Origin of the sequence: Stenotrophomonas sp. SMYL89 (assembly GCF_036319985.1) — a bacterium.
Lineage (GTDB): Bacteria > Pseudomonadota > Gammaproteobacteria > Xanthomonadales > Xanthomonadaceae > Stenotrophomonas > Stenotrophomonas maltophilia_Q.
This window is the reverse complement of the sequence record NZ_JAWIRW010000005.1, coordinates 96,700-152,490: the sequence shown is the minus strand read 5'-3', so window position 1 is coordinate 152,490 and position 55,791 is coordinate 96,700. Positions and strand designations below refer to the sequence as shown.

Below are 55,791 nucleotides of genomic sequence, written 5' to 3'. Positions count from 1 at the left end.
AACAGCAGCGGGATGAATACCGCCACCAGAGAGGCGGTGATCGAGACGATGGTGAAGCCGATCTCGCGTGCACCGGTCAGCGCCGCCTGCATGCGCGGCATGCCCTCGTCGAGGTGGCGCATGATGTTCTCGATCACCACGATTGCGTCGTCGACAACGAAGCCGATCGCGATCACCAGCGCCAGCAGGCTCAGGTTGTTCAGGGTGAAGCCCATCACGTACATCACCAGCGCGGCACCGGCCAGCGACAGCGGCACGGTCACCGCGGCGATCAGCGTCGGTGCCAGCCGGCGCAGGAACAGCGCCATGGTCAGCACCACCATCGCCAGGCTGATCAGCAGGGTGATCTGCACTTCATGCAGCGACGAACGGATGGTCGGCGTACGGTCGAAGTACGGCGTCATCGTGGTGCCCGGCTGCAGGTAGTCGCGCAGGGTCGGGATCTGTGCCTTGACCCGGTCCACGGTCTCCACGATGTTGGCGCCGGCACGGGTGAACACGTACATCACCACCGCCGGTTTGTGGTCGAACCACGCGGCCTGGTAGGCGTCCTGCTGGCCGTCGTAGACATTGGCGACGTCCTTGAGACGGATCACCCGGCCATCGCCCTGCGTCTTGACCACCAGGTCGGCGAAGTCGGCGGCGCGCGCCACCGAGTCGTTGGCAATGATCGCGGTGGTGGTGTTGCCATCGCTGAGGAAGCCGGTGGGCGAGGTCACGTTGGCCGCGCGCACGGCGTTGCGCAGGTCATCGGCGGTCAGGCCCAGCGCGTTCATCAGGCGCAGGTTGACGTCCACGCGTACCGCTGGCGTCGAGGCACCGGCGATGTCGACCGAAGCAACGCCGCTGATCTGGCGGATGCGCTGCGCCAGCAGCGAATCGGCCACGTTGTACAGCTCGTCGGCCGACTGCGTCTGCGAGGTCAGCGCGATCGCAATCACCGGGTCGTCGTTCGGGTTCGCCTTCTGGTACATCGGCGAGCCCATGCCCGAGGGCAGGTCGGCCTGTGCCGAGTTGATCGCGGTCTGTACGTCCAGCGCGGCCGAATCGATGTTGTGGCCGCTCTGGAAGATCATGAACACCAGCGAGCTGCCTTCCGAGCTCGACGAGCGCATGCGGTCGATGCCCGGCAGCTGGCCAAGGTGGCGTTCCAGCGGCGCGGTGACCGTGGAGGCCATAGTCGCCGCGTCGGCGCCGGACTGGCTGGCGTGCACGAAGATCACCGGGATCTCGATGTTCGGCAGCGCCGACACGCCCAGGCGCAGGTAGCAGATCAGGCCGACCATGAACAGGCCGATGGCCAGCAGCGCGGTGCCGATCGGGCGGCGGATGAAGGGGCCGGACAGGTTCATCGTGCGGTCCCCCGCAGCAGCGGGGCGAGGATCATGCCTGCGGCTCCTGCAGCGAACCGTTGCGCAGCGCGCGCTGTTCGCGGCGGCGGGCAAGCCATTCGGAGAAGCGCTCCATGTACAGGTAGATCACCGGCGTGGTGTACAGCGTGACCAGCTGGGACAGCAGCAGGCCGCCGACGATGGCGATGCCGAGCGGGCGGCGCAGTTCCGAGCCGATGCCGGTGCCCAGCGCCAGCGGCAGCGCACCGAGCATGGCCGCAGCGGTGGTCATCATGATCGGGCGAAAGCGCAGCAGGCAGGCACGGCGGATCGCCTCGTGCGCGTTGGCTCCGGCGCGTCGCGCCTCGATGGCGAAGTCCACCATCATGATGCCGTTCTTCTTGACGATGCCGATCAGCAGCACGATGCCGACGATGCCGTCCACCGACAGGCTCAGCCCGCACAGCATCAGCGCCAGCAGCGCGCCGACACCGGCCGGTGGCAGCGTGGAGATGATCGTGATCGGGTGGATGTAGCTCTCGTAGAGCACGCCCAGCACGATGTAGATCACCACCAGCGAGGCCAGCAGCAGCCACACCACATCGGTCTGGCTGCCGGTGAATTCGGCGGCCTTGCCGATGAACTCGGCATGCAGGTGGGTCGGCATGTCCAGGCTGTCCTTGGTCTCCTGGATTGCACGCACCGCTTCGGACAGCGAATACCCCGGCGCCACGTTGAACGAGACCGTCACCGCCGGCAGCTGCTGCTGGTGGCTGACAACCAGCGGCGCGCTGCTCACCTTGCCTTCGGCCAGCGCCGACAGCGGGATGATGTTGCCGGCACCGACGGTGATGCCGGTGTTCTGCGCGCCGATGCCGGTGGCGGTGGACGAGTTGGACGAGGTGACCTGGCCGAAGCTGGTGGCGTTGGTACCGGTCAGCGCGCCGGCGCCGTTGGAGGCGACGGCCAGCTGTTCCATCAGTGCGGTACTGGTGCGGAACTCCGGTGCCACTTCCAGCACCACGCGGTACTGGTTGAGCTCGGTGAAGATGGTCGAGATCTGGCGCTGTCCAAACGCATCGTAGAGCGTGTCATCGATGGTCTGCATCGGCACGCCCAGCACGCTTGCCTTGTCGCGGTCGATGTTCAGCTCAAGCGCACGGCCCTGGTTGGACAGGTTGTTGTCGACGTCGGCAAGCTCCGGGCGCTTGCGCAGCGCCTCGGTCAGGCGCGTGGCCTGCTTGGCCACTTCGGCGCTGTCCACGTCCGACAGCGAGTACTGGTACTCGGTGGCGGCCACGCGGGTATCCAGGGTCACGTCCTGCACCGGCTTGAGGTACAGGGCCACGCCCGGAATGCCGGCCACTGCCTTCTGCAGGCGCGGCAGGATCTCCTCCAGGCCATCGCGCTGGCTGCGCTCCTTCAGCACGATCGACAGCTGGCCCTGGTTGAGCGTGGGGTTCATGCTGCCCGCGCCGATGAAGGCCGATACGCCGGTCACGTCCGGGTCCTGGCGCAGCGCTTCGGCCACCTGCTTGGTGCGCTGTTCCATCTGTGGGAAGGCGATGTTCTGGTCGGCCTGCACCACGCCGGTGATCAGGCCGGTGTCCTGTTCGGGCAGCAGCCCCTTGGGAATCAGCACGTACAGCAGCACGGTCAGCACCAGCGCACCGCCCGCCACGGCCAGGGTCAGGCGCTGGTGGCCCAGCACCCAGTCCAGGCTGTGCTCGTACAGGCCCACAGTGCGCGTCCACAGGTTCTGCTTGCCGGCCGCCGCTGCGCGTTCGTGCGCGTCCTCGCCCTCGGGCAGGGCGTCGGGCTTGAGCAGGTAGGCGCACATCATCGGGGTGAGCGTCAGCGAGATCAGCATCGACAGCACCACCGCGATGCTCAGCACCCAGGCGAATTCGTGGAACAGGCGGCCGGTGACGCCGGGCATCAGCAGCAGCGGCAGGAACACGGCGACCAGCGAGACGGTCAGCGACAGCACGGTGAAGCCGATCTGGCGTGCGCCGATCTCGGCCGCTTCCTTGCCACTCTTGCCCTGCTCGATGTAACGCACGATGTTCTCGATCATCACGATCGCATCGTCGACCACGAAGCCTGTGGCCACCACCAGCGCCATCAGCGAGAGGTTGTCCAGCGACATGCCGGCAAAAGCCATCACCGCGAAGGTGCCGGCCAGCGACAGCGGCACCGCCACCGAGGGAATGATCGTGGCCCACAGCCGGCGCAGGAACACGAAGATCACCGCCACCACCAGGCCGATGGTAAGGATCAGGGTGAACTGCACTTCATGCACCGAGGCGCGGATGGTCTCGGTGCGGTCGTTGAAGATCTCCAGGTGCACGTCGGCCGGCAGCACGCCCTGCAGCTGCGGCAGGATCGCGCGGATGCGCTCGACGGTCTGCACGATGTTGGCGCCCGGCTGGCGACGCACTTCCAGCAGCACCGCCGGCTTGCCATCGGCCCAGGCCGCCAGCTGGTCGTTCTCCACGCCATCGACCACCTCGGCCACGTCGGACAACCGCACCGGGCGGCCGTTCTTGTAGCTGATGATGGTGTCGCGGTACTCGGCAGCGCTGGCCAGCTGGTCGTTGGTGCCGATGCTGTAGGACTGGGTCTTGCCGTTCAACGAGCCCTTCGGCGCATTGACGTTGGCCTGGGTGAGCGCGCTGCGCAGCTGCTCCAGGGTCAGGCCCATGTTCGACAGCTGCGCCGGATTGACCTGGATGCGCACGGCCGGGCGTACGTTGCCGGCAATCGAGACCAGGCCCACGCCCTGCACCTGCGACAGGCGCTGGGCCAGGATCGAGTCGGCGTAATTGTTGACGTCACGCAGCGGGCGCGTGTCGGAGGTCAGCTTCAGGGTGACGATGGCCGCGTCGGCCGGATTCACCCGGTTGTAGACCGGCTGGTAGGGCAGCGACGAGGGCAGGGTGGCCTGGCGGATCGCCGCCTGCACGTCCTGCGCGGCGATGTCGATGTCGCGGTCCATCGAGAACTGCAGGATGATCGTCGACAACCCGGCCGACGAGTCCGACGTCATCAGTTCCAGCCCGGAGATCTGTCCGAACTGGCGCTCCAGTGGCGTGGTGACCAGCGAGGCCATGGTGGTGGCGTTGGCGCCGGGGTACTGGGTGGTGACCACCAGGCTGGGCGCATCGATTTCCGGCAGCGCCGACACCGGCAGCTTGCGGTAACCGAGGATGCCCAGCAGCAACAGGCCCGCCATCAACAGCGAGGTAGCGATCGGGCGGCGGATGAAGATCGTCGAAAAGCCCACGGACTGATCCTTGCTGGCACTTCAATGTCGGCGCCGGCAGGTCCGCCGGCGCGAGGGAGAACCGTGGCCTGCGCTCAGCGCGGACCACCACCGCGACGGCCACCGCCGCCACCGTTCTTCTGCTCGGCCGCTTTCAGCTCGGCCTCGGTCGGTGCGGCCGGGGTTTCGCCCGGCTTCAGCGCGGTGACCTTGCTGCCCGGCTTCAGGCGGAACTGGCCTTCGCTGACCACCCGCTCGCCGCCCTTCAGGCCTTCGGCAATCTGCACCTGGCTGTCGCCCACTTCCACGCCACTGCGCACGGTCTGCATCTTCACCGTGTTGTCGCCCTGCACGACGTAGACGTACTCGCCGTCCGGCCCACGCAGCACGGCCTGGGTCGGAATGACCACGCCACCGCCGATGGTGCGCAGCTGCATGCGCACGTTGACGAACTGGCCCGGCCACAGGCCGTTGTCGGTGTTGTCGAACAGCGCGCGCGCCTTGAACGTGCCGCTGTCGGCACTGATCAGGTTGTCGACCACGTCCAGCTTGCCGTCACCGGACAGCACGTGCGAATCGGCCCGGTCCAGCGCTGCCACCGGCACCGCACCGGCGGCCTGCGCCTGGCGCACGTCGCCGAGCTGGCGTTCGGGCAGGTTGAACAGCACATGGATCGGGTGGACCTGGGTCAGCGTGACCAGGGCGGTACCGGCATTGACCACGTTGCCGGCGTCGACTGCGCGGATGCCGGCGATGCCGGTGATCGGTGCGGTGACCTTGGTGTACTGCAGCTGCACCTGCGCCGAGCGCATGCTGGCCTCGTTCGCCGCGACTGCGCTCTCGTACTGTGCCACTTGGTTTCGTTGTGTATCCAGATCGGTCTTGGCGACGAACTGGCGATACTCCGGCGCATTCGAGCGCTGGTAGTTGGAGCGCGCGGTGGCCAGCAGCGCCTCGTTCTGGCGCTTGGCCGCCGCCGCCTGGTCGTAGCTGGCCTGGGCGGTGCGTGGATCGATCACTGCCAGCACGTCGCCCTTCTTCACTTCCTGGCCTTCGCGGAAGTTCAGGCTCATCAACTGGCCACCGACCTGCGGGCTGACGGTGACGGTGTTCATTGCCGTAACCGTGCCCAGCGCGCTGGCATACACCGGTACGTCCTGGCGCGTGGCCTCGACCACGGTGACCGGCACCGGGCCGGCATCCGGGTCTTCGCCACCCTGGCGCGCGCCCGCCGCTGGCTTTCCAGCCTTGTCCTTGCCCCCGCCGATGACGCGCAGGCCAACCACGGCCAGCACCAGAACCGCCACGACCAGCAGCACGATCTTCCAAACACGTGACATTACGAGGACTCCGAGAGGGCTGGACCGGGCGGGACGCCGGCGGCAATGCGCAAAGCATACCTGTGCCACATCACGTTTCCTGCATGACGGATGGGACGGGCGCTAAGACCGGATCCCCCGCGGGAGGTTCCCGTGGCGCCGGTGTTGCCCTACATTCAGCTGGAACCTTCTTGCTGTGGAGATTGCGATGCGCCGTTCGCTGCTGCTGTCCGCCCTGCTGCTGGCCCTGCCGGCCCTTGCTCACGCCCAGGACGGGCAGCGCCCGGAAGTGACTGCCGCTGCGCAGCGGCTGCAGGCCAAGGTGGTCGAATGGCGCCGGGACTTCCATCAGCATCCGGAGTTGTCCAACCGCGAGGCGCGCACCTCGGCCGAGGTCGCCAAGCGCCTGCGTGCGATGGGCCTGAAGCCGAAGACCGGCATTGCCCACCACGGCGTGGTGGCGATCATCGAGGGCGGCAGGCCCGGCCCGAAGATCGCCCTGCGTGCGGACATGGACGCGCTGCCGGTGACCGAGCAGACGGGCTTGCCGTTCGCCTCCAAGGCCACCGACCAGTACCGCGGCCAGACCGTAGGCGTGATGCATGCCTGCGGCCATGACGCACACACCGCCACCTTGCTGGGCGTGGCCGAAGCGCTTGTGTCGATGAAGAAGGACCTGCCGGGCCAGGTGATGCTCATCTTCCAGCCGGCCGAGGAAGGCGCGCCGCCGCCGGAAGAGGGCGGTGCCGCACTGATGCTGAAGGAAGGCCTGTTCGCCGACTTCAAGCCGGAGGCGGTGTTCGGGCTGCACGTGTTCTCCAGTGTCCAGGCCGGGCAGATCGCGGTGCGCGGTGGCCCGCTGATGGCCGCCTCGGACCGCTTCGGGATCAAGGTGATCGGTCGCCAGACGCACGGGTCGGCGCCGTGGAACGGCGTTGACCCGATCGTGGCCACCGCCGATCTGGTCGGCACCGCGCAGACCATCGTCAGCCGCCGCGCCAACCTGTCCAAGCAGCCGGCGGTGCTGACCTTCGGCGCGATCAACGGTGGCATCCGCTACAACATCATTCCCGATGAAGTGGAAATGGTCGGCACCATTCGTACCTTCGACGAGGGTATGCGCCAGCAGATCTTCGCTGACCTGCGCAACGTGGCCGAGCACACGGCCGCCGCGCACGGTGCCAAGGCGGTAACCGACATCTACGAGTCGGAAGGCAACCCGGCCACGGTGAACGACCCGGCGCTGACCGCGAAGATGCTGCCGAGCCTGCAGGCGGTGGTGGGCAAGGACAATGTGTACGAGCCGCCGCTGCAGATGGGCGCGGAGGATTTCTCGCTGTACGCGAAGGAAGTGCCGGGCATGTTCTTCTTCGTGGGTTCGACCAGCGTGGGCATCGACCCGGCGACGGCGCCGGCGAACCATTCGCCGAAGTTCCTGCTGGATGAGAAGGCACTGGATGTGGGACTGCGGGCGTTGCTGCAGGTGAGCCTGGATTACCTGCACGGTGCCGGCACTCCTGCGGGGTGAGGGGGGCCGGCAGGGCTTGCAGCCCTGCACCCGCCTAAATCAACGTCAACGTCAAAAGCGGGCATTCCGTGGGATGGCGGGGTGGGTCCGGTTGAGGGGGACGCCGTAAACCCGTCCTTGGGGGCTTGGCCGCGGCATCCATGCCGCGGACACCCCCTCAACCGGACCCACCCCGCCTTCGACAGTTTCCCGCGGGCTGCCGGAACGACATCCTGCTTTGGTGGGTGTCGACCTTGGTCGACACGGCGGACGTCGTGAACGTCTGAAGGATCGGCTTTTGATTTTGATTTTGATTTTCTGATCTTTCCCGTGGTGGCGCGGGAAATTGTCCGTGGCCGGGAGGGTGGGTTGGCTGGGGGCGTGAGCCGCATGGATGCGGCGACCGAGCCTCCATGGACGGATTCACGGCGTCCCCCAGCCAAGCCACCCTCCCGGCCAACCCCGGCATCCGGCAACACAACCACCACGGAGGGGCTCCGCCGTTGGCCGGCCCGGCCGAAGGCCCGCCCTCCGCGCGATACAATGCCCACCATGAACACCCCACAGGATTCCAGCCTCGGTCGCGAGGTCAGTTACCCGTCGCAGTACGATCCCGGCCTGCTGTTTCCCATCCCCCGCAGCGGCGCCCGCGCCGAGATCGGTCTCGATGACGCCGCGCTGCCGTTCGTCGGCCACGACCGCTGGCATGCCTTCGAGCTGAGCTGGCTCGACCCGCGCGGCAAGCCGCAGGTGGCCGTGGCCACCGTGCAGGTGCCGTGCACCTCGCCACGGCTGATCGAATCGAAGTCGTTCAAGCTGTACCTCAATTCCCTCAACAGCACCCGCATCGACAGCGCCGAGGCACTGCGTGCGCGCATCGTGGCGGATCTGTCGGATTGCGCCGGTGCGCCGGTCCAGGTCGAGTTCGGCCTGCCGGGCCTGCGCGAGACGCCACTCGGTGAATCCATCGACGGGCTGGAACTGGAGATCGACTGCTACGGCCCGCCGCAGGCCGACTTCCTCTCGGCCGATGCCGGTGAAGTGGTGGAAGAGACCCTGGTCTCGGCGCTTCTGAAGTCCAACTGCCCGGTCACCGGCCAGCCGGACTGGGCCACGGTCAGCCTGCGTTACCGCGGGCCGAGGATCGACCGTGCCGGCCTGCTGCGCTATCTGGTCAGCTACCGCGAACACGCCGAGTTCCACGAGCAGTGCGTTGAGCGGATCTTCAGCGAGGTGTCCGCGCGCTGCCAGCCGCAATGGCTGGAAGTGGAAGCCCGCTACACCCGCCGTGGCGGCCTGGACATCAACCCGTGGCGCGCCAGCCCCGGCATCGTCGCCCCGGCAGCGACCTACCGCGAACTGCGCCAGTAACCGCCGCCGCAGGCGGTTACGGGTAGCGCCGGGCCACGCCCGGCGAGCGCAGCGGCCACCTTCCGCCTCGATTGTTCAGCCGCCCCCCGGGGCGGCTTCACATCTGCACCATCCCCGTTTAACAACCGCCATGGCAACGTGCGAGCCACGTAGTCATGCAGACGGGAGTTGTGGATGAGTACCGAGAAGAAAGCCGATTTCTCCGGCGTCAGCGCCAGCGTCGACAGTACCGCCGAGCAGGTGCCGAAGGCGGACTTCTCCGGCGTCAGCGCTTCGGTGGACAGCACCGCCGAGATCGTCGGCGGCGGCACCTACACCGTGCAGAAGGGCGACTCGCTGTCGAAGATCGCCAAGCAGCATCTGGGCGACGCCAACGCCTGGAAGAAGATCTTCGAAGCCAACCGAGATGTGCTTGACGACCCGGACAAGATTTTCCCGGGCCAGACCCTGAAGCTGCCGCCGAAGTAAGCCGGCGTTCGAACGCCGTCCGACAATCCCTGGGAGGAACCCCGAATGATCAAGACCACCCCGCTCCAGACCGCCCTGATCGCCGCCCTGCTGGGCAGTGTCGCCCTGGTCGGTTGCAAGAAGAAGGAAGAGTCGACCGACACCAACGCCGCTCCGGCTGCCACGGCTCCAGCCGAGCCGGCAGCGCCGGCGCCGATGACCGGTGCACCGCCGCCGATGGCGGAAGCTGCTGCGGTCAGCGTTTCCACAGTCACCGTGGGCAAGACCGCTGCCGCCGACAAGTCGGTCGCCCCAGCTGCACTGTTCTCGCCGAAGGATGACGTCATCGTCTCGGTCAAGACCGATGGCGCTGCCAACAACGTCAATGTCGGCGCCAAGCTGACCTTCCAGGACGGCCAGGTGGCCGGCGAACAGACCGCGACCCTGAATGCCAGCGGCGCGGAGACCACCAACGTCACGTTCAAGAATGCAAAGGGCTGGCCGGCCGGCAAGTACCGCGCCGAGGTCATGGTCGATGGCAAGGCGGCCGGAACGCCGCAGGAGTTCGAGGTCAAGTAAGTCCTGCCGACTCTCTCCCGGCAGGACTCACGATGGACGCAGCCGCGAGGCTGCGTCCTTTTTTATTGGGCGACGGTTGGCTTCATCCACGCATGGCGTGGATCTACCGATGCTGGGGCTGGGTTTCATCCACGCGTGGATGGATCACACCGTTGCCGCCGTGCAGTACCGCCGCGTATGGCGCGGCTTTGCCCCGCGCGGCTGAAAACGCGACAATGCAGGGGTTTCCCCGCCGCGCGCCCACCCTGACGGCGACGGGGGAAAGCGACACGGTTGCACGTGGCCCGGCGCTGGCGCCGGCCTTCCCCTGAGCATTGCTACAGAGTCCAAGTCCCCCATGTCCAAGATCCTCTATACGCTGACCGACGAAGCCCCGTTCCTGGCCACCCAGTCGCTGCTGCCGATCGTCGACGCCTACACCGCCACTGCCGGCATCGTGGTGGAAACCCGTGACATCTCGCTGTCCGGCCGCATCCTGTCGCAGTTCCCGGAACTGCTGTCCGATGCACAGAAGGTCAGCGACGACCTGGCCGAGCTGGGCCAGCTGGCGACCACCCCGGACGCCAACATCATCAAGCTGCCGAACATCTCCGCTTCGGTGCCGCAGCTGAAGGCGGCCATCAAGGAACTGCAGGACCAGGGTTACCCGCTGCCGGATTACCCGGAAACCCCGGCTGACGACCAGCAGCGCGACTACAAGGCGCGCTACGACAAGGTCAAGGGCAGTGCAGTGAACCCGGTGCTGCGTGAAGGCAACTCCGACCGCCGCGCACCGCTGTCGGTGAAGAACTACGCGCGCAAGCACCCGCATCGCATGGGCGCCTGGGCGTCGGATTCGAAGTCGCATGTCGCGCACATGGCTGCCGGCGATTTCTACGGCAGCGAGAAGTCGGCCACCCTGGCCAATGCCGGTTCGCTGAAGATCACCTTCCACGGCAAGGACGGCAGCACCGTCGTGCTGAAGGAAAAGACCGCGGTCAAGGCCGGCGAGATCGTCGATGCCGCGGTGATGAGCCGCAAGGCACTGGCCGCGTTCATCGGTGAGCAGATCGCCGATGCCAAGGCCCAGGGCGTGCTGTTCTCGCTGCACCTGAAGGCGACCATGATGAAGGTCTCCGACCCGATCATGTTCGGCGTGGCGGTCAACGAGTTCTACAAGGACGTGCTGGCCAAGCACGCCGACGTGCTCAAGCAGGCCGGTTTCGACGCCAACAACGGCATCGGTGACCTGGCCGCGCGCCTGTCGTCGCTGCCGGAAGCCACCCGCGCCGCGATCGAAGCCGACCTGGCCGCCGAGTACGCACAGCGTCCGGGCGTGGCCATGGTCAATTCGGACAAGGGCATCACCAACCTGCACGTGCCGAGCGACGTGATCGTCGACGCCTCGATGCCGGCGATGATCCGCGACTCCGGCAAGATGTGGAACGCCGAAGGCAAGCTGCAGGACACCAAGGCGGTCATTCCGGACCGCTGCTACGCTGGCGTGTACCAGGCCGTCATCGACGACTGCAAGGCGCACGGCGCCTTCGACCCGGCCACCATGGGCTCGGTGCCGAACGTCGGCCTGATGGCGCAGAAGGCCGAAGAATACGGTTCGCACGACAAGACCTTTCAGATCGCCGCCGACGGCGTGGTCAAGGTCACCGACGATGCCGGCAACGTGGTGTTCGAACACGCCGTGGAAGCCGGTGACATCTGGCGCATGTGCCAGACCAAGGACGCGCCGATCCAGGACTGGGTGAAGCTGGCCGTCGAACGCGCCCGCCTTAGCAGCACCCCGGCCGTGTTCTGGCTGGATGCCGCCCGTGCCCACGACGCACAGGTCATCGCCAAGGTCGAGCAGTACCTGAAGGACCACGACACCAACGGCCTGGACATCCGCATCCTGCCGCCGGTGGAAGCGACCGCGTTCTCGCTGGACCGCATCCGCAAGGGTGAGGACACCATTTCGGTGACCGGCAACGTGCTGCGCGACTACCTGACCGACCTGTTCCCGATCATGGAACTGGGCACCAGCGCCAAGATGCTGTCGATCGTGCCGCTGATGGCCGGTGGCGGCCTGTTCGAGACCGGTGCCGGTGGTTCGGCCCCGAAGCATGTGCAGCAGTTCGTTGAAGAGGACTACCTGCGCTGGGATTCGCTGGGTGAGTTCCTGGCCCTGGCCGCGTCGCTGGAACACCTGGGCAACCGCTACGACAATGCCGCCGCCCGCGTGCTGGCCAAGGCGCTGGACGAAGCCAACGGCCAGTTCCTGGACAACGACAAGTCGCCGTCGCGCAAGCTGGGTGGCATCGACAACCGTGGCAGCCACTTCTACATCGCGCTGTACTGGGCCCAGGCGCTGGCCGCGCAGGACGAAGATGCTGCGCTGAAGGCACGCTTCGCACCGCTGGCCAAGGCGCTGACCGACAACGAGCAGAAGATTGTTGAAGAGCTGATCGCTGTGCAGGGCAAGGCCGTGGACATCGGCGGCTACTACCGCCCGGACGTGGCCAAGGCCGGCAAGGGGATGCGCCCGAGCGCGACCTTCAACGCCGCGCTGGAGCAGCTGCGCGGCTGATACATCGCCGCTTGGTCGTGACACCGGAACCCGCGCCTCGGCGCGGGTTTCTTTTTGCCTCCGGGGTCAGATCCCTTCTGCGCGCAAAAGGGATCTGACCCCAATCTGCTTTGGGGGTCGGATCCCTCTGCCCGCAGAGGGCTCCGACCCCATCCCCCAGCGACCAGAACCGTGAAATCCGTCAACCGGCGTAATGCCGTCAAGAGGGCATGAAACTTGCCCACGATGGCGGTCGTAGAATGGATCGGCACGGTTCTGCAGCCGCCTTCAATCTGAGCAATCGATCACGACGGTTGCCTCCAGCGATGCCCTAGCCTTGGCGACGCGAGACCACCGGGGAGGTGGTCGCACGGGGAACACCGATGGCACGCGTGCTGGTAGTGGGAACCGACATCCAGGGCGAACAGGCACTGCTGCAGCGCCTGCGCCTGGCCTCGGCCCTGCCTGATGGCCAGATCCGTCGCAGCCAGGACCTGGACGACTGCGACCTGCTGGTCATCCGGGATACGCCGGCGCTGCGCAATGCAGCCCTGCGCATGCGCCAGCAACGACCGCGACTGCAGTGCTGGATCGAGGATCTGGGGGGCCAGCTGCGCGACGGCGATGGCCACCAGGACGTACTTGATGACGGAGCCATCGGCCGCGCGCTGCGCGGGATGCAGTTGGCAGTGGAGCCCCTGGCCATGCACGCACCCGCACCGATCCGCCTGGCCGATGGTGCACACGCCATCACCCGCCTCCTGCGCGAGCGGCTGCCGTTGCGCCAGGGCCAAGCCCTGCTCTGCGATGCCGGCGAGCCGGTACTGCTGATGGACCTGGAGCACGACCAGGCGGTGCTGCTGCAGGAGCCTGCCGCTGCGCTGGTCGAACGCCTGGCCGATGCCTTCGAACGCCTGCAGCTGGATGCGCTCACGCCGGCGCGCCTGCAGGCCCTGGCCGCTGATCGGCCGCGGCAGCCGCTGCGGCCCCTCCTGTGGCAGTGGGCACAGCGCAGCCGCCATTGGCAGGCGCTGGACGAGCGCTTGCGTGGTGCTTCGGTGAAGCTGCTGCGCTGGCCCGACTTCCGTGTGCTGGGCCATGACCACGATGGCTTCCGGCTGTGCTCGCTGCTGCTCAAGCGCGCGTGCACGGTGGACGAGTGCGCGATGCTGCTCGAGCTGCCAGCCGCTGCCGTGCGCGACTTCATCCATGCCGCCTACCTGTGCGGCTACGCGCAGCTGCAGGCATCCGCCGCGGCACCGGTAGCGGCGCGTGCGGCCGGCGCGACCGACAATGGCCTGCTCGCCCGCCTGTGGCGGCACCTGCGCGGGAGCGAGCGCAATGCGTGAGCACAAGGTGGTGGTGCTCGGTGGCATGGGCAGTGGCAAGTCGACCCTGGTGCGCAGCATCGCGGCCGGGGCGGTGATCGATACCGATGTGGCCAACAGTGACCGCGTCGGTGCCGACAAGGCGTCCACCACCGTCGCCCTGGACTATGCCGATATCGACCTGCCCAATGGCGAGCGCCTGCGCCTGTACGGCACGCCGGGCCAGCAGCGTTTCGATTTCCTCTGGCCGATCCTGCTGCAGGGCGCCCGCGGCGCCGTGCTGCTGCTGGATGCGCGGCGCGCGAGCGTGGTTGCCGAACTGGAGGATTACCTGCAGGTGCTGCGGCCGTTCGCATCGTCATTGGCGCTGGTGGTGGCCGTCACCCATCTCGACCAGGCACCGCATGCCGCGCTGGACGACTGGGCCGCACGCACCAGCCTCGATGATCAACCGCTGCCCTTGCTGGCAGTGGATGCCCGCGACCGCGAACAGGGATTGCTGCTGATGGATGTATTGATGGGCGAGATGGAAGCGCACGCACTGGTGGCCGCGCATGGCTGACGGGCAGGTGGCGGTACTGCCCGATGCCGGCCAGCGTGAGCGCCTGCAGCCGCTGCTGCAGGACCTGCGGCAGCGGGTGGAAGGCGTACGCACGGTGGTGCTGGCCAGTGTCGATGGCTTCGCCCTGGTCAGTGCCGGTGCCGAAGGGCGTGGTGAACGCCTGGCAGCGATGACCAGCGCGATGCTGGCGCTGGCCGCAGCGGTGGGGCGCGAACTGGTGCTGGGCGATCTGCAGACACTGATGCTGGAGGCCGCGGGCGGAAAGGTACTGATGCTGGCGATCCAGGCCGAAGGGCGTGCACCGCTGCTGCTGATGGCGGCCTGCGACCAGCGCAGCGTGATCGGCCAGGTGCTGTGGCAGAGCAGGGAATGTGGCCAGGCGATCCTGGCTGAACTCGGCGGATCGTGAGCCCGGCCGCAGGGGAACGAGGGGCTCGAACCAACATCGACAAGGGGTGCGACGTGGCTGGATTGAATGAATCGTTGAACGCACTGATGGGCATCGACGGCGCGCAGGCAGTGGCGCTGGTCGACTACGAAAGCGGCATGTTGCTGGGCGAGGCCGGTGCCGGCATGGACATGGAAGTGGCCGCCGCCGGCAACACTGAAGTAATCCGCGCCAAGATGAAGACCGCCGCATCGCTGAATCTCAACGACAGCATCGAGGACATCCTGATCTCGCTGGGCAAGGCGTACCACATCATGCGCCCGGTGGCGAAGAAGAAGGGGCTGTTCTTCTACATCGTGCTCGACCGTACCAAGTCCAACCTGGCCCTGGCCCGGCGCAAGGTGCAGGACGTGGAGGCCGATCTGGCGATCTGAAGCGCCGGCTTCTGTGGAGCCGAGCATGGGCTCGGCTCCACAGGAGAGCGAAACGTCATGCTCGGCTGCGCTTCGCATCTGTAGAGCCGAGCCATGCTCGGCTGCGCTTCGCATCTGTAGAGCCGAGCCATGCTCGGCTGCGCTTCGCATCTGTAGAGCCGAGCCATGCTCGGCTGCTTTCAGCCGCAGTCACTTCGCCGGAAGCAGCAGCGCGGCCACGAACGAAAGCGCCTTGCTGTCGCGCGCTGCAAAGTACGCCGGTGCTTTCTCCGGGAGCCATACTTCATTGAAGTGGCGGCGGAAGTCCTCGTAGAACTCGTTGGGGTACAGCTTGGCCGGCACCGTGCGCCCATCCGGGTAGGTGTGGTCATACGTCGGCAGTGCATCGGTGTCGACACCCCGTTGGTCCCTCAGCCACTTGCAGAACAGGCGCCCTTCGGAAATGTCCGGTACCAGCGCCTGCGGCAGGGTGTATCCGGCCTGCTCCAGCGGCGCGATCAGATTCAACGTCAGCTCGTTGAGCATCGAGAAGTGGGTGTACGGCACTCTGGCCCGGTTCTGCATGTAGCGCTCGATATGCGCGGGCATCACCGCGTTGGCGCGACCCTGCTGCCATTCCACCACCCACTGCGCCACCTTCACCGCGAACTTGCGGGACAGCCACTGGCCCAGGTTGATGGCCAGATAGGGATGGATCCAGGTGCCCTGCATGGTCGGGATTCCGCCGGAGACCACGTGGATGAGTTCGTTCTCGGCCAGTCCGGTCTGGAGGGTGAGCTCCTGCAGGAACTCCTCCGTCGATTTCAGTGCCCGGTAGTCGGACCAGCGCTTGTTCACGGACTGGCACAGCGCGGTGGCGCTGATGTAGCCGTCTCGCACCCGCTGCGGGATTACAGTGCCTTCCTCCATGCGAGGGATCAGGGTCATTTGCTGCATGCGTCACCTCGTGCCGTTGTGAGCCTGGAAGGGTAGGCAACGCGGTGGACCGGGGTCTGTAGGAATCGTTGCGTTTTCGTGGGACGCAATGGGCCTGCCCCGGCAGAGCCGGGCCGACGCTCGGCTGTACTTCGGACAGACTGCGTGAACCGGGCCGGGCATGGGCCCGGCTCTACACAAGCCACCCCACGCCAGCGTATGGTGAAGCCGGTCCTACCGGGTGAGTCCTGCATGTCCGAGCCTCACAGTGCTGCCGAGCTGGCACCGCGCATCGCGGTGGCCATCCGCGATGGCTTCGAGGATTACCACGCTCGATTCGCAGGCGTGACCGCCCGCGCGCGGCAGCGCTTCGAGCAGCGCGACTGGGCCGGCGCCCGCCAGGATGCGGTCGAGCGCATTGCGCTGTACGACCTGTGCATTGCCGAGCAGATGGATGCACTGCGCCGCCTTGCCGGCGAGGCGATCGGCGAACGTGCGCTATGGCTGCAGGTGCACGCGCAGTACAGCGCGCTGCTGCTGGGACTGATCGACGCCGAGTTGTACAAGACCTTCTACAACACGTTGTCGCGGCGCATGTTCGCCACCCGCGGCGTGGATCCGGCGTTGGAGTTCATCGCCTTTGATGTCGAGCCGTCCGATGCGATCACCCATCCGGTCGCGCGGCATACCTACGCGGTTTCGCCGACGCGGCCGGTGGAGGCCCTGCAGCGCGCGTTGGCCGATTATCGCTTCGACATTCCGTATGCGCACCAGCTGCGCTGCGCGGCGGCCATCGCCGTGCGCCTGCAGGACGACCTGGCCCACTGGGGCGATACACCCTTGCGCAGCGTCGAGCTGCTCGACACCGTGTTCTATCGCGAGCGCCGCGCCTATCTGGTCGGCCGCGTGTTCGGCGAGCACCGCTTCTCACCCTGCGTGATCGCGCTGGTCAACGATGAGCGTGGACTGCGTGCCGACGCGGTACTGACCCGGCGCCGCGACGTCGCCCATCTGTTCGGCGTGTCGCGCAGCTACTTCCAGGCAAACCTGGCCACGGTAGGTGATGCCGTAGTGTTCCTGCGCAGCCTGCTGCCGGGCAAGCCCATCGATGAGATCTACACCGTGCTGGGCCGTGCCAAGCAGGGCAAGACCGAGCGCTACCGCACCTTCTTCCGCCACTTCAACGAGCATCCGCAGGAGCGGCTGGTGCATGCCGAAGGCACACCGGGCATGGTGATGGCGGTGTTCACCCTGCCCAGCTATCCGCTGGTGTTCAAGCTGATCCGCGACCGTTTCGCATGGCCCAAGGCGATGTCGCGGCAGCAGGTGGAAGAAAAGTACGCGCTGGTGTTCAACCTCGATCGCGTCGGCCGCCTGCTCGACGCACAGCCCTATCGCCACCTGCGCTTCCCACGCGACCGCTTCGCTCCTGCACTGCTGGACGAACTGCTGCAGCAGTGTGCACAGAGCGTGCGCGTCGATGGCGACGAGGTGGAGATCGCACTGTGCTACGTGCAGCGCCGTTTCCGTCCATTGAACCTGTACCTGCGCGAGCAGGGCGGGGAGGCGGTACGTGCAGCGGTGCTCGACTACGCGCAGGCGATCACCGACATGGCACGCAACAACATCTTCCCCGGTGACATGCTGCCGAAGAACTTCGGTGTGTCGCGGCACGGCCGGGCCGTGTTCTACGACTACGACGAACTGTGCCTGGTCAGCGACTGCGTGTTCCGCGCCTGGCCACAGCCGCGCACACCGGAGGAAGCACTGGCTGACGAACCCTGGTTCCATGTGGGGTCGCGCGATGTGTTCCCCGAACGCTTCGGCCCGTTCATGGGCCTGCCGGCGGGTGAACTGGCCGCGGTCCGCGAGCACTACCGGCATCTGTTCGATCCGGCGTGGTGGCAGGGCCTGCAGGAGCGCTTCGCCCGCGGTGACTATCCGGATACACCGCCCTATGCTGGCGCGCACCGGTTGGCGTAGCCAGGCCGGACTGTCCCGGATGTGAAGACTGCGCTACGCTCGGCACTCATCACCAAGGATCCGGCAATGATGCGTCGCCCCCTGTTCCTCGCTCTCGCGTTGGCCGTCGGTGCCGGCGCTCCCCTGCTTGCTGGCGATGCCAGCGCACAGACCACGCGCGCGGTGCGTGCCACCGCGGAGATGAGCATGGTGCTCTCTGGCCATATCGAGGTCACGCCCGAGGGCGCGGTCAGTTCACTGGTACTGGACCAGAAGTCGATGCTGTCTCCGAGCATCGCGTCCTTCGTGGAGGGCACCATCGGTGGCTGGCGCTTCGAACCCACCCTGCGCGATGGCAAGGCGGTGGCGGCACGTGCGCCATTGCGGGTGCGCCTGCGCGGCAAGGCCATGGCCGATGGTGGCTACGAAGTCAGCATGACCAGCGTCAATTTCAGCGAGTACGATGAGAAGGCCACCGATTCGGTGACCCAAGGGCGCATGACTCCCCCGCGCTATCCGGAAGAGGTCTATCGGAGCGGTGGGCAGGGTGAAGTGCTGCTGGTGGTCAGGATCGCGCGTGATGGCACGGTGGCCGATGTCGTCGCCGAGCAGGTGAACATGACCGTGGTCGGACGCGAGCGCACCCTTGCCAAGATGCGCGAGATCCTGGCCAGGGCCGCCGTCAGCAGTGCCCGCAAGTGGACGTTCAAGCCACCGACTACCGGCGAAGCCAGCACCCGCGACAGCTGGACGGTACGCATACCGGTGAATTTCGGCCTGAACGATGATCCCAATGGAGCGGAGCGCTATGGCCGCTGGCGTGCCTTCATTCCGGGCCCGCGGCAGGCCGTGCCGTGGCGGAAGGCAGATGCGATCGAGCAGGCCGGCAGCGACCTGCTGCCCGAGGGCGGCATCTACATGGTGGACGGCGCCAAGCGCGGCCTGCGCCTGCTGACGCCGCTGGAGCAGGGCTGACGATCACTGCGGAGCCGGCCAGGCCGGCTCCGCGTCAATCGGCGTAGGGGTAGACCACCACCCGGTTGCGGCCCTGTTCCTTGGCCAGGTACAGCGCCTTGTCGGCCAGTCGCAGCGCCTGCTCGGCGTCGATGTGGAAGCTTGGGAAATGGGCCACGCCCAGCGAGACGGTGATGGTGCCGACCGGCTCAAACGGATGGTCGGCAATGTGCTGGCGAAGACGCTCGCCAGCCTGTCGCGCTGACTCGGCGCTGATGCCCGGCAACAGCAGCAGGAACTCCTCGCCACCGGCGCGGCAGAGGATGTCGCTGTCGCGCGAGTAGCGGCGCATCTGGTCGGCGATATGGACGATGGCGGCGTCGCCGACATCATGGCCGTGGTTGTCATTGATCGATTTGAAGCGATCGATGTCCAGTGCCAGGATCGCGAACGGGATGCCCTGTACCTGCAGGGCATCCAGCGCCTGCTGCAGGCCACGGCGGTTGAGCAGGCCGGTCAGTGGATCGGTGCGGCTGGCGCGGTTGAGCGTGCCGATGCGGTCCTGCAGCGCATTGAAGCTGTGCAGTACCGCCTGCTTCAGCTGGGCGACCTCGAAGTACCACGCGCGGATGCCGCTGACGTGGTTGATCGCGTTGCCGGTGTCTTCGCCACCCTGCACGTTGCGTGCGAGCTGCCACAGCGGCATCGAGATGCGACGGGCGAACCACCAGGTGATCAGCAGCGACAGCAGGCCCAGCGGAATCGCGTTCCAGATCACTGCGGTCATCAACCGCGACAGCGGCTGCAGCGTGGCCTCGGTCGGGCGCTGGGCGATGATGCCCCAGCCGGTGGCCGCCACCGGCGCGTAGCCGGCCAGCATCGACACGCCCAGGTTGTTACGCACCTGCTGCGCGCCGCGCTCGCCACGCACCACGGCCTTCACCGCGGGGTTGCCGACCACGTAGTCGCCCACCCGTTTGCCATCGGCGTGGTACAGCAGGCGACCATGACGGTCGACCACGTACAGGTAGGAACCATCACGGTAGTAGTGCTTGCCCAGAAGCGTGTGCAGCGCGCTGCGCTGGCGCAGGTACAGGGTGCCGCTGACGTAGCCGCGATAGCGGCCCTGGCGGTCGAAGATCGGGTGTGACAGCGAAACCAGCAGCTTGCCGGTGGCCGACTGGTACGGGTCGCTGATCATCGGCTGGCGCGCGGCCAGTGCGGCGTTGTTGCCGACGCTGTGCAGCACTTCGCCCTGCAGCTGCAGGGTCTGCGGCGAGGTGGCGATCACCAGGCCGTCGGCATCCACCACCAGCGAAGAGTTGAAGCTGTTGGTCTGCAGCTGCAGGCGGCTGGCTTCGTCCTGGGCCTGCGCCGGATCGAGATTGCCCTGGCCGAGCCGGGTGGCGGCGTAGGCCAGTTCCTGCTGGGCAGCCAGCAGGAAGTTCTGGGTGGTCTCGGCCAGCTTGGTGGCGTAGACGCGGTTGGCTTCCAAGGTATTGCCGACCAGCTGGTCGCGCTGCACCCGGTAGCTGGCCAGCAGGGTGTTGGCCAGCGCGATGATGGCACTGAGCAGGGCCAGGGCGAGGATCAGCTTGCCCAGGTTGAGGCGGGGAGACAGCGTTCGCATGCGTCGACGGATCCGGCAGGAGGCTGGACCCGACCGGTTCTCCGGAAGGGGCGACAGCGGGAATCGGTGGCCAGGCCCTCGGGGCCGGGCAGGGCATCGGGCGGATTATCGCCAAAACCGGGCGGCGGTGAAGTGAAGTGGGTCGCCCTGCAGGCAAAAAAAAACCTGCCGCAGCGAGCGGCAGGTTCTTTTCGATGCAATGCCGTGGATCAGCGCTTCATCGAACCGAAGAACTCGTCGTTGGACTTGGTGTTCTTCATCTTGTCGAGCAGGAATTCCATCGCGGCCATTTCATCCATCGGATGCAGCAGCTTGCGCAGGATCCAGATCTTCTGCAGCAGTTCCGGTTCGATCAGCAGGTCTTCGCGGCGGGTGCCCGAACGGTTGATGTCGATGGCCGGGAACACACGCTTTTCAGCGATACGACGGCTCAGGTGCACTTCGCTGTTGCCGGTGCCCTTGAACTCTTCGTAGATCACTTCGTCCATCTTCGAGCCGGTGTCGACCAGCGCGGTGGCGATGATGGTCAGGCTGCCGCCTTCTTCCACGTTGCGCGCGGCACCGAAGAAGCGCTTCGGGCGGTGCAGGGCGTTGGCGTCCACACCACCGGTCAGCACCTTGCCCGAGCTCGGCACCACGTTGTTGTAGGCGCGGGCCAGGCGGGTGATCGAGTCCAGCAGGATCACCACGTCCTTCTTGTGCTCGACCAGGCGCTTGGCACGCTCGATGACCATTTCGGCCACCTGCACGTGGCGCGCGGCCGGCTCGTCGAAGGTCGAGCTGATGACCTCGCCGCGCACGGTGCGCTGCATTTCGGTCACTTCTTCCGGGCGCTCGTCGATCAGCAGCACGATCAGGTGCACGTCCGGATGGTTGGTGGTGATGGCGGTGGCGACCTGCTGCATCATCATCGTCTTGCCCGCCTTCGGCTGGGACACGATGAGCGAGCGCTGGCCCTTGCCCTGCGGTGCCATCAGGTCGAGGATGCGGCCGGTGATGTCTTCCGACGAACCGTTGCCACGCTCCAGGGTGAAGCGGCGGCGCGGGAACAGTGCGGTCAGGTTCTCGAACAGCACCTTGTTCTTCGACGCTTCGATCGGCTCGCCGTTGATGGTGTCGACGATGTTCAGCGCGAAGTAGCGCTCGCCGTCCTTCGGGAAGCGGATGCGGCCAGAGATGTGGTCGCCGGTGCGCAGGTTGAAGCGGCGGATCTGGCTGGGCGAGATGTAGGTATCGTCCGGGCCGGCCAGGTAGCTGGCTTCGGCCGCGCGCAGGAAGCCGAAGCCGTCCGGCAGGATTTCCAGCACGCCGTCGGCGGCGACGCCGTCACCATGGCGGGTCAGCACCTTCAGCAGGGCGAAGATCACGTCCTGCTTGCGGGCGCGGGCCACGCCTTCGGAAATCTGCAGCTGCTCGGCGATTTCCAGCAGCTTCTGTGCCGGCATGCGCTTGAGGTCGCTCAGCGAATAAACCGGGAAGCCTTCCGGCACGTTCGCATGCGGGCGCGGCACGAAGGGCTGCTGCTCGCCGCCGTCGTTGGGCAGGCCGTCGTCGCGGAAGCGGTTGTTGTTGCGGTCACGGTCGCGGCGGTTGCGGAAACGGTCACGGCGGTTGCCCTGGCCTTGCCCCTGGCCCTGCTGGCCGTTCTGGTTGTACGGGTTCTGGCCCTGGTTCTGGCCACCCCCCTGGTGGTTCTGCTGCCGCGGCTGGCCGGATTCGCGACCCTCACCGCCTTCGCCACCGCCACTGCTGGCAGGAGCCTCGGCGGCGGGTGCGCTCGGTGCGGAGGCGGGGGCCGGTGCCTCGGGCGCGGCGGCCAGCGGCAGGGTCGGCTGCGCCGGAGCGGCGCTGGTTTCGGCGGCTGCCGGGGCGGCGGCCTTGCTCACGCGGGGCTTGCGCACGCGCTTTTCGGCGGGCGCATCAGCGCTGCCGGTTTCGGAAGTGTTATCGGACAAGAGCGTTATTCCTCGCTTGAAGGTGCGAGCGCCCGGCTGGGGCGGCGAACGTTGGGAATGGGTCTGGAAGAAACTGCGTCCAGAGGGTGCGGCACGCGAACGCGGCCGGATGTGCCGACACTATCATCGGCCTGCGGCGCCATGCAAGGGCTGCCGGGAACAGCATTCATCATGGGCGCGGTGCGCCCGCCGGCAGCCGCGGTCGGCGGCTGCCGGGGAACAGCAGGATCAGGCCAGGGCCTTGTCCAGCAGGCCGGCCAGCTGGGCCTTGCCCACCGCACCGATCTGCTCGCCGACCTTCTCGCCGTCCTTGAACACGACCAGGTACGGGATCGAACGCACGTGGTACTTGGCGGCCAGCGCACGGTTGTGGTCGACGTTGACCTTGGCGATCTTGGCACGGCCCTGGTAGGCATCGGCCAGTTCGTCCAGCGCCGGGGCGATCATCTTGCACGGGCCACACCATTCGGCCCAGAAATCGACCAGCACCGGTTCCTTGGAATTCAGCACTGCGCTATCAAAGTCGGCGTCGCCGACATGTACAACCTTGTCGCTCATCTTGGTTTCTCGTCTTGGATTGCACCCGGCCATGCCGGAGGTGGGTGAACTGGGCCATGCCCGGTGGCGCGACCCTCGTCGTTGCCTCGCGGCGCACTGCCGCGGTGCGTTCGGCGGGATGCCTGGACGCTCACGGCCGGCAGTGTACCCCTATCGCAGGGCGGGGACAGGCGCCGGCTGGAACCCAGCGTATCGTGATCGCTTCGAAGCTCGGTATGTGTCGGATTTCACTGTCTTCCCGAAGATGGGGGTGGCAGCGGGCGACACCAGCGGGCCCGGCCAGGTCGTTCAAGTCCGGTGTGGCTGGATGAAGACTGGTCGTCTCTTCGGTTCGTGAGACAGGGCATTCCGGTTTGCCGGCCCGAGTGCGTTAAACTGGGCCATTGTGCGGCGTTCGGACCGAGCGGTCCCAGCCTGCCAACCCGCCGCAGGGGCCGCAGTTTGCGACGGTGCCCCTAGACGATGAAGTGCCAGCCGCCCCACGGGCCGGCGGCCATACCAAGACGGACTCATGAGCGACAAACCGCTGACCGATTTGACCTTTTCCTCCTTCGAGCTGCATCCGGCCCTGCAGGCCGGTCTTGAAGGAGCCGGATTCACCCGCTGCACCCCGATCCAGGCGCTGACCCTGCCGGTCGCGCTGCCCGGCGGTGATGTTGCCGGCCAGGCCCAGACCGGCACCGGCAAGACCCTGGCCTTCCTGGTCGCTGTCGTGAACCGCCTGCTGACGCGTCCGGCGCTGGCCGACCGCAAGCCGGAAGATCCGCGCGCGCTGATCCTCGCCCCGACCCGCGAACTGGCCATCCAGATCCACAAGGATGCGGTGAAGTTCGGTTCCGACCTGGGCCTGCGCTTCGCCCTGGTCTACGGCGGCGTGGATTACGACAAGCAGCGCGAACTGCTGCAGCAGGGCGTGGACGTGATCATCGCCACCCCGGGCCGCCTGATCGACTACGTCAAGCAGCACAAGGTGGTCTCGCTGCACGCCTGCGAGATCTGCGTGCTGGACGAAGCCGACCGCATGTTCGACCTGGGCTTCATCAAGGACATCCGCTTCCTGCTGCGCCGCATGCCCGAGCGCACCACCCGCCAGACCCTGCTGTTCAGTGCCACCCTCAGCCATCGCGTGCTGGAGCTGGCCTACGAGCACATGAACGAGCCGCAGAAGCTGGTGGTCGAAGCCGAGACCATCACCGCCGCCCGCGTGCGCCAGCGCATCTACTTCCCGGCCGACGACGAGAAGATCCCGCTGCTGCTCGGCCTGCTGTCGCGCAGCGAAGGCGCGCGCACCATGGTCTTCGTCAACACCAAGGTGTTCGTCGAGCGCGTGGCGCGTTCGCTGGAAAAGGCCGGTTACCGCGTGGGCGTGCTGTCCGGCGACGTGCCGCAGAAGAAGCGTGAGAGCCTGCTCAACCGCTTCCAGAAGGGCCAGCTGGAAATCCTCGTGGCCACCGACGTGGCCGCCCGCGGCCTGCACATCGACGGCATCAAGTACGTCTACAACTACGACCTGCCGTTCGATGCCGAAGACTACGTGCACCGCATCGGCCGCACCGCGCGCCTGGGGGAAGAGGGCGACGCGATCAGCTTCGCCTGCGAGCGCTACGCCATGGGCCTGCCGGACATCGAGGCCTACATCGAGCAGAAGATTCCGTCCGAGCCGGTCACCAAGGAACTGCTGACGCCGCTGCCGCGCCCGGAACGCCCGGCCCCGGCGGCAGGCGAGGAAGGCGAGGACAACGAAAGCGTCGGCCAGATCTTCCGCGAAGCGCGCGAAGCCCGCGCCGCCGAGGAAGAGCGTCGAGGCGGTGGCCGCAGTGGCGGCCGTTCCGGCGGCGGTGGTGGCCGTGGTGGCCGTGACGGTGAGCGCAGCGGCGAACGCCGTTCGCGTGGCCCGCGCAAGCCACGCGTGGAAGGCGAGCAGGGCGCTGCCGCGCCGGCCGCCGGTGCCGATGGCGCCACCGCCCAGGCTCCGCGTCCGCCGCGCCCGCCGCGTGCCGAAGGCGCACCGGAAGGTGCGGTGGACGGCGAGCACAAGCCGCGCAAGCGCCGTCGTCGTCGCCACGGCCGTCCGGTCGAGGGTGCCGAGGGCGTGCAGGCCAATACCGGCAACAGCGCCAGCCCGGTCACCCCGGTGCAGGTGGTGGCCAAGCCGGTGCGCACGGCCGCTGATACCGGCGATTCGTTCCTGACCCGCATCGGCCGCAAGATCCGCCGGATGCTGTCGGGCAGCTGATCGGCCGGGGGTGGGTGCGGACCTTGGTCCGCACTGAGCCGAGCATGGGCTCGGCTCTACAGCCCCCATGCCGCCCTGTAGAGCCGAGCCTACGCTCGGCTGCTCTCGCGGCTGCCACCAATCGCCCCACCATCTCCACGCCGTCGCGCCGCTCCTGCATAATCGGGGCATGAGTGTCCTGCGCTTCGACAATGTCAGCAAACAGTACGCCGGTGGCCACGAGGCGCTGATCGATGTCAGCTTCGAGGTTGCGCCGGGCGAGATGCTGTTCGTCACCGGCCATTCCGGTGCGGGCAAAAGCACCCTGCTCAAGTTGATCCACCTGGACGAGCGGCCCAGCCGCGGTGCCGTCGTGTTTGACGAGCGCAACCTGCTGAAGGTGCGCGGCGGCGACGTGCCCCGCCACCGTCGCGCGGTCGGTGCGGTCTATCAGGACCATCGCCTGCTGATGGACCGCTCCATCGCCGAGAACGTGGCGCTGCCACTGATCCTGCGCGGCACCCGCCGCGGCGACATCGGCAAGCGCGTGCGCTCGGTGCTGGAGCGGATGGGCCTGGGCCATCGCGAGAAGGCACTGCCCTCGCAGCTGTCGGCCGGCGAGCAGCAGCGCGTCGGCATCGCCCGCGCCATTGTCGGTGAACCCAAGCTGCTGGTGGCCGACGAGCCTACCGGCAACCTCGACCCGACCCTGGCGGCGGAGATCATGGCCCTGTTCGCCGAGCTGCCCTCGCGCGGCACCAGCGTGCTGGTGGTCAGCCACGACCTGCCGCTGCTGCGCCGCATGCGCAAGCGCGTGCTGATCCTCGACCATGGCCGGCTGGTGGATGACATCTCGCCGCAGGACCTGGCGGAGTAACGCATGGCGAAGAACGAAAACAGCGAAACCGCCGCTCCCTCTCGGGTGGGCGTCTGGTTCCAGCACCACGCGCACAGCGTGGTGTTCAGCCTCGGCCGTGCCTTCCGCAAGCCGTGGGCGACCCTGCTGACGGTGATGGTCATGGCGCTGGCGCTGGCCCTGCCGCTGGGCCTGTCGATCGCGCTGGACAACCTCAAGCAGTTCGCCGGCAGCGTGCAGCAGTCGCGCGATATCAACGTGTTCCTGAAGGGCAACGTCGATGGCCCCGGTGCGCTGCGCCTGGCCGGCCAGCTGCGCGACCGCGACGACGTGGCCGAAGTGAACGTGCGCACGCCCGAGCAGGGCCTGCAGGAACTGCGCGATGCCGGCCTCGGCGAGGCGATCGACGCACTCAATGACAATCCGCTGCCCTCGCTGCTGGTGATCACCCCCGGCCAGGGCAAGGACGACGCACGCCTGGCACGTGCGCTGGAGAGCCTGCCCGAGGCCGACCTGGTGCAGCACGATGCACTGTGGCGCCAGCGCCTGGATGCCTGGCTGGCGTTCGGTGCACGGCTGGTGCAGGTGCTGTCGGTGCTGCTCGGCGTCGGCGCCGCGCTGGTGGTCGGCAACACCGTGCGCCTGGACATCCAGGCCCGCCGCGAAGAGATCGGCGTGCTGCAGCTGCTCGGTGCCAGTGATGGCTTCATCCGCCGCCCGTTCCTGTACCTGGGCGCGTGGTATGGCCTGGGTGCCGGTGCAGTGGCGCTGGCCTTGATCGGCGCCGCCGGTGCCGCGCTGCGCGTGCCGCTGGCCGAACTTTCGCGCAGCTACGGCAGTCCGTTCGTGCTGCACGGCCTGGACCTGCTGCATGGCGGCCTGGTCCTGCTCGGCACGCTGCTGCTGGGCTGGCTGGGTGCGTGGCTGGTGACCGGCCACTTCCTGCGCCAGACGCGCCCGACCGACACCTGAGACCGGCATGCAACCGCAAGCGCTGAAGCACCTTGAAGGGCCCGCGACGCGGGTGATGGTGGTCGATGGCTCGAAGCTGGTGCGCAAGCTGATCGCCGACGTGCTGAAGCGCGACCTGCCCGGCGTGGACGTGATCGGCTGCGACAGCATCGAGGACGCGCAGCAGGCGCTGGCGCAGGGCCCGGTGGACCTGGTGACCACCTCGCTGACGCTGCGTGACGGCGACGGACTGGCCCTGGCGCGGATGGTCCGCGAAGCCGCCGGCCAGGCCTATGTGCCGGTGATCGTGGTGTCCGGCGACGCCCAGCAGCACCTGGAGCAGCGCCGCTTTACCGAGTACGTCACCGACTATTTCGACAAGTCTCTCGGCCATGAAGCGCTGGCGACCTTCATCCGCGGCTATGTGCAGCCGCAGACCATTCCCGGCGCCACCATCCTCTACATCGAGGACAGCCGCGTGGTGGCCGAAGCGACCAAGCGCATGCTGGAACGTCAGCAGTTGAACGTGCTGCACGTGGTCAGTGCCGAAGAGGCGTTCACGCTGCTCACTGCCGAGTCGCTGGGCCGCAGCCGCCACTGCATCGACCTGGTGCTGACCGACGTCACCCTGAAGGGTGAACTGAGCGGCCGCGATGTGGTGCAGCGCGTGCGCGTGGACTTCGGCTACGGCAAGCGCCGCCTGCCGGTGCTGGTGATGACCGGCGACGGCAACCCGCACAACCAGACCGGGCTGCTGCAGTCCGGTGCCAACGACCTGGTGCTCAAGCCGATCGAAGAACGGCTGCTGGTCACCAAGGTGCTGTTCCAGCTGCGGCTGGCCCGGTTGAACGATGGACCCCTGATTCGATGAAGTGGCGCAATGATTGATGAAGTAGCGGACACCCCGACGATCCAGCTGGAACCGAGCTGGAAGCAGCATGTCGGCGATTACCTGTTGCAGCCGCAGATGCGCGAGCTGTCCAGCTTCCTGCGCCAGCGCAAGGCCGCTGGTGCGGCAGTGTTCCCGCCTGGCCCGCAGATCTTTGCTGCGTTCGACGCCACGCCGTTTGAGCAGGTAAAGGTGGTCATCCTCGGCCAGGACCCGTACCACGGCCGAGGCCAGGCCCATGGCCTGAGCTTCTCGGTGGCGCCTGGCGTACCGGTGCCGCCGTCGCTGCTGAACATCTACAAGGAGATCGAGAGCGATCTCGGCCTCCCGCGCCCGGACCATGGCTGCCTGATTCCGTGGGCGCAGCGTGGCGTGCTGCTGCTCAACGCGGTGCTGACGGTGGAAGAGGGCAAGGCCGGCGCCCACCAGGGCCGTGGCTGGGAAGGCTTCACCGATCACGTGGTGGATGTGCTCAACCGCGAACGCGAAGGCCTGGTGTTCATGCTCTGGGGCGCCTATGCGCAGCAGAAGGGCAAGGTCATCGATACCCGCCGCCACCGCGTGCTGAAGTCGCCGCATCCGTCGCCGTTGTCGGCCCACCGTGGCTTCCTGGGTTGCCGGCATTTCTCGATGGCCAACGAGTACCTGCAGCGCCGCGGCCAGGCCCCGGTCGACTGGTCGCTGCCGCCGCGTTCGGCGCTCTGAGCGGCGGTGCCGGTCCGGGGCTGAACGCCGGGCAACGTTGCCGGCCCTGAATGGGCGTCCGGGACGGCCTGTTCAGCTAAGCTTGACCGGAATCGGCCGGTTTCCGGTAGGTAATTGCTTGAATTCCAAGGGATTGTGAATCCCGAAAAGCATGCTCGCCACTGTCATCAAATCGCGCTACGGTAGGGCTCTGTTTGGGACCAGTGTTGCATCAATAGGATGCTGGAACTTTTTCCTCCTTTAGCAGTCCAAATCCCGGACTGCTAAGATGGGTGCCTATGAGCCAGAACACCTCTACTGCCCTTGTGGCAAACAATCTCCCGATTCCCAGTGCGCTCGGTTCGCTGGACGCCTACATCGGTGCCGTGCACCAGATACCGGTGCTGTCGGTCGATGACGAACAGGACCTGGCCCGTCGCTTCCGCGACGGCAACGATCTGGACGCCGCCCGCGAGCTGGTGCATTCGCACCTGCGCTTCGTGGTGCACGTGGCCCGCGGCTACAACGGCTATGGCCTTGCCTTGGGTGACCTGATCCAGGAAGGCAACATCGGCCTGATGAAGGCGGTCAAGCGCTTCGACCCCGAAATGGGTGTGCGCCTGGTCTCCTTCGCCGTGCACTGGATCCGTGCCGAGATGCACGAGTTCATCCTGAAGAACTGGCGCATCGTGAAGGTCGCCACCACCAAGGCGCAGCGCAAGCTGTTCTTCAACCTGCGCAAGTCGAAGACGCGCCTGGGCTGGATGAACGCGGCTGAAGTCAGTGCCGTCGCCAAGGACCTGAACGTGTCCGAGCGCGAGGTCATGGAAATGGAATCGCGCCTGTCCGGTCGCGATATCGGTTTCGATGCGCCGACCGACGAGGACAACGAACACGCGCCGCCGTCGCCGGCCGCGTTCCTGGTCGCCAACGACGAAGATCCGTCGATGGCCTACGAACGTGCCGATAGCGAAGACAACCAGATGCAGCTGCTGCGCGAAGGCCTGGCCGAGCTGGATGCCCGTTCGCGCGACATCATCCGCCGCCGCTGGCTGGATGCCGACAGCAAGGTGACGCTGCAGGAGCTGGCCGACGAGTACGGCGTGTCGGCCGAGCGCATCCGCCAGGTGGAAGCGAACGCGCTGAAGAAGATGAAGGCGCTGTTCACCGCGTAAGCGGGAGGGCGTTGGAATTGTGAAAGGCCCGGCAGCAGTGCCGGGCCTTCTTCATTTGTGGGGCTTGGCCACGCATGGCGTGGCTCTACTCTGACGCCAGGGCGGTGATTGCGCCGACCGGGTCATGTGCTGGATGCTGATGTTCACGCCGTACCACGCAGTGGCACGGTATGATCATGCCACGCATCTTCCGCACACGAAGTTTCAATCGCAGCATGCGCAGGACCACCCTGTCCGACGCTGCGCTGTACCGGTCGGTACGTGAAATGGAAGCGGGTCTGGTGGATGCTGATCTTGGCGGCGGAATCTTCAAGAAGCGCGTTGCGTTGCCGGGGCGAGGAAAGCGTGGGAGCGTTCGAATCATCGTCGCTACGCAGCGAGGTGGGCATTGGTTCTTCCTTTTCGGCTACGAGAAGAATGAACGTACTGCGATCACGAATGCGGAACGGGATGCGCTGCAGTTGTACGCATCGGAGTTCCTGAAAATGAGTACGGCGCAGCTGAATCGTGCCGTGGAATACGGGGATCTACAGGAGATCGGCCATGACGAAGCCCCCTGAGCGACGGCGTGCGAAAAGTGCGCTTCTTGAAGCGGTGCATGATGCGGCTGTGAGTCTGCACGCGCATGGTTTCATTGATAAACGTCGGTTGAGCAGCTACGAAGCGCTTTGCCTTGAGCCGGTCCCTGAATACAGCAGTGCCCAGATCCGTGCCCTGCGTACGTCATTGCAGCTCAGTCAGCCGGTATTTGCGGGAGTTCTCAATACCAGCGTTTCCACCGTACGCAGCTGGGAGCAGGGCGAAAAGAAGCCCAGCGGACCGTCACTGAAGTTGCTTAACCTGATTGAACGGAAGGGCCTCGAAGCAGTCCTGTAAAGCAAAGGCCCGGTTCTGCCGGGCCTTCGCTTTTCCATGGTGTTCAATCCACGCATGGCGTGGATCTACCCCAAGCCCCGCATGATCGACGCCATGCATGGATGCGGCAAGATCCAGTGGATCCACGCGATGCATGGATGCCCTGATGCCGCGTCGGCCTCAGCCCTCGCGTGCGATCGCGCGCCAGCCGATGTCGTTGCGGTGGAACTCGTTGGCCCACGTCACCTTGGCCACGCCGGCGTAGGCATTGGCCTGCGCATCACCCACGCTGTCGCCCAGCGCGGCCACGCACAGCACGCGGCCGCCGGCGCTGACCACCTGGCCCTGTGCATCCAATGCCGTACCGGCGTGGAATACCTTGGCAGTGGCCGGCACTTCATCCAGGCCGGAAATCACGTCACCGGTGATCGGCGCTTCCGGGTACGGCTTCGCCGCCATCACCACGCCCAGCGACGGCCGTGCGTCCCACTGCGCCTGCACCTGGTCCAGACGGCCGTCGATGGCCGCTTCCACCAGCTCGACCAGGTCCGACTGCAGGCGCAGCATCACCGGCTGGGTTTCCGGATCGCCGAAGCGTACGTTGAACTCGATCACCTTCGGCGCGCCGTTGGCATCGATCATCAGGCCGGCATAGAGGAAGCCGGTGAACGGGATCCCGTCGGCGATCATGCCCTGCACGGTCGGGTTCACCACCTCGCGCATCACGCGGGCATGCACTTCCGGGGTGACCACCGGGGCCGGCGAGTATGCGCCCATGCCGCCGGTGTTCGGACCGGTGTCGCCATCGCCGACGCGCTTGTGGTCCTGCGAGGTGGCCATCGGCAGCGCATGCACGCCGTCCACCATCGAAATGAAGCTGGCTTCCTCGCCATCGAGGAATTCCTCGATCACCACGCGCGCACCGGCGTCGCCGAAGGCGTTGCCCGACAGCATGTCACGCACGGCGTCCTCGGCTTCGGCCAGGGTCATCGCCACGATCACGCCCTTGCCGGCGGCCAGGCCATCGGCCTTGACCACGATCGGCGCGCCCTTGTCGCGAATGTAGGCCAACGCCGCATCCACCTCGGTGTGCACGGCATAGAACGCGGTGGGGATGTTGTGGCGGGCCAGGAAATCCTTGGCGTAGGCCTTGCTGCCCTCCAGCTGCGCGGCTGCGGCGGTCGGCCCGAAGACGCGCAGGCCAGCGGCGCGGAAGCGGTCGACCACGCCGGCCACCAGCGGTACTTCCGGGCCGACCACGGTCAGCGCCACGCCTTCGGCCTGGGCCAGCGCCAGCAGGCCGTCGATGTCGGTGACCTTCACCGCCACGTTGCGGCACTTGTCTTCGCTGGCGGTGCCGGCATTGCCGGGCGCCACGATCACTTCGGTGACACGGGAGGACTGGGCCAGCTTCCATGCCAGGGCGTGTTCGCGGCCGCCAGAGCCGATGACAAGTACGTTCATCACGAGATTCCAGATTGCGTGGGAAGGGAAGGTCGATGTCCCCGTCGGCGCAGGTGCTTCATTCGCAGCCTTCGCGTCGCAGCGATTCGGGGAAGGAATAGGCCCAGGTCTTCGGGTCCAGGGTAAAGCGGTGTTCCTGCCGGACCTGCTTGCCGCCACAGGTGGTGCCGGTTTCCTCGATCAGCAGCGGCCAGATGCGCGCGCTGCGATCGCTGTCGTCGAAACGCAGTGCGAAATCGATGCTGAAGCGGCGGGTGCGGCAGTCTTCGGCGGTGTCCGGGTCGGTGCCGGGACCCAGGTTGTCGCACTCGTACTGGGCGTCATTGTCGATATGGCTGCGGACGCTGCCGGTGGCGACCAGGCCGTTCGGGCCTGGCAGGATCAGCGACTGCGAGAGCAGCGAGAAGCCCTGCCCGAACCAGCCGTCCTCGACACGGAAGCCATGGAAGTCGCTGCCGGCGCGGATGACGCTGACCGTGCCGGGCTGGCCGCCGCTGCCGAAGCGTTCGCCGGTCAGTTCGCTGGCCACTTCGAAGCCATCGCCCTTCGGGCGCAGCACGAAGAAGTCGATCATTCCCGCATCGATGTGTGCGCCTTCGGACAGTGCGCCGCAGACCGCCAGCAACTGCTGCCAGCTGTCACCGCTCACCACCGGTTGCTCGGCGCAGACGTGCCAGTCCATCGGGCGGGTCTCGCCGTCGTCGTTCCAGCTGCCGTGCCATTCACCGGAGAGCCTGGCCTTCTTGCCATAGCGCTGGACCAGGAATGCCCGCAGTCGTGCGGTGCGGCTCACGTGCGCCGTCGGCTCGGCAGGGGCCGACGTGGCGGCCTCCGACGCCGGCGCAGGCGGGGGGGCCACTGCGGGCTTGCAGCCGGCCAGCGTGGCCGTGCCTGCGAGGGCGAGCACGGCCAGCGATTTCATTGAAGCTGTGGACATCCGTGTCGCTCCAGCATCAGTGGCGGAAGTGGCGCACGCCGGTGAACACCATGGCCAGGCCATGTTCGTCGGCGGCGGCGATCACTTCGGCATCGCGCATCGAACCGCCCGGCTGGATCACCGCCTTGATGCCGGCGGCAGCAGCGGCGTCGATGCCGTCGCGGAACGGGAAGAACGCATCGGAGGCCATCACCGAACCCTCGACCACCAGGTTCGCATCGGCGGCCTTGATGCCGGCGATGCGGGCCGAGTACACGCGGCTCATCTGGCCGGCGCCGACACCGATGGTGCGGTTGTCCTTGGCGTAGACGATCGCGTTGGACTTCACGAACTTGGCCACCTTCCACGCGAACAGCAGGTCGGTGAACTGCTTGTCGGTCGGTGCCAGCTTGCTGACCACCTTCAGTTCGTCGCGGGTCATGCCGCGGTTGTCCGACGACTGCAGCAGCAGGCCCGAGCCCACGCGCTTGCTGTCGAAGTTGTTCAGGCCATCACCATGCGGGATGCGCAGCACGCGCACGTTGGCCTTCTTCTGTGCGTATTCCAGCGCGGCCGGCTCGTAGTCCGGGGCGATCAGTACTTCCACGAACTGGCGGTCCAGGATGACCTTGGCGGTGGCGGCGTCCAGCGGCTTGTTGAAGGCGATGATGCCGCCGAAGGCGCTGGTCGGGTCGGTGGCGTAGGCCAGCTCGTAGGCATCGCCGTTGCCGGCACCCACGGCCACGCCGCACGGGTTGGCGTGCTTGACGATGACGCAGGCCGGCGCATCGAACTGGCGCACGCATTCCCACGCCGCATCGGCATCGGCCAGGTTGTTGTAGCTCAGTTCCTTGCCCTGCAGCTGCTGGAAGGTGGCCAGGGTGCCCGGCACCGGGTACAGGTCGCGGTAGAACGCGCCGCTCTGGTGCGGGTTCTCGCCGTAGCGCAGGTCCATCACCTTCACGAAGGTGGAATTCATCTGCGCCGGGTACTCGGCGCGTGCCGGCACGGCGGCGTCGGTGGCGGTGACCGCCGACAGGTAGTTGCTGATCGCCGCATCGTACTGGGCGACGCGGTTGAACGCGGCCACCGAGAACGCGAAGCGGGTGGCAGCCGTCAGCTGGCCGCCGTTGGCGTCCAGCGAGGCCAGCAGTTCGGCGTACTGCGACGGATCGGTTGCCACTGCCACGCGGGCGAAGTTCTTGGCTGCCGAACGCAGCATGGCCGGGCCGCCGATGTCGATGTTCTCGACCGCGTCGGCCAGGGTGCAGTCGGCCTTGGCGGTGACCGATTCGAACGGATACAGGTTCAGCACCAGCAGGTCGATGGCACCGATGCCGTGCTCGGCCATCACTGCGTCATCCAGGCCGGAGCGGCCCAGCAGGCCGCCGTGCACCATCGGGTGCAGGGTCTTGACCCGGCCGTCCATCATTTCCGGAAAACCGGTGACCTCGGCCACGTCCTTCACGGCCAGGCCCGCATCGCGGATCGCCTTGGCAGTGCCGCCGGTGGACAGCAGCTCCACGCCGCGTGCCGCCAGCGCAGTGGCCAGCTCGACCAGACCGGTCTTGTCGGAAACGGAGAGGAGGGCCCGGCGGACGGGCAACAGATCAGCAGTCATGGGACAGAATCGGCAGCGGAGCGGGGCCGATATTGTAGGCGGTGGGGGCCGGTGGCGGGTGCCGGAAGGGGTAATTTGCCGCAGCAATCGGCCCAGGACCGGGTTGGGCACATTGATCCGGCCCGATCAGGGGGCTGAGCCCCGGACCGGCGACGGGTTGTCGGAATCAGTCGACGATGGGGTAGGCTGTGCCCGCACTGCCAAGGATCAGCGGGTACGGATCATGTCGATCTATGCATTGAAAGGACGTTTCCAGGACCTGTTGCGTCCGGCCGTGCGCGGGCTCTACCGCCTCGGCATCACCGCCAACACGGTGACTGTGGCCGCCGCCGTGGTCTCGCTGCTGGTGGCCGCGGCCGTGTGGTGCTGCGCGCCTGCCCAGCCCCTGCTGTACCTGCTGCTCCCGTTGTGGATGCTGCTGCGCATGGCGCTCAACGCCGTGGACGGCATGCTGGCGCGCGAATTCGGCCAGCAATCGCGGCTGGGCGCCTATCTGAACGAAGTGTGCGATGTGATCGCCGATGCGGCGCTGTACCTGAGCCTGCTCAGCGTACCCGGCGTGCGCCCGGAGGCGCTGTGGCTGCTGGCCTGGACCGCGGCACTGAGCGAATACGCCGGCGTGCTGGGGCTGATGGTCGGGGCCAGCCGTCGCTATGACGGCCCGATGGGGAAGAGCGACCGCGCCTTCCTGATCGGCGTGCTGGGCCTGCTGCTGGCGTTCGGCTGGGGTGGTGCGATGACGGTCAGCGGCGTGGCCGCAGCCATGGCAGTGCTGTGCATGCTGACGATGATCAATCGCGTACGGCACGGGCTGAAGGAATCCGCGGCGACGCCGCGGCGATAGACACACCAAGACAACACGCCACATCAATCAGGAGATTGCATGCGTCAGGCGCAGGAACGGGAATTCCACAGCTTCGATCAGGTACCGCTGTTCTACCGGTACTGGCCGGGCACCACCGCAGCCCCGGCCAGCAAGGCCATCGTGCTGCTGCACCGCGGCCACGAGCACTCCGGCCGCGTCACTCACCTGGTCGACGAGCTGGACCTGCCCGACACCGCCTTCTTCGCCTGGGATGCGCGTGGCAACGGCCGTTCGCCAGGCGCACGTGGCGATGCACCGGGCTTCCCGGCGCTGGTGCGTGACCTGGACAGTTTCATCGCCCACATCGGCGCCGAACACGGCATCGCGGTGGAGAACATCGTGGTGATCGCGCAGAGCGTGGGCGCCGTGGTTGCTGCCACGTGGGTGCACGATTACGCACCGCGCCTGCGTGCGCTGGTGATGGCCTCGCCGGCGTTCAAGGTGAAGCTGTACGTGCCGTTCGCACGCCCGGGCTTGGCATTGATGCAGAAGCTGCGTGGCAACTTCTTCGTCAACAGCTACGTCAAGCCGCAGTGGCTGACCCATGACCCGGCGCGCGTGGAGAGCTACCGCACCGATCCGCTGATCACCCGCCCGATCTCGGTGCGCGTACTGCTGGGCCTGTACGAGGCCGCCGACCGTATCGTGGCCGATGCGCAGGCAATCAGCGTGCCGGTGCAGCTGCTGGTGTCCGGATCCGACTTCGTCGTGCATCGTGGCCCGCAGGACCGCTTCTACGAGCGCCTGTCCAGCCCGGTCAAGGAGCGCGTGCACCTGCCGGGCTTCTTCCACGACACGCTGGGCGAGCGCGACCGCGCACCGGCGCTGGCGCGCATCCGCAGTTTCATCCAGGCACGTTTCGCCGAGCCGCTGCGTGAGCTGTCACGGCGCGATGCGCACCGGCACGGGCCGACCTTCGAGGAATCGGAGATCCTGGCCTGGCCGCCGGAACGCAACAGCCTCGCGGACCTGCGCTGGCGCGTGGTGCGTGGCGGCCTGCGTTTTGGCGGCACGTTGTCCGAAGGCATCGCGCTGGGCCTGCAGACCGGTTTTGATTCCGGCAGCACGCTGGACTACATCTATCGCGACGAAGCGCGCGGCAAGGGTCCGTTCGGCCGCATGGTCGACCGCAACTATCTGGATGCGATCGGCTGGCGTGGCATCCGCATCCGTGGCCAGCACCTGCAGGAACTATTGCGCGATGCCGCCCAGCGCCTGCGTGGGCAAGGCACGCCGGTGCGTGTGCTGGACGTGGCCGCCGGCCATGGCCGCTATGTGCTGGAAGCGCTGGGCCAGGGCGAACAGCGCGCCGACCGCATCGTGCTGCGTGACTTCAGCGATCTGAACGTGACCCAGGGCCAGGCCTTGATCGAGCGCCTCGGTGCGTCCGACATCGCACGCTTCGAGCAGGGCGATGCGTTCGATCCGTCGCAGCTGGCGAAGGTCGATCCGGCGCCGACGCTGGCGGTGGTGTCGGGCCTGTACGAACTGTTCCCCGACAACGACGCCGTGCTGCGCTCGCTGCAGGGCATCGCCGCAACGGTGCCGGTGGGCGGCTACCTGGCCTACACCGGCCAGCCCTGGCACCCGCAGCTGGAATTCATTGCGCGCGCGCTGACCAGCCACCGCGGCGGCGCAGCGTGGGTGATGCGTCGTCGTACCCAGCAGGAGATGGATGAGCTGGTGCGCCTGGCTGGGTTCGAGAAGGTGGCGCAGCGCATCGACGAATTCGGCATCTTCACCGTGTCACTGGCACGCCGGACCGCGTGATGGCGACACTGGCCGCCACCCCGCTGGCCGCGGAAAGGCGCCCCTGGCGGCGCGCTCTGCTGTGGCTGGCCCTGCTGGGTCCGTTCTTCTTCGCCAGCTACGGCTTCGCCAACTGGATGGCCGGTCGCCATGCCGAACTGCCGGTGATGGCGTTCGCTTGGGAGACGCGCATTCCCTTCGTCCCGTGGACGATCGTGCCGTACTGGTCGATCGACCTTTTCTACGCAGTCTCCTTCTTCCTGTGCCGGCAACGGTTGGAACTGGACCGGCATGCGCTGCGGCTGTTCAGTGCACAGCTGATCGCGGTGACCTGCTTCCTGCTGTGGCCGCTGCGCTTCAGTTTCGAGCGGCCGGAGATCGGCGGCGTGTTCGGTTGGCTGTTCGATGTGCTGCTGGGCTTCGACAAGCCGTTCAACCAGGCGCCATCGCTGCACATCGTGCTGCTGATCGTGCTTTGGGTGAAGTTCGCGCAGTACCTGCACGGCGTGTGGCGTTGGGTGCTGCATGTGTGGGCGCTGCTGATCGGTGTCTCGGTGCTGACCACGTTCCAGCACCATTTCATCGACATCCCGACCGGGCTGCTGGCCGGCTGGCTGTGCGTGTGGCTGTGGCCGGAACAGGGCACGCCGCCGCTGCGTGCCTGGCGTACTGCGCGTGATGCCAAACGTTGGCGATTGGCGGCGCTGTACCTGCTGGCGGCTACTGTAGTGCTGGTGCCGGTGGTGCTTCTGCGTGGCGCGGCGTTGTGGCTGCTGTGGCCGGTGGCGTCGCTGCTGCTGGTAGCGCTTGCCTATGCCGGGCTGGGTACGGCGGTGTTCCAGAAGCGCGCCGATGGTCGCTTGACCATGGCGGCACGCTGGCTGCTGGCTCCATATCTGGCGGCAGCGTGGATGAATTCACGGCTATGGACCCGGCGTGCGCCGCAGCCGGTGCCGGTGCTGGACGGCGTGTGGCTGGGCCGGATTCCCTGCACGGCATTGCCGACACCTTTGGTGGGCGTGGTCGATGCCTGCGCCGAGCTGTCCTGCTGCGCGCCGGGTGCGGCATACGCCGGTGTGCCGATGCTGGACCTGGTGGTGCCCACGCCGGAGCAGCTGCGCGAGGCAGCCGAGGCCATCGAGCGCCTGCGGGCGCAGGGGCCGTTGCTGGTGTGCTGTGCGCTGGGCTACTCGCGCAGTGCTGCCAGCGTGGCGGCCTGGCTGCTGCGCAGTGGTCGTGCGTCTGATGCCGATGCGGCGGTGGCGATCGTGCGTGCAGCGCGTCCGGGCATCGTGCTGGGCAAGGCGCACCTGCGCGGGATCACCGTTGCCGCCGGAGACCCTGCATGAGCACGACGCCTGACATTGCGACCATGCAGCTGCTGTTGCGGCAGGGGCGTTGGCCGGCATGCCTGTCGCTGGGGCTGCTGCTGGTGGCATTGCTGCTGCTCGGCACCGAGCCGGGCCTGGCGATGGTCGCCGCAGGGTTGTTGCTGGCCAGCATGTTTGCGGGGGCGGCGCAGACGTACCACGCGTGGCGGGTGGCGCTGGACGCCAGCCTGCTGCAGCAGCTGCGTGACGAGGGCCTGGACGGCGATGCCGCTGCGCGCCGCACCGATCAGCTGCTGCAGGACAGTGGCCTGCGCCCAGCGTCGCCCGATGTGCCCCTGCGGGGCTGGGACGCGCGCTGGGCCGGCATGCGTCGCCTGCTGCTGCGCCAGTACCTGCTGACCGCGGCGCAGTTCGCACTGCTGGTGCTGGCCGTGTTGTGGCCGCAGACGTGAATGGGAGGGACCAATGTTCGCCGAACTGATTGCCCGCGCCTGCAGTGGTGCGATCCATGTAGTAACCGGTGCACGCGCGCTGTGGATCGGCTGCGCGCCGTCCAGCGAGCGCCGCGTGTACTACGGCAACCACGCCAGCCATGGTGACTTCGTGCTGATCTGGTCGTCCATGCCGCCTGCGCTGCGGCGCCAGGTGCGCCCGGTTGCTGCTGCCGAGTACTGGCAGCGCGATGCCCTGCGTCGCTACCTGATCGATGCGGTGTTCAACGGCGTGCTGGTCGAGCGCGAGGCCGGGCATCGCCAGCAGGACCCGCTGCAGGCCCTGCGCGATGCCGTGGACGAGGACTGCTCGTTGATCCTGTTCCCGGAAGGCACGCGCAACGTGGGCGATGAGCCGTTGCTGCCGTTCAAAAGCGGCATCTACCACCTGGCCCGGCAACGCCCGGAGCTGGAGTTCGTTCCAGTATGGATCGACAACCTGAAGCGGGTGATGCCCAAGGGCCGCTTCCTGCCACTGCCCTTGCTGTGCACGGCTACCTTCGGCACGCCGCTGCGGTTGCAGGCCGACGAGGACAAGGCTGCATTCCTGGCCCGCAGCCGGCAGGCGCTGCTGGACCTGGCGCCGAACGGAGGGCGCGCATGAGTTTCCTGATCGATGTGTCCGGCGACCTGGCAACGCAGAGTGTGGGCCAGCAGACCGGCCTGCTGTTCGCCGGCGTCGGTGCGGTGCTGGTACTGGCCACGCTGGTGGCCGAATCGCTGCGCTGGCGCCAGCGCGGCCGGCCCAGCGCGGTGATCGCCAATCTGGTGTCGCGCATCCGCGCATGGTGGGTGATGGCGATCGTGGTCGGGCTGGCGCTGTTCTTCGGCCGTGCCGGGGTGATCGTGCTGTTCGCGATCATCTCGCTGTTCGCGCTGCGCGAGTTCATCACCCTGGCACCGACGCGCTCGGGTGACTACTACGCGCTGCTGGCGGCGTTCTACATCGTGCTGCCTTGGCAGTACTACCTGGTGTGGATCGACTGGTACGGGATGTACACGCTGCTGATTCCGGTCTATGCGTTCCTGTTCCTGCCGATCCTGTCGACCATCGGCGGCGACACCACGCACTACCTGGAGCGCACGGCGAAGGTGCAGTGGGGGCTGATGATCTGCGTGTTCTGCATCTCGCACGTGCCGCTGCTGCTGAACCTGCACGTGCCCGGCCATGATCCGTCGCGCAATGTGCTGCTGTTCGCCTTCCTGGTGATCGTGGTGCAGTCCTCGGACGTGCTGCAGTACATCTGGGGCAAGCTGCTGGGCAAGCACCTGATCGCGCCGAAGCTGTCGCCGTCGAAGACGGTGGAGGGCTTCATCGGCGGCGTACTGAGTGCCAGCGCGCTGGGCGCTGCGCTGTGGTGGATCACCCCGTTCACGCCGCTGCAGGCGTTCGGCCTGTCGCTGCTGATCAACCTGATGGGATTCTGGGGCGGCCTGGTGATGTCGGCGATCAAGCGTGACCGTGGCATCAAGGATTGGGGGCACATGATCGAGGGCCATGGCGGCATGCTCGACCGGCTGGATTCGGTGTGCTTCGCCGCGCCGGTGTTCTTCCATGTGGTGCGGTATTACTGGAAGGCGGGCGGGGGCGGGTGATTCTGCCGGGCTTCCAGCCACGCAGGGCGGGGCTCGACCGGCAGTGCCGCCCACGGGCCGGCAACTGCAACATCCTGCCATCGTTCACGGGGTTGCCGGCCAGCGGCCGGCACTATCCACGCGCGCGCTCAGGCGCTGATGCCGTATTCCTTCAGCTTCTTGCGCAGGGTGGCGCGGTGGATGCCCAGCATTGCCGCAGCGCGGCTCTGGTTGCCTTCGCAGTGGTTGAGCACTTCCACGAACAACGGAATCTCCATCTCGCGCAGCACGATCTCGTAGACATCGTCCGCGTCGCAGCCATCAAGGTCACGCAGGTAACGGCGCACGGACTGGGCGACATGTTCACGCAGCGGTGGCCGGGGAGCGCCACGACTGTTGTCAGGACGAGAAAGGACAGCGTTCAAGGGGGTTCCCGATTCGGTTGGCCCGTGCGCGCGGAGCGCGCGGCCGGACGAGGTGGTGGCGGCCAGTCTAGCGCGAGCGTGCCCGGCCTGCCACGGCCGGTCGCCTTTTCACGGTCAGAGGAAGTCGAAGGTGAATGCGACGGTGGATGCGGCGGGCTCCTGTACCCGGAACGCGACGCGCGCGCTCTGGCCCGGTTCCAGCAGGGCCGCACCGGGGTTCTCGCCCAGGTACTGCGCAGGCGTGAACACACCGCTGCCGATCACACGGCCATCAGCATCGGACAGTGACAGGCGCAGGTCCGGCCAGGCCTGTGCCCAGCGTGCGTCGTTGCGGATGCTGGCCTGCACCTGCAGCACACCGGCCTGCCCGGGCAGCGGGCGGATCTCGCGGCTGGTCATGGTGACGGCGGTGGGTTCATGCCAGGCCGGCAGGCTGCAGCGCAGGACGCCACAGAGCGTGCCCAGCCATGCACGGTTGCCGGCGTCGGCGGCCAGCCGCGTGCGGTCGGCCAGCACGCTCTGCAGGACCAGCAGCAGCGCCAGCGCGGCGACCAGCACCCAGTGCCAGCGCGGCGTTGGCAGGGCAGGTGGGCGCGGGTTGCCGAGGAAACTGGGTGCATCGGCGGCAACCGTCGTTGCCGGTAGTACGACCGGTGCCGGTTCGATGGCCGCGGTGTCATCAACGATGACCGTGTCATCGTCGTGTCGCATCTCCGCCGTCGGCGCATGTGCCAGATCAACGGGCTCGGTCGGCGCCTGCATTGCAGGCGCTGTGTGCTCAACGTCGTGCTGCGTGCGCGCATCGGTCGCAGGCGCAGCCTCACCCTCCGGCGTCGTGCGCAGGAAGGTGGCCAGGGGACGGCGCGGTGGGTTCGGCTCGGACATGCTCAGGGTGCGGGCTCGGATCCAGCGGTCATTCAACCACGATCAGGCGCGGCGCACGCCGGTGATGCGCATCCAGTCGCCATCCTGGGTGGCCTGCAGATCGTCGAACCATGCGCCATAGCGCTGCAGCAGTTCACCTTCCTGGCCATGCAGGATGCCGGACAGGGCAATGCGGCCACCGGCAGCGACGCGTGCGGCCAGCAGCTCGGCCAACGCGTCCAGTGCCGAGGCAAGGATGTTGGCGACGACGATCGGGTAGGTGGCGACGGGTTCGTCCTGTGGCAGGTAGAGGTGCATGCGCGCCTGCTGGCCGTTGCGCTCGGCATTGTCGGCGGTGGCGACCAGTGCCTGCGGATCGTTGTCCACGCCGATGGCCTCAGCGGCGCCCAGCTTCAGCGCGGCAAGCGCAAGGATGCCGGAGCCGCAGCCGAAGTCGAGCACGCGCTGGCCCTGCAGCAGGCCGTCCACGGCCAGCTGGTCCAGCCAACGCAGGCAGAGCGCGGTGGTCGGGTGAGTGCCCGAGCCGAACGCCAGGCCCGGGTCCAGCCGCACCACGGCGGCGCCGGCCGCCTGCGCGGCCTCCGGCAGTTCATGGTTCCACGGCACGATCCAGGTACGGCTGCCGAAATCCATCGGCTGGAACTGGTCCAGCCAGGCGCGTTCCCAGTCTTCGTCCTCGACCGCGCGGAAGCTGCCGCTGCTCCAGTCCAGCTCCGGGTCGAAGGACTCCAGTGCGGCCAACAGCAGCAGCGCATTGCTGTCGGCCGGGAACAGCGCGCTCAGCACCAGGGTGTCCCACAGCGGGGTCTCGCCCACGCCCGGCTCGAGGATGGCTTGTTCGTTGCTGGTATCGGCCTCGGCATCAAGCAGCGTGACGGCCAGTGCGCCAACGTCCTCCAGCGCATTCTCATAGCGGGGCTGGGTAGCTTCGGTGCAACGCAGGGTCAGTTCCAGGAACGGCATGGCGGTGGGGGCAATCGCGGGAAAGGGGGCCATGCTAGACCATCGGAGCGTCTCCGTATTGCCTGAGATGCCGCTCGGAGATGAACGGAACCGGTTCAGACAGGCCTGTCGGGCCTTGTTAAACTTGGTGCTTTCCTGTGCGCCGTGAACGCTCACTGCCGCCAATGGCCTTTGCTCCGACCCTGAAAACCTGGTTGCTCGTGCTGCCGGCGGTGGCCGTGCTGGGCGTGGCCGGGTATCGGGCCAGCGGCCATGCCGGATCGGTGCCGGTGACCGCAGGCGAGCTGCCGACGGCGCGGGTTGCGGCGGACGATGCGGCAAGCCTGCCGGTAGTGCCGGAAGCGTTGGCGCGTCGCCTGGCGGCGTTCGAGCGCGGCAACGGGCTGCCTTCGGGCCTGCCGCTGGACCTGCGCGCGGACATCGAGGATGCGACCGATCTGTACGCCTACGCGCAGCGCCTGCGCGTGCAGGCCGACGAAGGCAACCACGAAGCCCGCTGGATGCTCAGCCGGGTCTACGACTACTGCGCGCAGTACGCCATCGATCCGGGCGGTTACCGGTTGGACAACAACGTGCTGGCCGGGCTGGGCCTGACCGCCGCGCCGGCCATGGTGCAGGCCCGCGAGCGCGTGGCACAGCGCTGTGGCGGTTTCGTACCCGGTGACAAGCTGGGGTCCGCGCTGGTGCTGGCCGAGCGTCGCAAGGCGGCCACGCAGGGCAACCTGGCTGCGGAAGCATCGCTGTTCGCCGAGGGCGAACCGCTGCATGACAGCCCCGAGTACCGCCGTGACCTGGTCGAGCGGGTGCGCACATCGCGCGATCCGGAGGCCTTCATGGCGATCGCGCCGGGGATGGGCGTGCGCGCGGCGGGGGACCAGGCGCTCACTGGCCTGGTGGCGGGAGAACAGCTCAGTGAACTGGCATGGCGGGTTGCGGCCTGCGAACTCGGTCTACCGTGTGGTGCCGACAGTGTGCTGGTCAACAGTTTTTGTGCGAATGGAGGGATCTGTTCGCAGGATGGGACGCAGGATTTCCGGGATTTCGTGTATGACGCTGCGGTTTCGCGGCAAGGTGCGGGGAAAATGAAGCAGTGGATCAAGCGATTGGTTGGAAAGAGGGGCGGGCAATGAACTACCGTCGATTCCTGCATGGAGCCAAGTTCTGGTTCTGGGTGGCGCTGTTCGTGGCCTATTCGGCCGGCGCGGTCGGGCTGTTGATGATCGACACCTATGAAGATCGTTACCGGCATCTTTCAAAAGTGGAACTGACCACGGTGAAGGCGCAGGAAGATGTGCGCCGCGTGGGTGCCAGCCAGGTCGCTGCGGTCTATCGCGCGCAGAGCGGCATGCCGTTTGCTTCGTTGCCGGCAGGCAGTACTTTCCAGGTGGTGTGGCCCGATGGGTCCACCGAGACGATGGTGATCGTCGACCCGAGCTCGCCCAATGGTGTTCGCCCGGTGGCGAATTCGCAGATCCCGGCCGAAGCTGCCGACAAGCGCTGATGCACCTGCTGTAGAGCCGAGCCATGCTCGGCTGCTTTTCCAGCAAGCCGAGCGTGGGCCCGGCTCTACAACAACAGAAAAGGGCGGGGATATCCCCGCCCTTTTCATGTCCAGCACCTGCTGCCGATCAGGTCAGTGCGATCGGCTTGTTCTTGCGCTCGGCAAGGCGCTTTTCCAGGTAATGGATGTTCTGGCCACCGGCCTGGAAGCCCTTGTCACGCATGATCCGCTGCTGCAGGGCGATGTTGGTCTTGATGCCGTCGACCACCATCTCGCTCAGCGCCACCCGCATGCGGGCGATGGCGGTTTCGCGGTCCGGGCCGTGCACGATCAGCTTGCCGATCATCGAGTCGTAGTTGGACGGCACGCGATAGCCACTGTAGATGTGGGTATCCACGCGCACGCCGGGGCCGCCCGGCGGATGGAAGCCGGTGATGGTGCCTGGGCTCGGCACGAAGGTCTCGGCGTCTTCGGCGTTGATGCGGCACTCGATCGCGTGGCCGGTCAGCACCACGTCGCTCTGCTTGATCGACAGCTTCTGGCCAGCGGCGATCTTCAGCTGCTCGGCCACCAGGTCGATGCCGGTGACCATTTCGGTGACCGGATGTTCCACCTGGATGCGGGTGTTCATTTCGATGAAGTAGAAGCGGCCGTCCTCGTACAGGAACTCGAACGTGCCCGCGCCGCGGTAGCCGATGCGGATGCAGGCTTCGGTGCACACCTTGCCGATCTGCTCGCGCTGTTCGGCGGTGATGCCCGGTGCCGGGGCTTCTTCCACCACCTTCTGGTGGCGGCGCTGCATCGAGCAGTCGCGCTCACCCAGGTGGATGGCGTTGCCCTGGCCGTCGGCCAGCACCTGGATTTCCACGTGGCGCGGATTCTCCAGGAACTTCTCCATGTAGACCTCGCCATTGCCGAACGCGGCCTTGGCCTCGCTCTTGGTGGTTTCGATCGAGGTCTTCAGCGAGGCTTCGGCGTGCACGACGCGCATGCCACGGCCACCACCACCGCCGGCCGCCTTGATGATGACCGGGTAGCCGATCTCACGGGCGATCTTGGTGTTGGCGACGATGTCCTCGCCCAGCGGGCCGCCCGAGCCGGGCACGCACGGCACGCCGGCCGACTTCATCGCGCGGATGGCTTCGACCTTGTCGCCCATCATGCGGATGGTGTCGGCCTTGGGGCCGATGAAGATGAAGCCGGACTCTTCCACGCGTTCGGCGAAGTCGGCGTTCTCCGACAGGAAGCCGTAACCCGGGTGGATCGCCTGCGCGTCGGTGACTTCAGCAGCGGCGATCAGCGCCGGGATGTTGAGGTAGCTCTGCGGCGACGGCGCCGGGCCGATGCAGACCGACTCGTCGGCCATGGCCACGTGCTTGAGGTTGCGGTCGACCGTGGAATGCACGGCCACCGTGCGGATGCCGAGGGTGTGGCACGCGCGCAGGATGCGCAGCGCGATTTCCCCTCGGTTGGCGATGACGACTTTGTCGAGCATGGCGTGCCCCTCAGCCGATCACGAACAGCGGCTGGTCGAATTCCACCGGCTGGCCGTTCTCGCCGAGGATGGCGACGATGGTGCCGGACTTGTCGGCCTCGATCGGGTTGAACATCTTCATTGCTTCGATGATGGCCAGGGTCTCGCCTTCCTTGACCTGCTGGCCAACGGTGACGAAGGCCGGCTTGTCCGGGGCGGACGAAGCGTAGAAGGTGCCGACCATCGGCGAACGCAGCACGTGGCCTTCCGGCAGCGCCGGGCCCGGCTTGGCGGTACCGCCGGTGGAGGCTTCGGTCGGCGACTGCATCGGCATCGCCTGCGGTGCCGGGGCGGCCGGAGCGGCGTACACCGGTGCGGCGACCGGGGCGGCATAGCCGGCCACCGGGGCGCGCGACAGGCGCACCGACTCTTCGCCTTCCTTGATTTCGATTTCAGCCAGGTTCGACTCTTCCAGCAGGTCGATCAGCTTCTTGATTTTGCGGAGATCCATGGTGGCCTCTTTGCTCTTGATGTCAGTGTGGTGGGGAGCGCAGCGCGCTCGGGTCAAAGCAGTTCGTAGAACTCGCGCAGCTGGCGCGTACGATCGCGCGCGAGGGTGGTCAGGCAGCGCATCTGTGCGCCGTTGCGTGCCGTGCCATCGGAATTGAGGGCATAGACCGCGTTGCAGTCGTGGTCGCGCAGCTGCACCCAGGCGCGCTGCGCCAGCACCAGCTGCTGCTCGGCATCGCCGCAGTAGCTGCAGCTGCCGCCTTTGGCCGGCGTGCGCAGTTGCTTTCGCGCCAGGGCGTATACGGCATTGAGTTCGGCGTCAGCGGCCGCGGCCACGTCCGAGGCGCACAGGTCGCTCTCCATCGTGGTGGTCGGATGCGCACAGTCGATGCCTTCGTCCTTGCGGTCGAATGCCGCGGCGGCACCGCACAGGCCGGCCCACAGCAGGATGCTGGCAAGCACGTGCGGCAGCACCTTCACGCGACGGCCGCCTGTACGCGCAGCAGCGCCGCATCCATCGCGTAGCGATAGCTGTCGGCACCGAAACCACACACCACGCCCACCGCCTTGTCACTGAAGTAGCTGTGCTGGCGGAACGGTTCGCGTGTGTGCGGGTTGGACAGGTGGATCTCGATGAACGGCAGCGCCACCGCCGCCAGCGCGTCACGCAGGGCGACCGAGGTGTGGGTGAAGGCGGCGGGGTTGATCAGGATGAAAGCGGTTCCGTCGTTGCGCGCCGCCTGCACGCGATCCACCAGCACATGCTCGGCGTTGGACTGCAGGCTCTCCACGGTGTGCCCGGCGGCGGCGGCCTGCGCGATCAGGGCCTGGTCGATGTCGGCCAGCGTGGTGTGGCCGTAGACCTCCGGCTCGCGGGTGCCGAGCAGGTTGAGGTTGGGGCCGTGCAGGACCAGCAGCTTCGCCATGGGATCCGGAAGACGGGAAAGGGCGGCAGTCTGGCGGAACCGGCGGATGCTGTCCAGTTCGGCGAAGTTTGCTGCGTTTCAATCGTTTGTTTGAAATCTGCCGAAGCGCTTGTGGCCCTATGCGGGGCGGCGGTTCAAGGCGCGCTGAACGCCGTGCGGGCGGGGGATGCGTGCACGTAGGCCGACGATGGCGGCAAGAGCCTTGTCCGGGGACCCGCGCCACGTGCGGGTGAAGGGCCACCGACCGGTAGATCCCCGCCATGCATGGATGATGGAAGTTCGGTGCGCAGCAAGCTACGCACCCACCGGAGGGCAGCCCAAGGTGCGCAGCAAGCCGCGCACCTGCGGGAAAGGCGGCTCACGTCTCCAGCGGCACCGTCGGCACCACGTTCGGGAACACTTCTTCCAATGCCTCCCGCTCGCCCGGCTTGGGCACCGGCCAGTTGTAGGCGTTCACCGGCTGCGCGCGGTTCACCCACAGGGCGTAGTACAGATGGTCGGCGCGGCCATCGCCGGTGTTGGGATGGATCAGGATGGTCAGCCCCAGGCTGTTGAGCTGCAGCCACGGCACCAACACCGGCAGCAGGTCGTTGTTGAAGCCGAAGTAGAACGACGGTGTTACATGCGGGCCGCGCGGCTCCAGGTTCCAGTTGCCCAGTTCCACCGGGAAGCGCTCGGCCGCCCAGCGCCGCAGCAGGGCGGCTTTCTCGAAGCTGTCTTCATCGAAGTAGATATGTGCGTGATAGCTCTTGATGTCGGTATAGGCGCGCGGGGTGGTGGGCAGCGTGGCTTCGCCGGGACGCACGCTGGCTGGCCGCGGGGTGGGTTCGCTGGCCGTGGCCTGGCCCCAGGGACTGCGCCCCTTCGGCGCCGGCGGCACGATGGCACGGAAGCCGGGACGGCCGGGCTCGGTGGTGTTCGCTGCAACGTCGCCATGGGGCGATGCCGAGGCTGTCGAGGCACTGGCCAGGCCTCCGGCGGCCAGCCCGGCCGAGGCGATGAGGCGCCGCCGTGCCGGCGAAAGCAGGTCGGCCCAGTGGCCGTCATCGTCGCCGTCATCGATGAGGAGATGCGGGTCAGGCTGCATGAAGGGCTCCGTGGCGGCATGGGTGTGGGCAAGCACGCACGCTCGGGCAGTGTGGCCGGTGGCGTCCAATAAGCAGGCAGCATCACCTCATGCATGGCGGGCTTCGATGCCATTGAGCGCGACCGCACGGCGGGCTACGGTGCAGGTCTGCCGCCCCGGAGCCCTGCCATGACCCCGCCCGATGCCGACACACAGCACAAGCGTGTGTCTTTCCGCCAACTGCACGCGCAGGGGTGCTTCGTGCTGCCCAACCCATGGGACGTGGGCAGTGCGCGCTACCTGCAGCGGCAGGGCTTCCTGGCATTGGCCACCACCAGTGCCGGCTGCGCCTGGAGCGAAGGGCGACCGGACGGTGCGGTCTCGCTGCAGGCCACCTTGGAGCACCTGAGGCTGATGGCGGCGGCGACAGCACTTCCATTGAATGCCGATTTCGGTGATGGCTTCGGCGCCACGCCGCAGGCGGTGGGGGAGGCGGTGGCCGCAGCGATCGATACCGGCATCGCCGCGCTGTCGATCGAGGACGCCAGTGGCGTGGCCGATGCACCGCTGCGCCCGATTGACCAGGCGGTCGAACGCCTGCGTGCGGCGCGTGCGGCCATCGACCGCGCGGGCGGCGAGGTGCTGCTGGTCGGGCGTGCCGAGAACTTCTTCGTGGGCGTGCCCGACCTGCAGGACACGCTGCAGCGCCTGCGCGCCTATGCCGAAGCCGGTGCCGATGTGCTGTACGCACCCGGCATCACGACCCCGGAGCAGATCCGTGCAGTGGTTGCCGCAGCAGGAACGAAGCCGGTGAACCTGCTGGTCGGTGGGCCGACGCCGCTGAGCCTGCAGGACATCGCCGCACTCGGCGTGCGGCGGGTCAGCCTGGGGGGTGCGCTGGCGCGCGCCGCCTGGGGAGGTTTGATGCAGGCGACACAGCCGATCATGCAGGACGGTCGTTTCGATGGCCTGCAGCAGGCGGCCTCGGGTGCGGCGTTGAACGCGTTGTTCCGCTAGCGGACAGCCGGTAGATACTCGCCATGCGTGGATGCAGGATGCCCGGTGCGCAGCAAGCTACGCACCCACCGAAGAGCTGTGCCCGCATGCCGATGGATCCACGCCATGCGTGGATGGATGCGCCGGAGCGTAGCGTCGCCCTGCAAGTGCGCTACAGCGTTTCCACTCCGCCCTTGGGCAGGATCACGCCCGGCTCGAGTGCCGGCAACAGCTGCCGGAGCATCGCTGGATTGTCGATCAGCCCGGCGCCATCAAGGTAGCGCCACTGCGAAGTGCCGACGTGGCGCACGGCAACCATGAACGAGGTGCTGCGGATAGCGGTTTCGCGCACACGCAGCAGTGACTGCCGCGGTACGAAGCAGACTTCTTCGTCACCGGCGGCATAGGTGCGGCCGGGCACTCCGGCCTCGTCACTGATGATGACGACGCCAGCCTTGTGCAATGCCTTGACGGTATCGCGGGTCGACTGGGCGTAGGTCTCATCGCCACCGGCCAGGCGTTTCAGGCTGGGATGCGTGCGGGCGATGATCAGCTCGGCATCGCCCTTGGCGAATGCGGTCAACATCGCCTGTACGTCCTGGCGCAGGCCGGCCGATTCGGCCGCGGTGAGCTCGCCGGCCAGGGCAGGCTGTGCCGTCGTGGCCAGCAACAGGTACATCAATGAAGCAAGCAGGTATCGGCGCATCGTCGGGCATCTCACGGGCAACCTCGGCACTATACGGGGTGCGAAAACAGCGTCCCACTGGTGGTGCTGGCATCCCGGGAATTGATACTTACCATTGGTAGGTAATGAATTCCGGAACGTCCCCGCATGCATAGCCTCATCGTCACCGCCCATCCCGAACCTGGTTCGCTCACCCATGCCATCGCCCAGCGCATCGGCGAGGCCATCGTTGCGAGCGATGCCGGCAACACCGTGGCCCACGCCGACCTGATGGCCGAGGGCTTCGACCCGCGCTTCACCGCGCAGGACCAGGCGCTGTTCCGTGGCACCGGCGCGGTGCCGGCCGATGTGGCCGCCGAGCATGCACGGCTGGACGCCACCGACACGCTGGTGCTGGTCTATCCGCTGTACTGGTGGTCGTTCCCCGCGCTGCTGAAGGGATGGATCGATCGCGTGTTCACCCAGGGCTGGGCTTACCAGGACGGCGCCGATGGCAAGGTGCAGAAGAAGCTGCAGCGCCTGCGCGTGCACCTGGTCGGCGTCGGTGGTGCGGGCGCGGAAATGATCGAACGGCGCGGCTATGGCACAGCGATGAAGACCCAGATCGACATGGGCATCTTCGACTACTGTGGCGCGCGCGTGCTGTCGTCCGAACTGCTGCTCGACGCCGACAGCGGTGCCGCGCAGGCACACCTGCAGACCGCCGTGGAAATCGGCCGTAAAATTGGTATTCCGATGAGTTGATCACCGTGTTCCGCTGATGCCTGCCAACACCGCTCCCATGCGCCGCCGCCTGACCCGAGAGCAGCGCGCCCGCCAGCTGCTGGAGGTGGCGTGGACGCTGGTCGGCGAAGAAGGCACCGATGCGCTGACGCTGGGCCGGCTGGCCGAAGCGGCGGGCGTGACCAAGCCGGTGGCCTACGACCACTTCGTGACCCGCAACGGCCTGCTGGCCGCGCTCTACGATGACTACGACGGACGGCAGACGGTGGTCTTCCACGAGCGTATCGGTCGCGCCAGGGCACAGCTGGCTGATCGTGCGGCCGCCATCGCCTCCGGTTACATCGACTGCATCCTCAGCCAGGGCAGTGAAGTGCAGGGCATCCTCGCCGCCCTGGTGGGCGCGCCGGAGCTGCATGAGGTGCGCCGGCGCTACCAGCAGGACTTCATCGACAACTGCGACGCCTGGCTGGGCCCGTTCGCCGCTGACGGCTCAGTGCCGCTGGCGGGGTGTTGGGCGATTCTCGGTGCAGCCGAAGCCCTGTCCGAAGCCGTGGTTGCCGGGGCGCTGGACAAGGGTGACGCCGAAGCCGAATTGCAGCGCCTGATCGTGGCTACGGTCAAGCGCCGCTGATCGGCCTCAGGCATCCATGGCGGTGCCGGCCAGCGCAGCGAAACCGTCGGCCAGCAACTCACGTACCCGTGCATCGCGTGCCTCGCGGCTTTCAGAACCCAGGGCCACGGTGATCAGCCGCACCGGCTGCGCACGCCCGGGTACCGCCCGGCACGCGGTCGCCGCCAGGCAGAAGCCTGCAGCGCGGGTATAACCGGTCTTCAATCCATCCACGCCGTCATCGCCCAGCAGGGCGTTCTGGTTGTTGCGGCTGAAGCTGCCATGTTCAAACGCGCGCTGCGCGGTGATCGCCAGGATCTGCGGATGATCGTTCAGCAGGCAGGCGGCCAGCATCGCCATGTCACGCGCGCTGGATGCATGACGCGGCGTGGTGATGCCCGACACGCTGGCGAACCACGTGCTGCGAAGGCCCAGCTGGCGCGCGTGCCGGTTCATGCGTTCCAGGAATGCAGGCTGCGATCCGCCCAGATGACGTGCCATGGCCAGTGCCGCGTCATTGCCGGAGACGATCATCAGGCCTTCCAGCAGACGTCCCAGGGTGACGGTCTCTCCGGGGACAAGCCCCATGCGCGTTTCGTCGTCGGCCACGGCATGCACATCGTCGTCAGCGACGGTGACCGTTTCGTCCCACGAGTGCCCGTACTCCCCGATGCATGCGTAGGCCGCGTAGGCGGTCATCAGCTTGGTCAGCGACGCCGGCTGTCGTGCGATGTCGGCGTTGTGCTGGTGGATCACCGTGAGGGTTGCTGCATCGAGGGTGATGGACGAGAGCGGGTCGCGCGCGGAGGTGGGAGACGGCATGCATGCGGCGATGGCGAAGGAGGCCTGCAGGATAGTCCGCGGCGGCTGCATGAAGCTGCAATATTGAAACGATATAACGTACCGTCATTTCGGCCGCCTATGGCCTGGGAGACTGTTCAATGACGGCACGTACGCCACGCCGCTGGCTCCACTCCTCGCTGCTGCTTGCGCTGGCCGGGCTTGGCGGCTGCCAGCCCGCTCTGCGTGCCGGGGCCGTTCCTTCCGGTGACGTCCGTCCGTACAACGTGATCGTGATGATCAATGACGGCGCGGGTTGGGGCACTTGGGATGCCGCTGCCTACTGGCAGTACGGCAGCCGCGAAGGCGCCCCCTATGCGGATTTCCCGCAGCGCCTGGCGGTCACCACGTTCCCGTTGAACGCCAGCAGCCAGCCGACCGGCGACAACGCGCAGACCCTCGGCTACGACGTTGGCAAGGCCTGGGATACCGAGCCGGTGCCGGCGCAGGACCTGCCGTTCGCCGGTTACCAGTACCTGGCCGCGGTGGCGACCGACAGCGCCGCAGCAGGCACGGCGCTGTCTTCGGGCATCAAGACCTACAACAACGCCATCAATGTGGACAACGATGGCAACGCTGTTGAATTCAACACGCTGCGCGCCAAGCGCCTGGGAATGGCCACCGGCGTGGTCACCTCGGTGCCTTTCGCGCACGCCACGCCCGCTGCGTTCGCAGCGCAGAACGCATCGCGCAACAACTACCACGCCATCGCCCACCAGATGCTGTCGCAAGGGCACATGGACCTGGTGATGGGCACCGGTGGCCCGGGCTACAGCGTCGACGGCCGCGCCTGTAACGAAGGCACGGACACCGCAAACGCAGAGGGCTGCGCGAATCCATGGCAGTGGGTGTCGCAGCAGGATTGGCAGCAGCTGGAAGCGGGCAGCACCATCGCCGGCAATCCGGCGGGACCGTGGCGCCTGATCCGCAGCAAGGAAGCGTTCGCCACACTGGCGCAGGGACGGTTGCCGGCCGACAGGCCGCTGATCGGTGTACCGCGCGTGGCCAACACCCTGCAGCAGGCGCGCCGCCTGCAGGTGCTGGGCAAGGATGCAGCCACGCCTTCGGGAGTGAGGAAGATCGACAGCGTGCCCGATCTGGCGACCATGACCCGTGGCGCGCTGCAGTTCCTGCAGCAGCGTTCCCCCCGCGGCTTGTTCCTGATGGTGGAAGGCGGCGCCACCGACTGGGCCGCGCATACCAGTGCCTGCGGTACCGAATGGCACTACGGCCAGTGCACGGACCAGCCGCAGTACGGCCGTCTGATCGAGGAAACCGTGGAGTTCAACGACGCGGTGACGGCGGTGGTCGACTGGATCGAGCGTAACGGTGGCTGGGAGCGAAACCTGTTGATCGTCACCACCGACCACGACAACAGCATGCCGATGGGCCCGGACGCGCAGATCGTGGCCTTCGAACCGGTAAGGAACCATGGACGCGGCCGCATGCCGGGGATGAGCTTCCGACCCACCGGTAACCACTCCAACGCGCTGGTGCCATTGTGGGCCAAGGGCGCGGGGTCGGAACTGCTGGCCAAGCGCGTGCGCGGCGTTGATGCCGGCTACCGTCAGCACGTGCGCTGGAACGACGGCAGTTACATCGACAACACCGACGTGGCTGCGGCGGTGCAGGAGGCGCTGCAGCGTCCACGGTAACGCCCGGTTGCACCCGGGCTGTTATCGAGGCAGCCTGCGCACATGCAGTCGGATATCCGCATCGACGGTCGTTTCTTCGCCTACGTCTTCCCCTGTGCGTGGGAAGACTACGCGAAGATCGGTTTCTCACGTGATCCGCTCGGACGCATCAGCGCATTGCACCGGCGTTGGTTCGAGTTCTTCGACCTCGACGCCGGTGCACTGGTGGAAGCGGAAAGCGAGCGCGATGCGCGAGACCTGGAGCTGCAGCTGCGTTCGCCGTTCAAGGCGCACCGCGCGCCGGCGCCGATGACGGTCCAGGACAAGGCTGGAGGCCGCACCGAATGGGTACGTGGTGCCAACCAGGCCTTGTCGCGTGCAATTATCGCGTTGGGCGAACAAGGCTATCGCTGCTATCCACTGAAGGCGTGGCTGCGGGCCGCCCTGCGCCTGCGCATGGACCGGCTGCACGACTGGGCTGCGGTGCAACTTCCGGAGGAGGAAGGCCTACGGCTGCCCAGTGGCCCCGGCGAGCGCGCGCTGCGTGACACCCTCGACGGTTGTCGGGCATTGGATATCGATCCGATCCCGTGGCTGCCTGAACACGTCCAACGCTGGTACGCAGGGTGAGGAGCGTTCAACGGGTTCTCGGCGGCTGAACAGGCGCAGCCGGTTGCTGCGCGCACTGCGGGGCAGGTGTGGGAGGGCTGGCCAGCTGGCGTGCCAGCTCGGTGCTGGCCACGTGGCCCTGCAGGAACAACAAGCCTCCGAAGATGTTCATGAGCGTGCCTACACTTGAGTGGATTGCACGATACGGGCAGCATGGGCGGGCAAAAAGCGACATTTCCGCAAGCGTGCCTTGAGAGGAATTCAAGCCTGATGTCCCGCCCACCGCTCCATGCCCTGCAGGGCTTCGTGGCCGCCGCCCGGCTCGGCAACCTGTCGCGCGCGGCGGCGTCGATGAACCTGACCGTCAGCGCGCTCAGCCATCAGATGCGGCAGCTGGAAGAACGGCTCGGGCAGCCGCTGCTGATCCGCCAGCCGCGTGGTGTCACCCTCACCCTGGAGGGCCAGCGCCTGCTCGACCAGGTGGGTCCGCATCTGGATGCGATCAACGAAGCCTTCCAGCCCTATGCCGCACGTGCCGAGCACGTGCTGACGATCAGCGCGGTACCGTCGATGGCCTCGGCCTGGCTGGTGCCGCGCCTGGGTCACTTCGTGGCAGAGCACCCACAGATCGAGATCAACCTGCAGTCGAGTGAACGCCTGATTGATTTCGAGCGGCAGCGCCAGTTCGACGCCGCGCTGCGGCTGGGCAGCGGGCAATGGCCAGGCCTGGTGGTGGAGCCGCTGTTCGACGAATGGCTGCTGCCAATGGCGAGCCCGGCGCTGATCGAACGCATGGGAGGCGTCGACCGTGTGCCGTTGACCCAGTGGCCGCTGCTGGGTGATCCGGACGGGGCATGGGGCGCCTGGTTCGCGTTGAGCGGGCAGAGCCCGCCGTCGCGCTTCGTGGCGGTGCTGGATGATTCGGAGGCGCACCATCGCGCCGCTCTGGATGGCGTGGGCGTGGCCCTCGGGCGGGTGACGCGGGCGCGGCTGCTGCTGGATTCGGGCCAGCTGGTCGCGCTGTCCAGCCAGCGCCTGAAGACCGACTGGCCACATTGGCTGGTGTACCCGCAGCGCTCGGCCAGCCATCGTGGCTTCCTCGCGTTCCGCGACTGGCTGCATGCGCAGGCCGCCGAGCACGTGCGGCACATGGCAGACGCGCATCTGTAGCGTGGCGCGGTGCTCGATCTCGCATCTGTAGCGTGGCGGCCCGAGCGGGGGGGGTGTTGGCGAAACGGGCGGGGCGGGGGGGGGGCGCCAGAG

54 protein-coding genes (1 of these 54 only partly in view) are annotated in these 55,791 nt (G+C 67.1%); 33 read left to right on the top strand and 21 right to left on the bottom strand.

Going from position 1 to position 55,791, the window contains the following annotated elements; genetic code table 11:
• The 3 genes from V3B41_RS08385 to V3B41_RS08375 all read right to left on the bottom strand — a co-directional run.
• Positions 1–1,352: the 5' end (the start) of an efflux RND transporter permease subunit gene (locus V3B41_RS08385; RefSeq protein WP_197633758.1), read on the bottom strand. 1,771 nt of this gene lie to the left of the window's left edge; 1,352 of the gene's 3,123 nt are visible here — the first part of the coding sequence; it begins with the start codon at positions 1,350–1,352; the stop codon falls past the left edge of the window.
• A gap of 31 nt (positions 1,353–1,383) precedes the next feature.
• Positions 1,384–4,617, bottom strand: coding sequence for an efflux RND transporter permease subunit (locus V3B41_RS08380; RefSeq protein ID WP_197633757.1), 3,234 nt, complete (start codon positions 4,615–4,617; stop codon positions 1,384–1,386).
• Between the two features lie 74 nt (positions 4,618–4,691).
• Positions 4,692–5,936, bottom strand: coding sequence for an efflux RND transporter periplasmic adaptor subunit (locus V3B41_RS08375; RefSeq protein WP_049427327.1), 1,245 nt, complete (start codon positions 5,934–5,936; stop codon positions 4,692–4,694).
• Between the two features lie 187 nt (positions 5,937–6,123).
• On the opposite strand from V3B41_RS08375, the gene V3B41_RS08370 reads away from it, so the two are divergent.
• The 9 genes from V3B41_RS08370 (at position 6,124) to V3B41_RS08330 (ending at position 15,070) form a co-directional block, all read left to right on the top strand.
• On the top strand, positions 6,124–7,443 hold the full coding sequence (locus V3B41_RS08370) for a M20 family metallopeptidase (protein WP_049427338.1): 1,320 nt from the start codon (positions 6,124–6,126) through the stop codon (positions 7,441–7,443).
• A 531-nt stretch (positions 7,444–7,974) separates the two neighbouring features.
• A complete protein-coding gene (gene queF, locus V3B41_RS08365) occupies positions 7,975–8,793 on the top strand; it encodes an NADPH-dependent 7-cyano-7-deazaguanine reductase QueF (protein WP_049429005.1) in 819 nt (272 codons plus the stop codon).
• Between the two features lie 174 nt (positions 8,794–8,967).
• Positions 8,968–9,261 carry a LysM peptidoglycan-binding domain-containing protein gene (locus V3B41_RS08360; protein WP_294996602.1) on the top strand — a complete coding sequence of 98 codons (294 nt, stop codon included), beginning with the start codon at positions 8,968–8,970 and terminating at the stop codon, positions 9,259–9,261.
• Between the two features lie 45 nt (positions 9,262–9,306).
• On the top strand, positions 9,307–9,819 hold the full coding sequence (locus V3B41_RS08355; RefSeq protein WP_099555121.1) for a hypothetical protein: 513 nt from the start codon (positions 9,307–9,309) through the stop codon (positions 9,817–9,819).
• 337 nt (positions 9,820–10,156) lie between these two features.
• Entirely contained in the window at positions 10,157–12,379 is a 2,223-nt protein-coding gene (locus V3B41_RS08350) for an NADP-dependent isocitrate dehydrogenase (protein WP_329860662.1), read from the top strand.
• A 362-nt stretch (positions 12,380–12,741) separates the two neighbouring features.
• The gene (locus V3B41_RS08345) at positions 12,742–13,707 is read left to right on the top strand and encodes a hypothetical protein (protein ID WP_106551114.1); all 966 of its coding nucleotides are present in this window, start codon (positions 12,742–12,744) and stop codon (positions 13,705–13,707) included.
• The gene (locus V3B41_RS08340; RefSeq protein WP_329860660.1) at positions 13,700–14,248 is read left to right on the top strand and encodes an ATP/GTP-binding protein; all 549 of its coding nucleotides are present in this window, start codon (positions 13,700–13,702) and stop codon (positions 14,246–14,248) included. Before V3B41_RS08345 ends, V3B41_RS08340 begins: the two co-directional genes overlap by 8 nt.
• Positions 14,241–14,657, top strand: coding sequence for a roadblock/LC7 domain-containing protein (locus tag V3B41_RS08335; protein WP_049429000.1), 417 nt, complete (start codon positions 14,241–14,243; stop codon positions 14,655–14,657). Before V3B41_RS08340 ends, V3B41_RS08335 begins: the two co-directional genes overlap by 8 nt.
• 53 nt (positions 14,658–14,710) lie before the next feature.
• Positions 14,711–15,070 carry a hypothetical protein gene (locus V3B41_RS08330; RefSeq protein WP_049424080.1) on the top strand — a complete coding sequence of 120 codons (360 nt, stop codon included), beginning with the start codon at positions 14,711–14,713 and terminating at the stop codon, positions 15,068–15,070.
• A gap of 189 nt (positions 15,071–15,259) precedes the next feature.
• Here V3B41_RS08330 and V3B41_RS08325 read toward each other — a convergent pair whose 3' ends face one another.
• The gene (locus V3B41_RS08325) at positions 15,260–15,997 is read right to left on the bottom strand and encodes a KilA-N domain-containing protein (protein WP_295549288.1); all 738 of its coding nucleotides are present in this window, start codon (positions 15,995–15,997) and stop codon (positions 15,260–15,262) included.
• A gap of 240 nt (positions 15,998–16,237) precedes the next feature.
• Here V3B41_RS08325 and aceK point away from each other — a divergent pair, with 240 nt between their 5' ends.
• Positions 16,238–17,968, top strand: coding sequence for a bifunctional isocitrate dehydrogenase kinase/phosphatase (gene aceK / locus V3B41_RS08320; RefSeq protein WP_329860656.1), 1,731 nt, complete (start codon positions 16,238–16,240; stop codon positions 17,966–17,968).
• A 66-nt stretch (positions 17,969–18,034) separates the two neighbouring features.
• On the top strand, positions 18,035–18,922 hold the full coding sequence (locus tag V3B41_RS08315; protein WP_295549283.1) for an energy transducer TonB: 888 nt from the start codon (positions 18,035–18,037) through the stop codon (positions 18,920–18,922).
• 34 nt (positions 18,923–18,956) lie between these two features.
• Here the strand turns inward: V3B41_RS08315 and V3B41_RS08310 are convergent, their stop codons facing one another.
• From V3B41_RS08310 to trxA, 3 genes are all read right to left on the bottom strand, one after another.
• Positions 18,957–20,531, bottom strand: a complete 1,575-nt coding sequence (locus V3B41_RS08310) for a sensor domain-containing diguanylate cyclase (RefSeq protein WP_049428996.1) — start codon at positions 20,529–20,531, stop codon at positions 18,957–18,959.
• Positions 20,532–20,740: 209 nt separating this feature from the next.
• Positions 20,741–22,486, bottom strand: coding sequence for a transcription termination factor Rho (gene rho, locus V3B41_RS08305; RefSeq protein ID WP_049428995.1), 1,746 nt, complete (start codon positions 22,484–22,486; stop codon positions 20,741–20,743).
• Between the two features lie 228 nt (positions 22,487–22,714).
• The gene (gene trxA / locus V3B41_RS08300; protein ID WP_005411275.1) at positions 22,715–23,044 is read right to left on the bottom strand and encodes a thioredoxin; all 330 of its coding nucleotides are present in this window, start codon (positions 23,042–23,044) and stop codon (positions 22,715–22,717) included.
• A 511-nt stretch (positions 23,045–23,555) separates the two neighbouring features.
• On the opposite strand from trxA, the gene rhlB reads away from it, so the two are divergent.
• The 8 genes from rhlB (at position 23,556) to V3B41_RS08260 (ending at position 30,690) form a co-directional block, all read left to right on the top strand.
• A complete protein-coding gene (rhlB, locus tag V3B41_RS08295) occupies positions 23,556–25,280 on the top strand; it encodes an ATP-dependent RNA helicase RhlB (protein WP_049428994.1) in 1,725 nt (574 codons plus the stop codon).
• Positions 25,281–25,449: 169 nt separating this feature from the next.
• Positions 25,450–26,136: a cell division ATP-binding protein FtsE gene (gene ftsE / locus V3B41_RS08290; RefSeq protein ID WP_049428993.1), complete on the top strand. Its 687-nt coding sequence runs from the start codon at positions 25,450–25,452 to the stop codon at positions 26,134–26,136.
• Between the two features lie 3 nt (positions 26,137–26,139).
• Positions 26,140–27,087 carry a permease-like cell division protein FtsX gene (gene ftsX, locus V3B41_RS08285; RefSeq protein WP_049428992.1) on the top strand — a complete coding sequence of 316 codons (948 nt, stop codon included), beginning with the start codon at positions 26,140–26,142 and terminating at the stop codon, positions 27,085–27,087.
• 7 nt (positions 27,088–27,094) lie between these two features.
• Positions 27,095–27,937: a response regulator gene (locus V3B41_RS08280; RefSeq protein WP_329860650.1), complete on the top strand. Its 843-nt coding sequence runs from the start codon at positions 27,095–27,097 to the stop codon at positions 27,935–27,937.
• A 9-nt stretch (positions 27,938–27,946) separates the two neighbouring features.
• Positions 27,947–28,660 (top strand): uracil-DNA glycosylase, encoded by a 714-nt coding sequence (ung, locus tag V3B41_RS08275; RefSeq protein ID WP_329860648.1) that lies wholly within the window; start codon positions 27,947–27,949, stop codon positions 28,658–28,660.
• A gap of 278 nt (positions 28,661–28,938) precedes the next feature.
• Positions 28,939–29,814 (top strand): RNA polymerase sigma factor RpoH, encoded by an 876-nt coding sequence (gene rpoH, locus V3B41_RS08270; RefSeq protein WP_049428989.1) that lies wholly within the window; start codon positions 28,939–28,941, stop codon positions 29,812–29,814.
• A gap of 176 nt (positions 29,815–29,990) precedes the next feature.
• Positions 29,991–30,374, top strand: coding sequence for a type II toxin-antitoxin system RelE/ParE family toxin (locus V3B41_RS08265; protein WP_049429009.1), 384 nt, complete (start codon positions 29,991–29,993; stop codon positions 30,372–30,374).
• On the top strand, positions 30,358–30,690 hold the full coding sequence (locus V3B41_RS08260; protein ID WP_100443706.1) for a DNA-binding transcriptional regulator: 333 nt from the start codon (positions 30,358–30,360) through the stop codon (positions 30,688–30,690). Before V3B41_RS08265 ends, V3B41_RS08260 begins: the two co-directional genes overlap by 17 nt.
• A 159-nt stretch (positions 30,691–30,849) precedes the next feature.
• On the opposite strand, the gene purD is transcribed toward V3B41_RS08260, so the two are convergent.
• From purD to purH, 3 genes are read right to left on the bottom strand one after another with little or no spacing between them, the layout of a single operon-like run.
• On the bottom strand, positions 30,850–32,133 hold the full coding sequence (gene purD / locus V3B41_RS08255; protein ID WP_049428988.1) for a phosphoribosylamine--glycine ligase: 1,284 nt from the start codon (positions 32,131–32,133) through the stop codon (positions 30,850–30,852).
• Positions 32,134–32,191: 58 nt separating this feature from the next.
• Complete coding sequence (locus V3B41_RS08250) at positions 32,192–33,070, bottom strand: hypothetical protein (protein WP_049428987.1); 879 nt, start codon at positions 33,068–33,070, stop codon at positions 32,192–32,194.
• A gap of 16 nt (positions 33,071–33,086) precedes the next feature.
• Positions 33,087–34,670, bottom strand: coding sequence for a bifunctional phosphoribosylaminoimidazolecarboxamide formyltransferase/IMP cyclohydrolase (gene purH, locus V3B41_RS08245; protein WP_049428986.1), 1,584 nt, complete (start codon positions 34,668–34,670; stop codon positions 33,087–33,089).
• 223 nt (positions 34,671–34,893) lie between these two features.
• Between purH and V3B41_RS08240 the strand changes: the two genes are divergently transcribed.
• From V3B41_RS08240 to V3B41_RS08215, 6 genes are read left to right on the top strand one after another with little or no spacing between them, the layout of a single operon-like run.
• The gene (locus V3B41_RS08240) at positions 34,894–35,514 is read left to right on the top strand and encodes a CDP-alcohol phosphatidyltransferase family protein (RefSeq protein ID WP_049428985.1); all 621 of its coding nucleotides are present in this window, start codon (positions 34,894–34,896) and stop codon (positions 35,512–35,514) included.
• A gap of 39 nt (positions 35,515–35,553) precedes the next feature.
• A complete protein-coding gene (locus V3B41_RS08235; protein ID WP_049428984.1) occupies positions 35,554–37,305 on the top strand; it encodes a bifunctional alpha/beta hydrolase/class I SAM-dependent methyltransferase in 1,752 nt (583 codons plus the stop codon).
• A gap of 23 nt (positions 37,306–37,328) precedes the next feature.
• Positions 37,329–38,633 carry a phosphatase PAP2/dual specificity phosphatase family protein gene (locus V3B41_RS08230; RefSeq protein WP_329860780.1) on the top strand — a complete coding sequence of 435 codons (1,305 nt, stop codon included), beginning with the start codon at positions 37,329–37,331 and terminating at the stop codon, positions 38,631–38,633.
• Positions 38,630–39,067, top strand: coding sequence for a hypothetical protein (locus V3B41_RS08225; RefSeq protein ID WP_329860642.1), 438 nt, complete (start codon positions 38,630–38,632; stop codon positions 39,065–39,067). Before V3B41_RS08230 ends, V3B41_RS08225 begins: the two co-directional genes overlap by 4 nt.
• 13 nt (positions 39,068–39,080) lie before the next feature.
• Positions 39,081–39,710, top strand: coding sequence for a lysophospholipid acyltransferase family protein (locus V3B41_RS08220; protein WP_049428981.1), 630 nt, complete (start codon positions 39,081–39,083; stop codon positions 39,708–39,710).
• A complete protein-coding gene (locus tag V3B41_RS08215) occupies positions 39,707–40,702 on the top strand; it encodes a phosphatidate cytidylyltransferase (protein WP_049428980.1) in 996 nt (331 codons plus the stop codon). Before V3B41_RS08220 ends, V3B41_RS08215 begins: the two co-directional genes overlap by 4 nt.
• Before the next feature lie 128 nt (positions 40,703–40,830).
• On the opposite strand, the gene fis is transcribed toward V3B41_RS08215, so the two are convergent.
• From fis to prmA, 3 genes are all read right to left on the bottom strand, one after another.
• On the bottom strand, positions 40,831–41,106 hold the full coding sequence (gene fis, locus V3B41_RS08210) for a DNA-binding transcriptional regulator Fis (RefSeq protein ID WP_005419706.1): 276 nt from the start codon (positions 41,104–41,106) through the stop codon (positions 40,831–40,833).
• 114 nt (positions 41,107–41,220) lie between these two features.
• Positions 41,221–41,991, bottom strand: coding sequence for a DUF3426 domain-containing protein (locus tag V3B41_RS08205; RefSeq protein WP_329860638.1), 771 nt, complete (start codon positions 41,989–41,991; stop codon positions 41,221–41,223).
• Positions 41,992–42,033: 42 nt separating this feature from the next.
• Complete coding sequence (gene prmA / locus V3B41_RS08200; protein ID WP_329860778.1) at positions 42,034–42,954, bottom strand: 50S ribosomal protein L11 methyltransferase; 921 nt, start codon at positions 42,952–42,954, stop codon at positions 42,034–42,036.
• Positions 42,955–43,118: 164 nt separating this feature from the next.
• On the opposite strand from prmA, the gene V3B41_RS08195 reads away from it, so the two are divergent.
• Entirely contained in the window at positions 43,119–44,084 is a 966-nt protein-coding gene (locus V3B41_RS08195) for a hypothetical protein (RefSeq protein WP_049428977.1), read from the top strand.
• Positions 44,081–44,455 carry a hypothetical protein gene (locus V3B41_RS08190; protein ID WP_329860636.1) on the top strand — a complete coding sequence of 125 codons (375 nt, stop codon included), beginning with the start codon at positions 44,081–44,083 and terminating at the stop codon, positions 44,453–44,455. The genes V3B41_RS08195 and V3B41_RS08190 overlap by 4 nt, the downstream gene beginning before the upstream one ends.
• 127 nt (positions 44,456–44,582) lie before the next feature.
• On the opposite strand, the gene accC is transcribed toward V3B41_RS08190, so the two are convergent.
• From accC to V3B41_RS08165, 5 genes are all read right to left on the bottom strand, one after another.
• Positions 44,583–45,950: an acetyl-CoA carboxylase biotin carboxylase subunit gene (gene accC, locus V3B41_RS08185; protein ID WP_049428976.1), complete on the bottom strand. Its 1,368-nt coding sequence runs from the start codon at positions 45,948–45,950 to the stop codon at positions 44,583–44,585.
• A gap of 10 nt (positions 45,951–45,960) precedes the next feature.
• Entirely contained in the window at positions 45,961–46,440 is a 480-nt protein-coding gene (accB, locus tag V3B41_RS08180; protein WP_010481080.1) for an acetyl-CoA carboxylase biotin carboxyl carrier protein, read from the bottom strand.
• A 53-nt stretch (positions 46,441–46,493) separates the two neighbouring features.
• Positions 46,494–46,919, bottom strand: a complete 426-nt coding sequence (locus V3B41_RS08175; protein WP_329860633.1) for a lysozyme inhibitor LprI family protein — start codon at positions 46,917–46,919, stop codon at positions 46,494–46,496.
• Positions 46,916–47,365 carry a type II 3-dehydroquinate dehydratase gene (aroQ, locus tag V3B41_RS08170; protein ID WP_049428974.1) on the bottom strand — a complete coding sequence of 150 codons (450 nt, stop codon included), beginning with the start codon at positions 47,363–47,365 and terminating at the stop codon, positions 46,916–46,918. The genes V3B41_RS08175 and aroQ overlap by 4 nt, the downstream gene beginning before the upstream one ends.
• Positions 47,366–47,723: 358 nt before the next feature.
• On the bottom strand, positions 47,724–48,452 hold the full coding sequence (locus V3B41_RS08165; RefSeq protein ID WP_329860631.1) for a DOPA 4,5-dioxygenase family protein: 729 nt from the start codon (positions 48,450–48,452) through the stop codon (positions 47,724–47,726).
• Positions 48,453–48,620: 168 nt separating this feature from the next.
• On the opposite strand from V3B41_RS08165, the gene V3B41_RS08160 reads away from it, so the two are divergent.
• Complete coding sequence (locus V3B41_RS08160) at positions 48,621–49,448, top strand: isocitrate lyase/phosphoenolpyruvate mutase family protein (RefSeq protein ID WP_049429008.1); 828 nt, start codon at positions 48,621–48,623, stop codon at positions 49,446–49,448.
• Between the two features lie 151 nt (positions 49,449–49,599).
• Here V3B41_RS08160 and V3B41_RS08155 read toward each other — a convergent pair whose 3' ends face one another.
• On the bottom strand, positions 49,600–50,133 hold the full coding sequence (locus tag V3B41_RS08155; RefSeq protein ID WP_329860629.1) for a hypothetical protein: 534 nt from the start codon (positions 50,131–50,133) through the stop codon (positions 49,600–49,602).
• Positions 50,134–50,259: 126 nt separating this feature from the next.
• On the opposite strand from V3B41_RS08155, the gene V3B41_RS08150 reads away from it, so the two are divergent.
• A complete protein-coding gene (locus V3B41_RS08150) occupies positions 50,260–50,856 on the top strand; it encodes an NAD(P)H-dependent oxidoreductase (RefSeq protein WP_329860627.1) in 597 nt (198 codons plus the stop codon).
• Between the two features lie 16 nt (positions 50,857–50,872).
• Complete coding sequence (locus V3B41_RS08145; protein WP_329860625.1) at positions 50,873–51,466, top strand: TetR/AcrR family transcriptional regulator; 594 nt, start codon at positions 50,873–50,875, stop codon at positions 51,464–51,466.
• 6 nt (positions 51,467–51,472) lie between these two features.
• Here the strand turns inward: V3B41_RS08145 and V3B41_RS08140 are convergent, their stop codons facing one another.
• Positions 51,473–52,267, bottom strand: coding sequence for a D-alanyl-D-alanine carboxypeptidase family protein (locus tag V3B41_RS08140; protein ID WP_329860623.1), 795 nt, complete (start codon positions 52,265–52,267; stop codon positions 51,473–51,475).
• Between the two features lie 119 nt (positions 52,268–52,386).
• On the opposite strand from V3B41_RS08140, the gene V3B41_RS08135 reads away from it, so the two are divergent.
• A complete protein-coding gene (locus tag V3B41_RS08135) occupies positions 52,387–53,940 on the top strand; it encodes an alkaline phosphatase (protein WP_329860621.1) in 1,554 nt (517 codons plus the stop codon).
• A gap of 42 nt (positions 53,941–53,982) precedes the next feature.
• Entirely contained in the window at positions 53,983–54,549 is a 567-nt protein-coding gene (locus tag V3B41_RS08130; protein WP_049428968.1) for a GIY-YIG nuclease family protein, read from the top strand.
• 7 nt (positions 54,550–54,556) lie between these two features.
• Here V3B41_RS08130 and V3B41_RS08125 read toward each other — a convergent pair whose 3' ends face one another.
• The gene (locus tag V3B41_RS08125) at positions 54,557–54,700 is read right to left on the bottom strand and encodes a hypothetical protein (protein ID WP_180849023.1); all 144 of its coding nucleotides are present in this window, start codon (positions 54,698–54,700) and stop codon (positions 54,557–54,559) included.
• 98 nt (positions 54,701–54,798) lie between these two features.
• Here V3B41_RS08125 and V3B41_RS08120 point away from each other — a divergent pair, with 98 nt between their 5' ends.
• Entirely contained in the window at positions 54,799–55,698 is a 900-nt protein-coding gene (locus V3B41_RS08120; protein ID WP_010481100.1) for a LysR substrate-binding domain-containing protein, read from the top strand.
• Positions 55,699–55,791 lie beyond the last annotated feature (93 nt).

What these genes read in the sequence shown, in the direction of transcription:
- V3B41_RS08375 (WP_049427327.1), bottom strand. Translation starts at nt 5,936, where the DNA reads ATGTCACGTGTTTGGAAGATCGTGCTGCTGGTCGTGGCGGTTCTGGTG.
- V3B41_RS08370 (WP_049427338.1), top strand. Translation starts at nt 6,124, where the DNA reads ATGCGCCGTTCGCTGCTGCTGTCCGCCCTGCTGCTGGCCCTGCCGGCC.
- queF (WP_049429005.1), top strand. Translation starts at nt 7,975, where the DNA reads ATGAACACCCCACAGGATTCCAGCCTCGGTCGCGAGGTCAGTTACCCG.
- V3B41_RS08360 (WP_294996602.1), top strand. Translation starts at nt 8,968, where the DNA reads ATGAGTACCGAGAAGAAAGCCGATTTCTCCGGCGTCAGCGCCAGCGTC.
- V3B41_RS08355 (WP_099555121.1), top strand. Translation starts at nt 9,307, where the DNA reads ATGATCAAGACCACCCCGCTCCAGACCGCCCTGATCGCCGCCCTGCTG.
- V3B41_RS08350 (WP_329860662.1), top strand. Translation starts at nt 10,157, where the DNA reads ATGTCCAAGATCCTCTATACGCTGACCGACGAAGCCCCGTTCCTGGCC.
- V3B41_RS08345 (WP_106551114.1), top strand. Translation starts at nt 12,742, where the DNA reads ATGGCACGCGTGCTGGTAGTGGGAACCGACATCCAGGGCGAACAGGCA.
- V3B41_RS08340 (WP_329860660.1), top strand. Translation starts at nt 13,700, where the DNA reads ATGCGTGAGCACAAGGTGGTGGTGCTCGGTGGCATGGGCAGTGGCAAG.
- V3B41_RS08335 (WP_049429000.1), top strand. Translation starts at nt 14,241, where the DNA reads ATGGCTGACGGGCAGGTGGCGGTACTGCCCGATGCCGGCCAGCGTGAG.
- V3B41_RS08325 (WP_295549288.1), bottom strand. Translation starts at nt 15,997, where the DNA reads ATGACCCTGATCCCTCGCATGGAGGAAGGCACTGTAATCCCGCAGCGG.
- aceK (WP_329860656.1), top strand. Translation starts at nt 16,238, where the DNA reads ATGTCCGAGCCTCACAGTGCTGCCGAGCTGGCACCGCGCATCGCGGTG.
- V3B41_RS08315 (WP_295549283.1), top strand. Translation starts at nt 18,035, where the DNA reads ATGATGCGTCGCCCCCTGTTCCTCGCTCTCGCGTTGGCCGTCGGTGCC.
- V3B41_RS08310 (WP_049428996.1), bottom strand. Translation starts at nt 20,531, where the DNA reads ATGCGAACGCTGTCTCCCCGCCTCAACCTGGGCAAGCTGATCCTCGCC.
- trxA (WP_005411275.1), bottom strand. Translation starts at nt 23,044, where the DNA reads ATGAGCGACAAGGTTGTACATGTCGGCGACGCCGACTTTGATAGCGCA.
- rhlB (WP_049428994.1), top strand. Translation starts at nt 23,556, where the DNA reads ATGAGCGACAAACCGCTGACCGATTTGACCTTTTCCTCCTTCGAGCTG.
- ftsE (WP_049428993.1), top strand. Translation starts at nt 25,450, where the DNA reads ATGAGTGTCCTGCGCTTCGACAATGTCAGCAAACAGTACGCCGGTGGC.
- ftsX (WP_049428992.1), top strand. Translation starts at nt 26,140, where the DNA reads ATGGCGAAGAACGAAAACAGCGAAACCGCCGCTCCCTCTCGGGTGGGC.
- V3B41_RS08280 (WP_329860650.1), top strand. Translation starts at nt 27,095, where the DNA reads ATGCAACCGCAAGCGCTGAAGCACCTTGAAGGGCCCGCGACGCGGGTG.
- ung (WP_329860648.1), top strand. Translation starts at nt 27,947, where the DNA reads ATGATTGATGAAGTAGCGGACACCCCGACGATCCAGCTGGAACCGAGC.
- rpoH (WP_049428989.1), top strand. Translation starts at nt 28,939, where the DNA reads ATGAGCCAGAACACCTCTACTGCCCTTGTGGCAAACAATCTCCCGATT.
- V3B41_RS08265 (WP_049429009.1), top strand. Translation starts at nt 29,991, where the DNA reads ATGCCACGCATCTTCCGCACACGAAGTTTCAATCGCAGCATGCGCAGG.
- V3B41_RS08260 (WP_100443706.1), top strand. Translation starts at nt 30,358, where the DNA reads ATGACGAAGCCCCCTGAGCGACGGCGTGCGAAAAGTGCGCTTCTTGAA.
- purD (WP_049428988.1), bottom strand. Translation starts at nt 32,133, where the DNA reads ATGAACGTACTTGTCATCGGCTCTGGCGGCCGCGAACACGCCCTGGCA.
- V3B41_RS08250 (WP_049428987.1), bottom strand. Translation starts at nt 33,070, where the DNA reads ATGTCCACAGCTTCAATGAAATCGCTGGCCGTGCTCGCCCTCGCAGGC.
- purH (WP_049428986.1), bottom strand. Translation starts at nt 34,670, where the DNA reads ATGACTGCTGATCTGTTGCCCGTCCGCCGGGCCCTCCTCTCCGTTTCC.
- V3B41_RS08240 (WP_049428985.1), top strand. Translation starts at nt 34,894, where the DNA reads ATGTCGATCTATGCATTGAAAGGACGTTTCCAGGACCTGTTGCGTCCG.
- V3B41_RS08235 (WP_049428984.1), top strand. Translation starts at nt 35,554, where the DNA reads ATGCGTCAGGCGCAGGAACGGGAATTCCACAGCTTCGATCAGGTACCG.
- V3B41_RS08225 (WP_329860642.1), top strand. Translation starts at nt 38,630, where the DNA reads ATGAGCACGACGCCTGACATTGCGACCATGCAGCTGCTGTTGCGGCAG.
- V3B41_RS08220 (WP_049428981.1), top strand. Translation starts at nt 39,081, where the DNA reads ATGTTCGCCGAACTGATTGCCCGCGCCTGCAGTGGTGCGATCCATGTA.
- V3B41_RS08215 (WP_049428980.1), top strand. Translation starts at nt 39,707, where the DNA reads ATGAGTTTCCTGATCGATGTGTCCGGCGACCTGGCAACGCAGAGTGTG.
- V3B41_RS08205 (WP_329860638.1), bottom strand. Translation starts at nt 41,991, where the DNA reads ATGTCCGAGCCGAACCCACCGCGCCGTCCCCTGGCCACCTTCCTGCGC.
- prmA (WP_329860778.1), bottom strand. Translation starts at nt 42,954, where the DNA reads ATGCCGTTCCTGGAACTGACCCTGCGTTGCACCGAAGCTACCCAGCCC.
- V3B41_RS08195 (WP_049428977.1), top strand. Translation starts at nt 43,119, where the DNA reads ATGGCCTTTGCTCCGACCCTGAAAACCTGGTTGCTCGTGCTGCCGGCG.
- V3B41_RS08190 (WP_329860636.1), top strand. Translation starts at nt 44,081, where the DNA reads ATGAACTACCGTCGATTCCTGCATGGAGCCAAGTTCTGGTTCTGGGTG.
- accC (WP_049428976.1), bottom strand. Translation starts at nt 45,950, where the DNA reads ATGCTCGACAAAGTCGTCATCGCCAACCGAGGGGAAATCGCGCTGCGC.
- accB (WP_010481080.1), bottom strand. Translation starts at nt 46,440, where the DNA reads ATGGATCTCCGCAAAATCAAGAAGCTGATCGACCTGCTGGAAGAGTCG.
- aroQ (WP_049428974.1), bottom strand. Translation starts at nt 47,365, where the DNA reads ATGGCGAAGCTGCTGGTCCTGCACGGCCCCAACCTCAACCTGCTCGGC.
- V3B41_RS08165 (WP_329860631.1), bottom strand. Translation starts at nt 48,452, where the DNA reads ATGCAGCCTGACCCGCATCTCCTCATCGATGACGGCGACGATGACGGC.
- V3B41_RS08160 (WP_049429008.1), top strand. Translation starts at nt 48,621, where the DNA reads ATGACCCCGCCCGATGCCGACACACAGCACAAGCGTGTGTCTTTCCGC.
- V3B41_RS08155 (WP_329860629.1), bottom strand. Translation starts at nt 50,133, where the DNA reads ATGCGCCGATACCTGCTTGCTTCATTGATGTACCTGTTGCTGGCCACG.
- V3B41_RS08150 (WP_329860627.1), top strand. Translation starts at nt 50,260, where the DNA reads ATGCATAGCCTCATCGTCACCGCCCATCCCGAACCTGGTTCGCTCACC.
- V3B41_RS08145 (WP_329860625.1), top strand. Translation starts at nt 50,873, where the DNA reads ATGCCTGCCAACACCGCTCCCATGCGCCGCCGCCTGACCCGAGAGCAG.
- V3B41_RS08140 (WP_329860623.1), bottom strand. Translation starts at nt 52,267, where the DNA reads ATGCCGTCTCCCACCTCCGCGCGCGACCCGCTCTCGTCCATCACCCTC.
- V3B41_RS08135 (WP_329860621.1), top strand. Translation starts at nt 52,387, where the DNA reads ATGACGGCACGTACGCCACGCCGCTGGCTCCACTCCTCGCTGCTGCTT.
- V3B41_RS08130 (WP_049428968.1), top strand. Translation starts at nt 53,983, where the DNA reads ATGCAGTCGGATATCCGCATCGACGGTCGTTTCTTCGCCTACGTCTTC.
- V3B41_RS08125 (WP_180849023.1), bottom strand. Translation starts at nt 54,700, where the DNA reads ATGAACATCTTCGGAGGCTTGTTGTTCCTGCAGGGCCACGTGGCCAGC.
- V3B41_RS08120 (WP_010481100.1), top strand. Translation starts at nt 54,799, where the DNA reads ATGTCCCGCCCACCGCTCCATGCCCTGCAGGGCTTCGTGGCCGCCGCC.